Here is a 57484-nt window from a genome sequence, read left to right as displayed (position 1 = left end):
GTTGACATCATAATCAGCACTATCGTGCAAATACAAGTATAAACATGCATAAACAGGAACGGTCACATGCTCGCTCATCAACGTAAACACCTTATTCTTGAACAACTGCAGGTTGAAGGGCAGGTCCAATCGAAAAATCTGAGCGATCGATTTGGCGTTTCAGAAGACACCATTCGACGGGATTTACGTGAGCTTGCCGCAGAAGGGCGATTGCAGCGCGTTCATGGTGGTGCTTTGCCATCGTCTTCAGCTGTTGCGACATTTTCCGAGCGTAAATCATTAAAAACAGATGTGAAAATGAAGATCGCGCGCAAAGGCACTGAACTCATTTCTTCGGGACAAGTTGTTATTGTGGATGGTGGCACGACCACATCAGAGCTGATTGCCTGTCTGCCGGAAGATCTGCATATTACCGTGGTGACACACAGTCCCAGCATTGCACTGGGGTTGGTCGATAAACCCGAGGTTGACGTCATTTTGATCGGTGGCCGACTGTACAAACACTCCATTGTCAGTGTAGGGGCGGCCGCTATTGAAGGCATAGGCAATATTCATGCGGATATTTTCTTCATGGGGGTAACGGGTATTCATCCTGAAGCGGGATTAACCACGGGTGATTATGAAGAAGCGTGCATCAAACGTGCATTTTCCGGCAGAGCGGCGGAAACGGTCGTACTGGTGTCGCCGGAGAAGGTCAACGCTGCGTCATCGTTTGTCATCGGTGAGATAGGGCTAATCAATACTATCGTGGTTGATAGTGAAACCGATGATAATTGGCTAAGGAGTATTGAAGGAAAGGGCATCACCATTATCAAAGCGTGATTCTCTGTTAATCGAACATGAGAAATCGCATAAAGAACAGATACAGCCACGCCAGTACACTCCAGCCGATCAGTAACTGTCGCAGATAGCCCAGCACTGTAAGAATCACGTTTTCCATCGTTTTTTCGTGAGAGTGCACATATTTGTAAAGTCGGAGGGAAAGGACAACGAATAGGGGATCTTTGGGAAGGATCTTACTGACTATGGCATTAGTTGGGGTAGGACTAGCGACCGCTTTGAGCGAGGAGCGGACGATAAGCGCAGTTGACGTGGTAAGAAAAGGTATTCTCAATGTGCACTTGTAGACTGCAATCTACGTTTATTGGAAAATCCGAAATGAGGGTTTAAATGTTATTTAAGAGGGATTACATGCGTACTCGTCCAGCCTCTCGATTGATAGTCCTTTCACCTGAAAATCACGTTCTGCTCTTTAGATTCTGCCATAAAGCTGATGCTCTGGAAGGAAAAATATACTGGGCAACGCCAGGGGGAGGACTCGAGCACAACGAGTCTTTTGAGCAGGCGGCGTTACGTGAATTATTTGAAGAAACGGGCCTGACAAGAAGAACTACGGGACCACAAATAGCCTCCAGAACCTTCCCTATGGTGCTACCAAGTGGTGAGAACGTTCTTGCTGAAGAACGTTTCTTTATTATAACTACGGATAAATCAGAAATTGACCGCTCAGGTTGGAGTAACAACGAAAAAGAAGTCATTAGCGATCACTACTGGTGGAGCTTAGAAGAGCTCAGACAGACCAATGAAATCATCTTCCCACTCGATTTGATAATTAACATACTTGAAGACTTCCCGTGCACTTAACACTCTGAAATGATCTGGATGTCCGCTCCTGGCACTAAGCAGTCGTAAGAGGCGGCACTGTTTTTCACGTGAGATTTGATTAGTTGAAGGTCATAAGTACGGATGATCAAATCGGTGATGAGAATGTGATGTGCAAAAGGCAGGCATACAACAACTCGAAGACTGAACAATGTGCGATGGCTCGAAATGGGCTACGGGAGTATGTATATGAGGGCTGAATGACCTGTGTGGTTATGGAGCGGTTTTACCACACTTGAGGGCGTGATTTCGGGGGCATTTTTAGGGCGGGGACATAAAAAGGGACACACTAATAACTGCTATACCCTGGTATTAACTGTCCCTGCAGTTTTTTATCTTACTGATTTATATATATTTTAGTTTTAGGCTGATTGTTTTTTTCTGTATAATTGCAGAGTAATTAAGCAAGTTGGCTATGTTTTGTTGATTTTGCAGCGTGTTTTTCGCGCAAAGGGCGTGACAGGGTGCATGTGGGTGGTGAGTCAAAACACCGAAGCACAGTGCTGCGACTCCTCAACGTTACCCTTTTGCTGATTTCTTACTCTGTGTTCGATCGGATGAAATAACAATGGCTATGCCAGTCAGAACGATCAGTGTGCAAACCAGAATTCTCAAATCAGGCAATTCGCCAAGAAATAGCACCCCACCTACCGCAGCAATACAGGGCACGCTCAACTGCAGCGTGCTGGCGGTTGCGGAAGACATAGTGGCAACAAGTTGGTACCAAAGTACGTAAGCCATACCAGAAGCCAGCCCGCCGGAGAGCAGGGCAAGGATGACGCCGTTGGCGTCAGTATGCACGGGCTCCTGCCGTACCAAACTCAGGATGAAAATAACCGGAAGGCTCAGAATGAAATTTCCTGCAGTCGTCCCGGCAGGAGAGAGGATATTTTTCCCACGCACAGAGTAAGCTCCCCATGCCAGGCCTGAAGCAACCATCGTCAGGGCGGGTATAAAAGGGGGAGCGGTTGCGCCAGGGAGCAGCAGCATAATGATCCCCCCGATGGCAATAACGATCCCGGTGGCTTTGTATCCGCTAAGTGTTTCACCTTTTATTAATCCCCAGCCAATCATGCAGATCTGCACTGCGCCAAACAGCAGTAATGCGCCTGTTGCGGTATTGAGCTGAACATACGCGATTGAGAAGAATAATACATAGGCACACAGCAACAGGGCATCGATGATTTTCCAGCGTATTTCTTTCGGTTTCCCCCGGGCTATATGCCAGAAAAACAGCATTGCTGCACCACCGAGTAATCTCAGAACGCTGAATGTCTCAGGATCCGAATATCCATTCTTTAAGGCGATACGACAGAGGATAGAATTGGCTGCAAATGCAGTTAGCACCAAGAGAACCAGCAACAGCTTTTTCATACCCATCCTTAATGTTGACGATCTGTTGCAGAGTACAGAGTGAGTACATCAGGACAGACATGCTACCGCTGCTTTCGCTTATAATCCAACACGATAACGTTGCGCAGGGGGCTGGCGCTATCCCTCATAGCGGAGGTATTTAATATCACACTGGTGATGAAGTAAGTTTTAAAGAATCCCCGGCAATATGGGAGATTTGAGTACGGTTGTCCTGCGTGAGCGTGACGTGGACACCTGCACGGCGAAGACGGGTGCCCGACTTGTGTTGAAGGGTCAGGTTACTTAATTCGTTTCCCGGTATCGTCGATTACTTTTTCTCCATCCTCTTTGGTAAAAGCGCTTTTCTGACCTTCAGGTAGAATATCCAGCACAATTTCTGAAGGACGACAAAGACGTGTGCCAAGTGGTGTCACGACCACCGGCCGATTAATCAGGATCGGATGCTGAAGCATAAAATCAATCAACTGCTCATCAGAAAATCTGTCTTCACCAAGCCCCAACTGCTCATAAGGTTCAACGTTCTTACGCAGCAATGCGCGTACTGAAATACCCATATCTGAAATCAGTTTGCTAAGTTCATCACGAGTCGGGGGCGTATCCAGATAATAAATAATGGTTGGTTCGCTACCGCTGTTACGGATCATCTCCAGCGTGTTGCGCGAAGTGCCACAGGCCGGATTGTGATAGATGGTAATGTTGCTCATATCAGTATCTCATTACAAAGTGACAGAGAGCCGCCACGCCAGCGCGGCCAGAGTGACGAAAAGCACGGGCAGAGTCATGATTATTCCCGTGCGGAAGTAATAACCCCAGGTGATGGTCATGTTTTTCTGTGCCAACACATGAAGCCACAGCAGGGTTGCCAGACTGCCTATTGGGGTGATTTTAGGACCTAAATCGCAGCCAATCACATTGGCATAAATCATCGCCTCTCTGACGATGCCGGTCGCGGCACTTCCGTCAATGGACAATGCACCAATTAGCACCGTCGGCATATTGTTCATCACAGACGACAGGAAGGCTGTCAGGAAGCCGGTACCAAACGTGGCAACCCATAAACCTTTGTCTGCCAGCATATTGAGTACGGCAGAAAGATACTCAGTGAGTCCTGCATTACGCAGGCCATAAACGACCAGATACATACCCAGCGAGAAAATCACAATCTGCCAGGGTGCCCCGCGCAGTACTTTCCCGGTATTAATGGCATGGCCACGCTTTGCTACCACGAAGAGCACCGTAGCCCCAACGGCTGCTATCGCGCTAACAGGGATCCCCAGCGGCTCCAGAACAAAGAAACCGACCAGCAGAAACAGCAAAACAATCCAGCCCGCCCTGAACGTCGCAGGATCTTTAATCACACTGGCAGGTATTTTTAGCAGTGAAACGTCATATCTGGCTGGAATATCGCGGCGGAAAAAGAGGTGAAGCATGACCAGCGTGGCCGCTATGGCTGCAAGGTTCACAGGAACCATCACGGAGGCGTACTGTGTAAAGCCCAGACCAAAGAAATCCGCCGAGACAATATTGACCAGGTTGGAAACAATCAGCGGCAGGCTGGCGGTATCAGCGATGAATCCTGCAGCCATGACAAAGGCCAGGGTCGTCGCCTGGCTGAACCCCAGTGCGAGCAGCATCGCAATCACAATCGGCGTTAATATCAGTGCTGCACCGTCATTAGCAAACAGTGCAGCAACAGCAGCGCCAAGCAGCACTATCCAGGTAAACAGCAGGCGACCACGCCCGTTACCCCATCGGGAAACGTGCAGCGCGGCCCATTCAAAGAAACCAGACTCATCGAGCAGCAGGCTGATGATGATCACCGCAATGAATGCCGCTGTTGCGTTCCAGACGATATTCCAGACTACAGGGATATCATGAATGTGGATAACCCCCGTTCCCAGCGCCAGTACGGCTCCGATACTTGCGCTCCAGCCAATGCTGAGTCCTCTGGGCTGCCAGATGACGAGGATCAGCGTCAGTATAAATATACTCCCTGCCAAAATCATTTCAGGTTCCTTTATATATGTTTATATGTATATGATAAATTTTTCAGCATGATGTGCAGGCTGATTTTGACAGCCATTTACCTACATCGTCTCTCAGACACTGCCAGGTCGTCGTGATCGTCTCAGCCGCCCATGCTGGCATGTGGGGGGACAGGCGGTAGTGAATCCATTTGCCTTCCCGGCGGTCAAGCACCAGCTCTGCTTCACGCAGAATGGCCATGTGGCGAGAGATCTTGGGCTGTGATTCAGTGGTAGCCGCGCATATATCACATACGCACAGTTCGCCAGACTCCCGGAGAAGCATGACAATGGCGAGGCGGGTTTCATCCGACAGGATTTTAAAAAGCTGAACAGGCTGTAGCATTATTCACTCCGTTCCCTTTAGAATATACATATGGTAAATCATATGTATTTATTTTGAAATAACCAGAGTATTCTGGGGGAGAAATAATGGAACACTTTCCTGCACTGAACGCTGATTGCTTCGATAAGCAGATTTCTGAACGCCTGCAGATCCAGGAACCGCCACGCATTCTGATTCTGTATGGCTCGGTAAGAGAGCGTTCTTACAGCCGTTTTGCAGCAGAAGAAGTGGGTCGCTTACTGACGGCGATGGGAGCGGAGGTCAGGCTGTTTAACCCCTCAGGTTTACCCCTGCCGGATCCCCAATCAATCATCAATTGCCAAAGCCTGGCAGGAATTTGATGAGAATGGGCGAATGAAACCTTCGTCCTGGTATGATCGTATCGTCGATGTCGCCGAGGAGTTGTTTAAAATCACGCTGTTGCTCAAGGGGCAAACCGGTTATCTTGCCGATCGCTACAGTGAACGAAAAGAGAGCCATCAGGAGCTTTCATCCCGCGTCAATCAGGAAAAAATATAGCGACCTTTGTTGCTGAACTCAGAAATGTCCGCCCCTGACATGAAGCGAGTGCATGATGAACGCTGTGAGCGAGGTGCAGAAGCCCTGTCTCACTCCAAAAATGGTATTGTTCTATCAGCCACGCTCATAACGAGGTTTTATGAAAATCAGAAGGTTCAAAAATGGAGATGAAAATTCGTTATTTAGCGTATTTTTATCTTCTGTACATACCCTCGCATCCCACTACTACACACATGAACAAATAGATGCCTGGGCCCCATCAGATATCGACCCGGATCACTGGACCAATCGCATGAGGGCACTACGTCCCTTTGTTGTTGAAGTGGGTAGTGAAATAGCTGGATATGCGGATGTTCAGCCCAATGGGTACATTGACCATTTCTATGTCTCGGGAGCCTACCCGAGACAGGGAGTAGGGACGCTACTGATGGACCGCATTCATGAAGAAGCCAGAGAATGTGGTATGGGTGAACTTACTTCAAATGTCAGTAAGGCTGCGGAAGCGTTCTTTCTACGACACGGCTTTCATGTCGTAGAACGAGGTTTCCCTGTGTGTCGTGGCGTGACACTACAAAATGCACTGATGCGGAAATATTTGGCGAAACAATAGAACACTGACTGAAGACCGTCGAACTGATTATGTGAGTATCGTACCAGACCCTGACAATCACACTTCACCGCGAATATTGCCAGACTGCTCATGTAAACATCCCGTATAACCCTGCCATGTGATTTTAGATATCTTGACTGAATGTGTCGTAATGTTCGCAACATCCGCTTATGGCACAGGGCTGCTGTTGCTGTCCTGATAACCTTAGACTTCAATCGATTCAGAGGTCTCTAACTTGTCCATTCTTTATGCAGTAACGCATAGATGCATGTGTCGTCATACCTTGCCTTACCATCCTCGTCCTCAAAGGAGACAAACTCTTTTAAACACCCTTCATGTCGCATATGCAAACGTTCACAGAGTTTTTGAGAGGCCAGATTGTAAACTTCTACCCAGGCATACAAACGCCTGGCATCTTTTACTTTAAATAAATAATCAAACAGTGCAGCAACTGACTCGCTCGCATATCCCTGACGTTCATAACGTTGATTAAAATGCCAGCCCACTGACCAGGTATTGCTGTCTGGCTCGTTGCTATTGTCTGCAAAAAGATGGCCGATCAACTCATCAGTTTCTTTTAAACAAACGGCAAACTGTCCTGGTTCACCGGCCCGCTTAGTCACTTCTGCCTCCGCCTCGGCTATCGAATGTAGTTTTTCCTCATTAAAGCAGGGTACACGTGGTGTAGAGAGATAATCAAAAAGTGCTGCTGCATCTTTTTCCTTAAAAGACCGAATAATTAATCTTTGGGTGAAAATGATGTTCATAGTGTCCTTAACTGTTGAATACCAGCCAGTCAAGCGTTAAGTAAGCTTGTAGCTGGCTGGGCGTATAATTGTTATTAGCCGTTCCGGCTATTATCCTTGCGGCCTTTTCGCATTTCAGTAATTCGGGTAATCACCACGAAAAATACCGGAACGAAGAAAATTGCCAGTAACGTTCCGCTAATCATCCCGCCGAATACACCAGTACCAATCGCATGCTGCGTGCTGTCGCTGGCTCCACTGGCGAGCATCAGCGGAACAACGCCTAATGTGAAAGCCAGAGACGTCATCAGTATTGGCCGTAAGCGTTGTTTTGCTGCCGTCAATGTTGCATCAATAAGGCTCTTTCCTTCTTTCATTAATTGTCTTGCGAACTCGATAATCAGAATCGCATTCTTGGCGGAAAGTCCAATCAGGGTTATCAGGCCCACTTTGAAAAAGACGTCATTCGTCATATTCGCAACGGATACGGCCAGCACGGCACCGAGCAGACCCAAAGGAACAACGAGCATGACCGCGAAGGGAACGGACCAGCTTTCGTACAGAGCAGCCAGCACCATGAATACCACCAGTACCGAGAGCACAATAAGACCTGGAAGCTGTGATGCGGACTCCTTTTCCTGTAACGAACTTCCCGCCCACTCACCGGCGAACCCCGGTGGTAAGTGCTCAGCCAGCTTGTCTATTGCCGCCATTGCAGTACCCGACGATTTTCCCTGTGCGGCACTCCCGGTTATGCGTATGGCAGGATATCCCTGATAGCGTATCAGTTGCTGTGGTGCAACATTCCACGAAAGCGTCACAAAAGTGGATAACGGAAGCATCTGTCCCAAACGATTTTTGACAGACAAAGCCAAAAGTTGTTCTGGTTGCATTCGGTAGGGCGCATCCGCCTGGACGATAACCTGTTGAACCCGGCCATTATTGGTATAGTCATTAACATAATTGGAACCTGCTGCAACGGAAATTGTTTGATTTATCTCATCAAACGACACACCCATGGCCTCCGCTTTTTCCCTGTCGATATGCAGGGCAAGGCTTGTTCCCTCACCAAGCCCATCAATATAGACATCGGAAAGGTGAGAATTATTATTTGCCTGCATAATAAGCTTATCGGCCGCCTGCTTGAGTGCCTGATAGCCTTTCCCGCCTCTGTCCTGCAAATAGTAAGTGAACCCGGATGATGTTCCCATATCAGAAATGGCCGGAGGCAGCAGGCTCATCGTTACGGCGTCCGGCACGTTTGCCATTTGGGCCTGAATATAGTCGGCTTCCTCTTGCGCCGTGGTTCCTTTGCGTTGCCTCCAGTCCTTGAGGGTGGTGAATGCCATGGCCGAGTTCTGGCCTGAGCCAGAAAAACCGAATCCCAGAATCATAATGTTACTTTCTACCGCCTGCCGGTGGGCGATTTCCTCTTCAAATGTATCGACGACCTTAAGCGTCCGCTGCATCGTGGCATCAGAGGGAAGCTGGATTGAGGACATAAAATAGCCCTGATCTTCATCGGGTAAAAATGATGAAGGTAAGGAAGACAGACCGGCAAACAATGTCAAACATAATGCAGCGTAGATCATCATCACACGGCCAGTACGCTTCAGAAAACAGCCCAGAGCAGTGGTGTAAAACGAAGTCAGACGATAAAAGTGAGCGTTAAACCACGCTGAAAATGCGCTGCTTTTACCCTGATGTCTATCATGCGGCTTGAGCAGGGTTGCACAAAGCGCAGGGGTTAACGTCAGCGCCAGGAATGCCGACAGTAAAATGGATATCGCCATCGAAATGCTGAATTGTTGATAAATAATACCCACGGATCCGCTGGCAAAGGCCATAGGGATAAATACCGCAGTGAGTACTAGCGTAATGCCAATGATGGCCGGCGTAATTTCCCGCATCGCTTCTCGTGTCGCTTCCAGCGGAGACATTTTTTGGTCTTCCATCAGTCGTTCGACGTTCTCTACCACAACAATTGCATCGTCAACAATAATCCCGATGGCCAGCACCATTCCAAACATGGTTAAAATATTGATGGAATAACCGCTTAATAGCATGACGGTAAAGGTGCCGAGTAGCGCCACAGGTGCCACAATCGCTGGAATAAGCGTGCAGCGTATTTTGTGAAGGAAAAGCAGCATAACGAAAAAGACCAGAACCATAGCTTCAACAAATGTCTCAACCACCTTCAATATCGATAGCTTTACGAACGGAGCCGTATCGAAAGGCACGGTGAATGCCATTCCCTCGGGAAGTACACCGGACAATTCTGTTAAGCGCGCGCGGATACCCGACGCGGTACTAATCGCATTTGCACCAGGAGAAAGCTGAATAGCTGCCGCCGTTGCGGGGACGCCATTTTCACGGATTCCAAATGCGTAACTTTGTAACCCGGATTCCACGCGGGCGACGTCTGCCAGCGTCAGCCGGGCGGCGGAGACCTGTGATTTAATCGTGATATTGCGAAATTCTTCAACCGAAGAGAGTTGTCCTTTTACCGTTATAGGATAAGTCACACTTTGCCTGCTAGTCGCAGGTTCATCTCCGGTTCTGCCCGGTGAAACAATCACGTTTTGTTGACTGATGGCACTTAATACATCCGTAACAGAGAGCCCATAGCTGTGTAATTTCATCGGGTCCAACCATATGCGGAGCGCCTTTTCTCCGCCAAAAAGCTGGACTTTACCTACACCAGGTACACGCCGAAGTTCATCAGTAACATTCCTGGCAAAATAATCGCTTAAGTCAGCTTCCTGATATTCTCCGTTTTGAGATTTTAATCCCACCATCATTAAAAATCCGGAGTTAGCTGCCTCAACATTGATCCCATTCTGTCTTACCGGCTGCGGCAAGCGAGATTCCACAATCTTAATTTGGTTTTGCAGATCCATCTGGGCGAGTTTGATATCGGTTCCAGGTTTGAAGGTTACGGTAATTGACGTCATCCCCGTCGTGTCGCTGGAGGATTCGAAATAGAGTAAATTGTCAACACTCGCAATTTCACGCTCGATTAAAGACACGACGGACGTGTTCATTACGTCCGGACTCGCGCCAGGGTAACTGACTGAAATGATAATACTCGGTGGAGCAACGGCAGGATATTGCGCAATCGGTAAATGAGGAATAGACAATATTCCTGTCAGGACAATAAACAGCGCGATAACCCATGCAAAAATGGGGCGATCAATAAAAAAATGCGGCATCAGATGTACTTCCAGTCAACGTACGAATGGTCAAAAATCAACATGTATTACCTGATAAAGAGGCCTCATCGTCTGTTGAGACCCGCTTACCGATCTCCCTGAGCTGGGAGAATTTTTCCAGGAGATGTGGGGCGTCATCCAGGCTGGTTGAAAACATCCACATATACGTCATGACGGAATAAATATGTCCGGCATTAATTCCAGATTCCAGGCTCATCCTGATAATGGCCATGGAAAAGAGAGCAGAAACCAGAATGCCTATGGATAAATATCCCCATGCCTCTCTGTCGGATAGCACCACACGCAGGCGGGCAAGCGTGTCATAGTGTCTTTTCAGAGCTCCAAATGATGCCTTATGAACATAATCGACCTCTTTTTCGAGGCGATTATTAAGACGCTGATATAATGTCTCGTTTTTATGGGCATAGTCGGAGACGAAGCACATCAGTATTGCCACGATGATCAAACAAATTATTCCTGTCCAGAATTCAATCCATAACAGCATTATTGCTGCTCCGAAAAGGGATATGATCGAGGTGTTCAATACAGACAGGTGCAGCTCGAAGAAATCCACGAATTCTCGTGATAGCGATACTCTCGCAGCAATAGTCGAGTGATTAAGTGAATATTTTCGCTGGGCTAATACTACAGTCACAGCAAGACTGGCGTAGATACGTGCAAACGTTCGCGTATCTACACTACGTCTGGCGACCCCCATGCACCACATGAACAGAACCATCAGACCATAAAGGACCGCACGTGACATCTGACCTGCCAGGATGGCATTTATCGCCATGCCCGCCAAAACGGGGTAGAGCAGGAATGCAACGTTTTCAGCAATAACCAGCATGAAAGTAATGCACAATTTCTTTCTGTGCCGCCAGGCGAGTCTCTTAAGCGAGATAGCAACCCCGGGAGCCGTAGGTTTGTTGGTGCCTTTATAAATCATGATAAATGTGTCTTAAGCATTGGAGTGAAAAAATATTCTGCCGTTGGTTTATTATTTCAGTTAAGTAACACCAGACGGCATAATAGAGCCGTCATATAAGACATGCGCTAAGTGTAACGTCATGATGTCAATCGTGAATGGATGTTTTATGGAGGATATGTGTACTCACTCCTGAAGATGTGCATTATGCTGACAAGGCATAAGATCAAATCATTCTTATACATAAACACACAGGTAGTCCGCAAAAGAAAACCAATAAAAAGCATTCATAATAAAAAATAAAATCATAAATGTCTGGCAAAGTATTTAAAAGAAGATGTAATGCAGTGATGGTAAATATAAATAGCAAAATCAGACCTAATGTTACTGCAATAAGGTTTTTTAAAACCCCTGGTTTTTTCTGAATAATAAATGATAATGCAGAAATGATTATCAAAACACGAATCAGTAAGGATGAAGGTATAGTTGATTCTACTTTTTCATTGATTGCACGCACAAAATAAAGCCAGGGAGATAATAACCCACATGTAACCATTAAAAATAAAAATGAGGCCATCAAATTCTCACGTCGGAAAATAAATTTAGTCAGCGTCATAGCGTTCCTTACACAGCAGTACATGTTGCATGTAACTTTCAACCTGGTCGTATATTATCGCTTAACGATGTTGATTAATTATTTATGGAAAGTGTAGTGAATATGGAGGAAGTGGCCGGTTAAGTTCATAAAAATTTTGTGATGAACTTTTTCAAAAAGTATCTGTCAAACCGAACTAATCTGAAGCTAAGGTTTATAATTGAGTAAAAATCATTATGCATGACAATATAAGAGCCTTTCAGGGTAAAATGCATATTGTCATCAGTACTGTGGAAGAAAATATGAAAAGCAACAATCTGATTATCGTAGCAGAAGACGATGATGACATCTCCGCCATACTGACAGGCTATTTAAATAAGGCTGGCATGAAAACCTTAAGAGCCGAAGATGGTGAGCAGGCAATCAACCTTACCCGTCTAAACAGGCCTGATCTCCTGTTGTTGGACATCAACCTGCCCGTGTACGATGGCTGGAATGTTCTGACAACGTTAAGAAAGGAAACCAACGTACCGGTCATTATGGTTACAGCACTGGATCAAGACGTTGATAAACTGATGGGCTTGCGGCTCGGGGCTGATGACTATGTGATAAAACCCTTTAATCCCTCTGAGGTTGTCGCCAGAGTTGAAGCCGTACTTCGCAGAACAAGATCGGTTGCAGAGCCTACACATTCGCGGCCCTTAAGAACACCTTTTCTTACAATTTATCCTGATGAATTTTACGTTGAAATCGCGGTCCAGGGTGGGGTTTCCTCGCCGGTATTAACTACCACTGAATTTAAGCTTCTAACCTATTTGGCCAGAAATCCAAGGAAAGTATGTTCACGTGATGAGTTACTCGATGCGTGTTTGCCTGAGGGGGATTCGCTCGATCGCACCGTAGACAGTCATATGAGCAAACTCCGGAAAAAGCTTGAACATGCCGGACTTAAAGGTATTCCTGAAAGTATCAGAGGAATAGGCTACCGCTTGGGCGACAAAAAATGAACAAAGAAACAATTCTGAGCCGCCAGATATTGACATATATGCTGTCATTAACATTCGTTATTATTGCAATTGCTGTCCTGGGCTCCTACTTATTTTATAGTTTCTTGATTGACTACCTCCCGGGAGGGATAAACGCTGGAGATGAAGATGATATGACCTTTCTTGACTGGATATGGATCTTGATCGCTTCATTGACCAGTCTGCTTGTTTCACTATTTTTTACCGTAAAACTATCTGCAAGAATATTAAATCCCCTGAATGATGTGGCAAACAGCCTTAAACAAATCTCTCAAGGAAACCTTAGTGCAAGAGCGATTAGCAGCGGTTCTCAGTTGGGGGAAATGAATAAACTCGTTGATGATTTTAATGAAATGGCGGAGAAGTTACAGACGCTGGATGTTCAGCGGAATTTATGGAATGCTGCTATCGCGCATGAACTCCGAACACCAGTTACTATTTTGCGGGGCAGGCTTCAGGGGCTGGTTGATGGCGTATTTGAACCAGAACCGCCGCTCTTTAGAAATCTCCTAAAACAAACTGAAGGTCTGACTAACTTAATCGAGGATCTTCGTGTTGTGAGCTCCTCAGGAGGGGCCGAATATTCCTTGATGCTCAGCGAAGTCGATCTCGCGGCAACGATCTCCAGTGCACTTGATACTTTTTTGCCTGATTTCGAAAAGAATGGCTTCAACATTGTTACTGAGCTTAGCTGTCAGCGTTGCATCTGCGATCCATTACGCATTATTCAGTGCCTCACCGTTCTTTTTGACAATGCCTTAAAGTATTCCACCTCTCAAACACTTTTAGTGAAGAATGGTATTATGGGGAATGATAATTTTATCCTCATTCAGGACAAAGGACCTGGAATTCCTGAAGAACTCCAGAAGTCCTTATTCCAGCCTTTCCAGCGAGGAGAATATGCTAAAAATATTAACCCCGAGGGTTGTGGTTTAGGATTGTCGGTAGTAAAAGCCATTATGCGCGCCCACGGCGGAGACGTTAGCTACAGTGTAACTCAAGAAAATGGCTCGCTTTTCAAACTGTCATGGCCTACTTCAGGACATTAATAAACAGGCTCAAATGAGCCTTTTTTAGCAAGAGACAGATCCCACATACTGCCGAGTTTAGCGTCCCAAATTTCTGGGGTGATTTTAAGTTTGCCTCTATTGGGACTTAATGTTATTTCGCTGAAATAGATATCTTCTCCTTTAAGCATAAGATCGACACGGCAATAGTCTATTTCTTTTGCTAGCTCCTGGGCAGCAATAACGGATTTATGAAATGATTCGGGTTCATCTACTGGCGTTGGAGTATTTGGGTACTCCATCTGAAAGGGTTGTAAATTCCATGCTCTGTCATAGACATTAATGAATCCGCACCCATTGCTGTCAGTAAAGTCAGCCTCAATAAAACATGGTATACCGTGAAAGCAGTGTATCCTTAACATTTCAGGAGTAACGTTCCTGTTTCGATTGGAAAACAGATCCAGGTACATTTCGCAGAGAATAACAGGATATATGTTTTTATACTGCCATTCTCTAGTTGTATAATACATATTCTTTTTAAGTGATAATTTTAATTTTTTTATAGCCTTAGTGGAATCAAACGCCGATTTTTCTGTACAGATAACGGCGCTACCGCTGTCATGATTGCATTTCAAAACAAATTTAGGAGGTAGTTTATCGAAGTCGATATCTTCAACGCGACGATAAACACCAATCAATGGAACAAGCTTAACTAAACTTGTGCTTCTATTCACATATTCCCTGACAGCAAGTTTATCAGCCAATGTTGTAAAAAATGGATTGTGTTCGAATATGAGACGATGACAAATCTTCTCATTAAGCGTTAATGGATTAAGTAGGTCTGGATAGCGCCCCGAAAGTTTATGAAGTCTTTTCGCATGAAATGAAATATCTTTGGTGAAAATTGTTCTGCATTTTTTGAGTAAATACTCAATGTGTTTAATGTGGTAATTTATTTTACTCATAACTCCTCCATTCAGTTCGGTAATTCTGACAGAGGATTATTGATTTATATTTAGCAAATTATGGAGAGTATATGGACCGATATGCTTCTTTATTAACAGAAATTAATCAGGGACATTGCCCGCTCCTGGCACGAAGCGGGCCGCCTGAAGCGCCGCAAGATCTGCTATGAGCGAGGAGCGGAAGTTCGTAATTATTACCATAATAGACGAGTCAATAATATTATCCTCTCATACCTAAACGGAGACGGGTGAGTCTTGCGGATCTGACTTCTGTTCGTATCTCAATAAAAAAGGTCTCAGCGTTCCTTCTCTTCAATCCAGGCAATCAGCTCGGCGAGCCTCTTTTCAGAAAACACGGCTATACCATGTTCGGTGAGTAGCGATGCGGCGATTCCCATTCCTGACTTACGCTGGCCGCTGAATGAACCGTCATAAATGAATTGGCTACCGCATGTTGGACTTCCGTCGGTCAGCAGCGCAGCGGTACAACCTGACTCCTGAGCGGTACGTAACGCCAACCAGGCGGCAAGCTGATAGTGCTCAGTTACATCTTGTCCAGTAATTTCAAGTATTCTGGCCTGAGCCTGCACTGCGTCCTTACCCTCAGCAGAAACAATCTCAGCAGGAGGGCGTGGAATTGGCAAGCCGGCGGCCAGCTCAGGGCAGTGGATCACGAGACGCTGCTCTTTATGCCAGCGCTGCAACTGATTGGTCATTTGCGCTTTCTCGCTTCCGTCATAGCGCACTTTGAACCCCACAAGACAAGCACTCACCAGTATTTTATTTATCATCGTTATCGTATATTATGGGGGCTGGATGCCTAGATTATAACACCTCGCTTTTTATATAGACATGCCTAATGCAGTACCAGCGGGCAGTGGACTTTACAATAGTTGGTTGCGCAATGATTTAATTATCGTTAAATTAGTATGAATTTCAATTAATAGATGTCCGAATGATATTTTTCGATAAATAGCATCGAGGCATGAAAAAAGCAGCGTCAAGCAATGTGGGATAGGTATGTATGACGGTAATCCAGTTCATTCAGAGAGTGAACGTAAGTCTTTCCTGATACCCCAATCCGCTGGCTGTTGATCGTTTAAGTTACTTTGAAACTAAACTAGAATCACTTAATTAATAAAGCAGGATCAACTCTTCAATTATTTTTTTTGGTTAATTATGAGAGCGCTGAGCGTATATTATGCAATCTCTTCCAGCTCTTTTGGCTCGATAAAGTGCATCATCAGCCGCAGTAATGACTTCAGAAGAAGAGTCCTTTTTCTGTTTGATTGCCACTCCAATGCTTAGAGTGATACTAATACTGCCTTTGTCCTCATCTGAAACCGATGTTTTTATCTTTCTAATGAAGTCCTCAGCATTAGTATCGTCGAAAATTACAATTGCAAATTCTTCGCCACCAGACCTGGAAATAAAAACCTTATCGTTTATATAATGGCTTAGCGTCAATCCTATGTTTCTCAATACATTATCCCCGGCCCCATGACCATATATATCATTGATACTTTTAAAATGGTCAATGTCTGCAATGCATATCATTCCCGCCCTGTTTTCTATCTCTCTGAGTTTAACGTTCAGATGCCGTCTATTTGGTAATCCTGTCAATTCATCTGTTAATGAAAGGTGAACCGCAGATTTATAATTATGATTGGCGTATGATATGAATTTATTAAACGAATAAATAATCATAAGCATGGCTGGGGCGTATAGAAGAGCTGCTATTACAGATGCTATATCTCTCTCTATCAAATTAAGACCTCCAGCCATAGAAGCCAGAGATGAATTCAAAAGCAAAAACAAACTAATTCTTAAAGTTAGTAAATGCCTCTCTCTAGAGTGGATGTTAAACGACTTCCTAATAAACCATGCGGTTACTATTATAGTACAAGTATTTATAAAGAAATAAAAGTTTAGCTTTGATATGTCACCCATGGCCAACGAGAGAGCAATAATTAGCGTAACCATAAAACCGGTATAAATGATTACCATCCGGTAAAGAAGACCTTTTGGGGATTCAACCTCATGAATTAGTTTGTCGTGTATCTTAAAGCTCATCATGCAATCCTGATTTAGTTCATGGGGTGATAGTACCACGTAATCATTCATGATGGTGATGGTTTATGCTGTTCAGGTTGCAGGCTCAGTTGCTGTAAGTGAAGAGACTAGTTGTATAAAAGCGCGACGTGATTAGCAGATTTTTTCTAATTTCTACAAATTCCACATATAAATCATCAAATTCTAGCGAATACTGAACGATAGCTGTTAGATGACTAAGTTGCAGTGTAAACAATTCCTTCCAATAATGTATAAGTCTTCATCACATGAACAAATTCACTACCTATAGGCTATTGAATGTCATTACCTCTAAAAGAGATAAAAATCATTTGACCTAATAACGGCAATAGTATTCATATAAAGATATTGCACTGTTTTTATTGAGTTACTAAGGCTAAAATTTAGCATTAAACGCTTTTAGTTAGGATATTATTCTAAATTCTCTCCAAAGTCCGCTTTTGGCGCTCAGGAAATATTCAAACCATCATGTTTGGCGCGAATCAGCATCATTCTGGGCTGTCATGTCATTCCGTCCAGTCGAATCAGCCTGTGGCAGGCTATCTCAGTAAAAACTGAATCAGCTGAACAAAGATATACACTGCCGCAGTCATGTGTATTGCCCGTCCTCCCCACCTAAGATATCGCCATTCATGACGTTCTCTAGCGTCGGCTTCTTCAATGGCGGGGTCAGAATGCTTTATTTTCTTTGTCCTGAATTCATTCATTACCCACAAAACAAGAATAACGGTAATGACGGTTTTCTGAAGTATGAGATAATCCACAAAGAGTGACTCCCACCTGCTCACTGATGCAAGCAGAATAGATGAACGATCTCCACGTAGCAACCAATTAATTTAGGGGTCTTATTCATTTTAGCCCTTGCTGGACGTTGAGGTGATTCTGTCTATCGCAGTTTCATCGAATGCTGATACGCGGTCGGTAGTGCGAAATATCTGACAGGTTGCTGTGAGCGAACAGGAGATGAATGCTTAAAGCCTTCTGAACTCTATAAAAGTAAGTTTTTTGGCAGACACCAGGACCAGAGCAGTTGTTACTTCTCTGGAAAATGTGAGTTGTGGATAAGGAAATGTTCAATCGAATCGACTAAACCGGGAGCTAATGGTAGCGCTGGTTCAGCGTATGAAGAGATATTCGCCTTGCGATCGTCCGAGGTAACCTCTTTCATAACATGGTTCATATTGGGTAGTAGAACCAGGGATGCTTGAGGATTCGCGGCCTTAAGCATTCTTGCATCCGTTTCTTCCACCTGGAGATCTCGTTGCCCTTGTAGCACTAACACGGGTTTGGAAATGGTCGAAATGAGATGACTTGGATTATATGAAAACGCATTGATCAAAAATCCCTGAACCGAAGGATTAAAGAGGTTTTGTAGTGCTGGATGAATATTCGTTGTATCCACCCTCCGGCTCTGCTCCAGAGCATCAATTATCGGCAGCGCTTCATTTAATAACAACGCGTTTGCCGGATTAGCTTTAAGTTGTCCCCTTAACACCTCGCCCATCGGCCTCCCGGGCATTGCGATAAGAACCACACCGCATACATCCTGTTCTTGAGCCGCGGCAAGTGCGACTACGCCTCCTTCGCTGTGTCCTAAAACCCAAACACAGGAAGTTTGCATTTCACGTTTAAGTACTTTTAGCCAGGAACGAACGTCGTCAACATAGTCAGCAATCGTCACCGCATTGGCATCTTCCACGGCCATTACGCTAGCGAACATTCCACGTTTATCGATACGAAGTGTTGCAAAGCCTTTCGCAACAAGGGCTTCAGCAAGAAGTCGGTAAGGTGATGCATTCACACCAAGCGGGTTGTTTCCATCCCGATCAGTCGGGCCGGAGCCTGGAACGATAAGAACAATGGCAGTTGGTTTTGAACTTGGAGTGAGCAACGTACCTTTTAAAGGACCCTTTGGGCCAGTGGCGTCCAGGGTGGTTTCGGAAAAAGTCACCGGTGCTGCGGCCAAACTCACAAATGGACAAGCGCTCAAAAGTGCAATGGAGGTTGTAATGTTCATCGATGATTTTCCGGTAAAACTCAGAGTACCTGTCGATTTATATTATAAACATGACCTGCTCTCAATTGATTAATTCATCAGTGGCATTAGCAACATCCGCTTCTGGCACCAGGCAGACAATTCAAATGACAAAAATACCTAGATTTCAAGTGCAGCCAGGATGACAGTTTCCATTTTCTCCGGGGTAGTGAACGGCGCAAAACGCTTTAGCGGCTTGCCATCGCGTCCGATCAGGAATTTTGTGAAATTCCATTTTATCCGCCCCCCCAGCATGCCGGGCAACTCGTTTTTTAGATAACGGAATACCGGATGCGTAGCGGCGCCGTTAACCTCCACTTTTTCAAACATCGGGAAGCTTACACCGTAGTTGATGTGGCAGGTCTGCGCGATTTCGTCGGCGTCGCCGGGTTCCTGCCTACCGAACTGGTTGCAGGGGAAACCAAGCACTACCAGTCCGCGAGCTGCGTACTTTTTGTATAGCACTTCCAGACCTGCATATTGTGGCGTGAAGCCACAATGGCTGGCGGTATTTACCACCAGAACCAGCTTGCCAGCATAGTCAGCCATAGGGATACGCTGGCCGTCCAGGCTGGTGGCTGTTAGTTGATAAAAGGTGGTCATAGCGAACTCCTCAGAGCAGGACCTGTCAGACATCGGCATAGCCATACAGCACGGTGCTGCTGGGGCAAGTGAGAAGCGGAGGTGAGTCCGCTCGGTTTAGTGCTGTCAGATTCAGTACCTAATGCTCCAAATCTTCGCGAGTGGGTCCTTGAAAGTAAAGGGTACTAATATGGCAACTCCGCGGTTGAGTCAGCACAAAACGAATTGTTTCCCAGACAGAACGTCCATTCATTAGATGCTCTCCCATTCTGGATTGAGTGTCGACAAGAGGATCTAACCCGGTCAATTCAAAATCCGGTGGGTATAACCCGGTTACCCGGATATTTTCTTTGGATAACTGTTTCGACAGTTTAGTTGTAAAACCACTCATCCCGTGTTTACTGGCAAAAAAAGCGGGATGGGCAATTGAATCCGTAAAATTCGGAATGCCGCATACAGATATAATCGAAACGATGTCAGCACTGTCTGAGCGCCTTAATCCTGGAAGCAATGCCTGTGTTAGTAGAATTGAACCTGTCAGGCCTGAGCTGACGGTATTGTAGATTTCTGAGTCCGGTTGTTCGTCTAAGGTCCCTGACAACCACTGAGCAGCATTGAGGAGTAGAATGTCGATGGACCTGTCTATATCTAAGAGTTGTGAAGCAAACTGAGAAATAGATTCAGGCTGGGTTAAATCACACAGATACCCTTTGGCAACACCACCTTCAGCGGCGATGATGCTGCAGGTTTTGTGAATATCCTCAACCCGCCGGGCAGAAAAATCCACGTTGACGCCTTCTCGAGCCAACCAAACGCACAACGCCTGACCAAATCCTCCGCCGCCGCCGGTGATAACGGCTCTTTTACCTTTCAACATAACGATGCTTCCCTTTCGTGGTGAGTTTGTGTCGCTGGATATATAGCATGGTGATACGGGGTCACATCTTCCCGTTAGTGCCATTTACGGCGGGATAAAAATAGCGGTTTGCATGCGTGAAGGGGGCTCATCCTGGTCGTTGCTTTCAACCTTGTCCCGCGAATGGTGCCAGGTGTCGGGTATCTAAATGGCTGGATCCGATATTTACAATCAGTTGGATAGCACTTAATCACAGCGTCATGTTCCACGTGATGCGGGTAAAATGCGGCGCAAAACAGAGTCATCCCTCCCGGTGGTTATTCTCCGCCGGGAGGGACACCAATCCAGATTAAAATACCGACAATCCCAATCCTTGTTTTACTTCTCTTAGTGTTTGCTGCGTGATGTCGTAGGCCTGCGCGCTGCCTTTTTTAAGCATCGCCATCAGCATACCTTTATCCTGAATATAGGTTGCCCGACGCTCACGCATGGGCGCGATGAGTTCTTGCAGGCACATTTCCAGCTCATTTTTGCATGCCCGATCACCCAATCCTCCTTGCTGATAATGCGCTTTCATTTCTGCGACTTTGGCTTTATCCGGGTGAAAAGCATCCAGGTAGCTGAACACGACATTACCCTCAATTTGCCCTGGATCGGACACTTTTAGGTGGTTAGGATCAGTGTACATTGCGCTGACGGCGCGATGGATAGTCTCTTCACTTGCTGACAGGAGCAGCGTATTACCGAGTGATTTCGACATCTTGGCGTTGCCGTCAATACCAGGAAGACGACTGGTTTCGCTTAACATAGCTTTACAGTGATGCAGAACGGGGGTCGGTAACAGGCTATTCATCTTGTGCACGATTTCATTAGTCTGTTCGATCATCGGCAACTGATCGTCGCCGACGGGAACCAGACTGGCTTTGAATGCCGTAATATCTGCTGCCTGGCTGATGGGGTAAACCAGGAAACCGACCGGCAGCGAACGGGCGAAACCTTTTTGCGCAATTTCATTTTTGACCGTTGGGTTACGCTCGACGCGAGCCACGGTAACGATATTCATATACAGCGCGGTGAGTTCGGCAAGGGCAGGTAGTGCCGATTGTAAACAAAGGGTGGTGAGTGAGGGATCAATACCTGCAGCGAGATAATCGGCCAACACTTCGGGTATGTTATTTTGGATCTTTTGTGGATTGCTGCCGTTATCGGTCAGACCTTGCAGGTCTGCTACCAGAACAAACTGCTGATAATCGTGTTGCAGTATCGCGCGTTGGCGCAGGGAACCTACATAGTGGCCAAGATGCAGTGGCCCAGTAGGGCGGTCGCCGGTTAGGATGATGGATTTGTTGTTCATAGAAGACTCCTTAAGCATAAAACCGAAAGGGGTCTCAAAATGCAAATAACCGCCTTTCGGCGGTTATTTAAAAATGGATAAACACATTCTGACCGCCTTTAAGAAGGCAGCCACCAACGTTTGTGGTTAAAACCGTTGCAATCGTGTTTTATATTCATCAGTTCAACATATCACTACCAGGAGTAGAGGTAAAGTAATGCTCTGCCCACCCGGAGGGGTCAGGAAGTACCCGTCTGGGTTTACGCACCGCTTGTTAGCTCGCTTCCAGCATCCCAAAGCTCACTATGCGGGAACGCCCCAGCTCTTTTGCGCGATACAGCGCGACATCCGCGGCACGTAACAGGTTATCGCTCTGGGCGTGCTGCGGGTAGCTGGCAACACCAATAGACACATCAACGTGACCGATATCAGAGACGCCAAAGCTGAGCGTCAACTCGCGTACGCCGTTGTAAATGTCCGTCGCGAATCGATTGGCCGCCTCTTCATCCATACCGGCAAGCAGAACCAGAAACTCTTCACCACCGTAGCGGAAGGCCATTCCGTGGTCGTGAACAACGCGCTGAATAATTGCTGCGATACTTTTTATCACCCCATCACCTGCCTCATGACCAAAACGGTCGTTGATGCTTTTGAAGTGATCGATATCGATCATCAGGCAACTGATCGGTTCCTGGTTGTGGACAGCCTGACTAATCTGGGTGCGCAGAGTGTCTTCAAGGTGATGGCGATTGCGCAGACCTGTCAGTGGATCATAAAGCGCTTTTTCCAGTAGTGCATCGCGCAGACGTTGGTTAGCTAATGCCAGTCCAAGTGCCTCGGCCATCAGCTCCAGATAAGCACGGGAAGGGGCAGAATTGTCGCTGAGATTCTGGAATGAGAGCAGGCCGATGGCTTCCCCCTGGGCGATCAACGGTACGCACAGGGTATGATCCTGACACGACTCAGGCAGGTGGTAGCAGGCGATATCCGGCTCACCTTGCACGGGAGGATGACTTTGCCCACGGCGCACTGCCCAGCAGTCATCCGGATGGAAAGGGTCAGTTTTGCCTTGCGGCGAAAGCCACTCGGCGGCACAGCGCATGTGCCAGGCTTCCCGATCAAGAATGTAGAGCCGTCCGGCAACGCCAGGGGCAATGTTCGGGGCAAAAAGCTGCGCAACATTGATTACATCGGCAAAGTTTTCGCAGCCCTGTAAACGCTGGGTCATACGCGCCAACAGTTCACGGATTGCCCAGTCGGCATCCCGCTCTTTCTCCAGCCGCTGCCGCGCCAGGCCGTTCTCACGAAAAATACGAATGGCTTGCGCCATATCGCCAATCTCATCAATCTGATTAAAGTTAGGCGTTTCTACGGCATAATCCTGCGATGCGAGACGATGAACCACGTCGCTCAGACGCACAACCGGACGCAATACGCGGCGTTTCAAAATAAAGCCGAGGACAAACAAAAACAGCAGTGCGGTTAAACCGACCATAACTTCGGAGAGCGTACGCAGTATGCGGGAGGTCCTGGTGGCATCGTCAATGCTGTTACGTACACGGTTATCGAGCAACTGCCGGAAATGATCTATCCGCACCTGCGCCCGTTCCAGTTCCTGTTCGTAGGCTTTGCCGTAGAGCAGGGTGATTGCCTGTGACGTTTCTCCGCGGGCCATACTGGCGAGCGCGGTTGCTTGCTCTTCCTGCAGCGCATCGACAATTTGTAATCCTTCATGCAGCAGCGCCAGCTCTTCACCTGTTGCGCCGAAGTCCTTTAATTTTGTTAACCGCTGCTCAACCGCTTTTAGCGACGACGCCTTCTGGCGATAGGCATTCAGTGCATCTGGATCTTTGGCGATCACGTACTCGCGAGCTAAATCGGACAGTGACCAGGCATCGAGCTCCACCTCTTCGGTTAGCTGATCAAATTTATATCGCTGCTCTACCACCTGACGTTCAGTATTGTCTGCTCCGGATGCCATCAGCATAACAACGCCGGAGGCAATGGTCAGGCATACCGTCGCACTGTAAGCCCAGTTGGTGATTGTGGCTATTCGCACTTTTTCGTTCCTTCTGCGACGATTAATGAATAAGCATGATTGAAATTATAGGAAACGTATGATTTTGCGTGAAAACAAAAGGCGACCCGCGGCCGCCCTTTGTTATCGTCATGCCATCATAAATCTGGAGGGTTTTTTCCTTCTTCCATGAAGGCTTCATCGATACCTTCTACGTTGCCCTCATGGTCACGTCCGGAGAACAGATTCCAGCTCGCCAAAAACAGTGCAGCGATCAGTGGGCCAATCACAAAGCCGTTGATACCGTAAATCTCCATCCCGCCGAGGGTGGTAATCAATATCAGGTAGTCCGGCATTTTGGTGTCTTTTCCTACCAGTAGCGGACGCAGAATATTGTCCACCAGTCCGACAATAATGACGAAGAATCCGACAATAAACAGTCCTTGCCACAGTTGGTGGGTGGCAAAGAGGAAAATAGCCGCAGGGACCCAGACTATCGCCGAGCCAACCGCAGGCACCAGCGAGAGGAATGCCATTAGCGCGCCCCACAAGATGCTACCGTCGATGTCGACAATGGCGAAAGCAATGCCGCCCAGCGTGCCCTGTACAACAGCGACAACCGCCGTGCCTTTGACAGTCGCCCGCGTGACACCCACGAATTTGGCAAACAAGTGCTGCTTGGCAAAATCAGACAGCGGTAAGGAGTCCAGAATCTGACGCACCAGATACGGTCCATCCTTCAACAGGAAAAACAGCAGGTACAGCATGATGCCAAAGCTGATGGCGAAACCGAAGGTTCCTTTACCAATCAGGAAAGCACTGCCTGCGAGGTACTGTCCGCCCTGGAGCGCAATGTCGGAGAGTTTTTTCTGGATCTGCGCGACATTATCCAGATTGTGTTCTGCGAGGAACCCTCTGGCCCAGTCAGGAAGATACGAAAGAATAGAACTGACCACTTCCGGAAACTGCGTATCGTTTTGCTGCAACTTGGTGTAAACCACATTCAGTTCGATTGCCAACGACGACAGGATCACCATCAGAGGAATAAAGACAATCAAACAGATAATACCTATAGTGATTAACGATGCCAGACCGTTACGTTCGCCAAGCGCACTGCGCAGTTTGTTTTTTACCGGATTAAAGATAGTCGTCAGAATTGCGGCCCACAAGATTGCGGAGAAGTAGGGGGACAACACGTCGAAAAACGCCCAGGTCACGAGGGCAAGAATGAAAATGAAGAAACCTTTGGTCAGTCCGTTAAATCGCATTAGTGAATCCTGTAACTGAGAAACAGTCTCGACTATAGAACTGTTCAGCAGAATTACCAACTGTGGATGTTGATTCCGGCTTAACGCCGCCTTGATGATCAAACAGTGAACTCAGAGCAAAAAATTGCCCCGTGTTGGAAAGATCCAATGCCAGTATGTATAGTACAAAAACGGCTGCTGCATAACGCTATAGGAATGCTTGCCAGAATGCCCTATCTTTGAAGTAATGAGTTTCTTATTTATATTTAAAATACGGCATGCTGATGTTAATGATAATGACAGATAACACAGTCGTGCCATTAAAACCTTCAGTGTAGAGTGCGCAGGGTGAAGTAATGCCGAATAAGCATATAAGCCCCAATACTAGCTGTTTTATTGCAGACATGACGATGGCCGAAGAACACTGGATGGTTAATGATAATTATTTGTTCAAGATATACAAATGGGAAATATGTGTATTAATGTACACGTTGACCTGAGTCTCACAATTCATATCGGGTATTTAATAGCGGTTCTGCAAAAAAATAGCATGGCATTTATCATATGTTCAACATTATCTCATCGAAAGCAGACAATTTCGAATACCACTGTATTGGGTTAATTATCGTCCATCATGCAGCGCGTTGATTCGCCAGCCGGTTGAAAATTCGTTATGATCCACCCCCACTTTTTAGTCTGGTTGTCTGATGTCTACGATTCTCGATACCTTTGTTGCTCCGCCGTGCCATGACGAAATAGAAATCCTTTACCAGGATGAACATCTGCTGCTTATCAATAAACCCAGTGGGTTGCTGAGTCTGTCGGGGAAAAATCCGCAAAATCTTGATTCGGTGCACTATCGTCTGGTACAGACATACCCGGGCTGTACGCTGGCGCATCGGCTTGATTTTGGTACTTCGGGTCTGATGGTCGTTGCACGCAATAAAGCAATCAATGCTGCGCTCTGTCAGCAGTTCAGCCAGCGCTCGGTGACTAAGGTGTACAGCGCATTGTTATGTGGACACCTGAAACAGGATGACGGTGTGATTGATGCTGCCATTGTCAAAGATCCAGCACTGTTTCCGTTGATGTCGATTAGTGCCAATAGCGGTAAACCTGCGCGTTCCCGTTTTCGGGTGATTGAGCGCTTCAATCAGCTACTGAAGGACGGAAGGTCACTGCCCCTGACGCGGGTGCAACTGATGCCGGAGACCGGACGAACCCATCAGCTACGTCTTCACTGTCAGCATTTGGGTCATCCGATCTGGGGCTGTGATCTTTATGGTGGACGCGAGTGGCCTGGCACGGAGCAGACGTCACGGCTGATGTTACACGCCAGCGAACTGCGGCTGGTACATCCCATCAGCAAAGAACAAATCAACGTCTGCCATGCCAGCCCATTTTAACTCGGCGGCTATTACGGTGTTATCGTGCTGCACGTTGCAGAATGACGGCTGACGGCTGGCGTTGCAGAAAACGCATCCGCAGCATCATCAGCACCGCGGCAGAGGTCAGACCAATAATAAAGCCCATCCAGAAGCCCGCTGGCCCCATGCGGTCGACGACCAGATCGGTGAGCGCAAGAATATATCCACTTGGCAACCCCAGCACCCAGTACGCTGTGAAGGTGATAAAGAAAATGGAACGCGTATCTTTATAACCACGCAGGATCCCGCTGCCAATAACCTGAATTGAGTCCGAAATCTGGTACACGGCAGCCAGTAACATCAGTTGTGCAGCCAGTGTGACAACTTCAGGATTATTGTTGTAGAGCAGGGCGATGTGCTCGCGCAATGTGACGGTGAAAATGGCGGTCATCATCGCCATACATACGCCGACACCTAAGCCAGTTCTGGCAGCGGTCTGAGCATCCAACGTTGATCCCTGACCCAGGCGGTATCCCACACGAATGGTGACGGCAGCCGCTAAAGACATCGGCAAGACAAACATTAATGAGCTGAAGTTCAGCGCGATCTGGTGTCCGGCCACGTCGACAATTCCCAGCGGGGAGACCAACAGCGCCACCACGGCAAACAGCGTGACTTCAAAAAATAATGCCAGCGCAATGGGCAAACCCAGCTGTACCAGGCGTTTCATCACCGCGATGTCAGGTTTCTGGAAGCCACGCTCATTACGGATATCACGCATTGATCGGGCGCGTTTTACGTAAGAAAGCATGGCGGCAAACATCACCCAATACACCGCTGCCGTTGCCACACCGCATCCTACACCGCCCAGTTCTGGCATGCCCAAATGGCCATAGATGAAAACATAGTTAACCGGAATGTTCACCAGCAGGCCGAGAAAACCCATTACCATTGCCGGTTTGGTCTTGGCCAGGCCTTCGCACTGGTTACGGGCAACCTGGAAGAACAAATATCCGGGCGCACCCCATAGCAGCGCGCGCAGATAGCCAACGGCTTTGTCGGCCAGTGCAGGATCAATGTTATGCATAGAGCGGATAATGTATCCCGCATTCCAAAGCACAATCATAATCAGAACGGATACGATCCCCGCCAGCCAGAAACCCTGACGTATTTGGTGAGCAATGCGATCGCGGCGCCCGGAACCGTTAAGTTGCGCAATCACTGGCGTCAGCGCCAGCAACAGCCCGTGACCAAACAGAATTGCGGGTAGCCAGATGGACGTACCAATAGCAACGGCTGCCATGTCCGTCGCGCTATATCCGCCGGCCATCACGGTATCGACGAATCCCATTGCGGTTTGAGCGATTTGCGCAAGAATCACCGGAATTGCCAGAGCTAATAACTGACGCGCTTCACTTACATACTTTTGCACGTGTACACCACTATATTGTTGTTATTTGAGAGACTAAAAAAGCCGCCTTATATGGCAGCAAGGAGAAAATGCAGGGGAAATTTCAGTCTATTGTAGCGAGGAATCCGTATTTCTCCAGTGAAAAAATAGGCGGGAGCGGCGCATTGCTGGCAACCTGATTTTCCACCTGCTATTGTGCACAGCAGAGATGTCTTAATTGAGTTCAGGAGTTACAGGTATGTTTACGGGTATTGTGCAGGGCACCGCGAAACTGGTGTCGATTGATGAAAAACCGAATTTTCGCACACATGTAGTGGAGTTACCTGAATACATGTTGGATGGGCTGGAGACCGGCGCATCGGTAGCACACAACGGCTGTTGTCTGACAGTGACCGAAATTAACGGTAACCAGATAAGCTTCGATCTGATGAAAGAGACGCTGCGAATCACCAATCTGGGTGACCTGAAGGTCGGCGATTTGGTCAACGTTGAGCGCGCAGCAAAATTCAGCGATGAAATTGGCGGACATTTAATGTCAGGCCATATTATGACTACCGCCGAGGTATCGAAAATTCTGACCTCAGAAAACAACCGCCAGGTGTGGTTTAAAGTTCAGGATCCGTTGCTGATGAAATATATCCTGTACAAAGGATTTATCGGTATTGACGGTATTAGCCTGACGGTTGGCGAAGTCACACCGACACGCTTTTGCGTGCATTTGATTCCGGAAACCCTGGAACGTACAACGCTGGGCAAGAAAAAACTGGGTGCGCGAGTCAATATCGAAATCGACCCGCAAACACAGGCCGTTGTTGATACGGTTGAACGTGTATTGGCCGCACGTGAAAGCGCTATGAGTAATGTTACTGGCGAAGCGGGCGTTTAAATCGGAATAAAAAGCCCCCGGTAGTTCGGGGGCGATGCTGTCTAACGGGGAACGCGGAGCCCGTGTTCAACGCCACGAGAGAACACAACCTGCCACAGCTGGATGTCGCGCGCGCGAAATGCGCCAGCACACGCATTCAGGTAATAACTGAACATCCGTTTAAAGCGTTCACTATAGTTGTCGGCAATTTCTGGCCAGGTGGTCATGAAACGCTCATGCCAGGCCATCAGGGTGGTATCGTAATCCGCACCAAAGTTATGCCAGTCTTCCATCACGAAATGTGGCTCGCTGGCGTTGGCAATCTGACGAACTGACGGTAAACAGCCGTTCGGGAAGATGTATTTATTGATCCACGGATCAACATTATTGTCGGTTTTTTTAGAGCCGATGGTATGTAGCAAAAAAAGACCGTCTTGCTTTAAATTACGGTCAACAACGTCAAAATAGGTGTTGTAATTTTTCGGTCCCACATGCTCAAACATACCGACGGAAACGATACGGTCAAACCGGTCATTGAGGTCACGGTAGTCCTGCAGCAAAATCGTGACATCCAGCCCTTCACAGCGCGTCTGCGCCATTTTTTGCTGTTCTGCCGAGATAGTCACGCCAGTCACGCTCACCCCGTATTGTGACGCCATGAACTGGGACAAGCCTCCCCAGCCGCAGCCAATATCGAGTACGCGCATACCTGGTTTCAATTGCAATTTCTCGGCAATCATTTTTAACTTCGCCTGCTGGGCAGATTCCAGGGTATCGGCATCTTTCCAGTAGGCGCAGGAATATTGCATGTAGGGATCAAGCATGCGGGTAAAGAGATCGTTGCCAAGATCGTAGTGTTCCTTGCCAACGACCCAGGCACGTTTTTTGGTTTGTAAATTAAACAGACGGGCCGTTGCGATACGTAGCGTATCTCTGAAGTGGCGGGGGAGTTGGCTTTCAAGACCTGCACGCAGGACTTTGTTAAAAAACATATCCAGCCGATCGCATTCCCACCAGCCGTCCATATAACTTTCACCTAAACCCAACGATCCTTCCTGTAACACGCGTCTGAAAAAGTCGGGGTTTTTAACGCGAATATCTGCCGGTGCCGGGCCATTAATGGTAATGCCTGCACGGCTCAATAACTCATTGGTGATTCGGTACCAGTCATCATCCGGTACGCTGACGTCTTCTATACATGATGAACTCATAGCTTCTCCATCACTGGTCGGTGATCAGAACCTTAAAACAGCGTAGACGCTTTTTTGGGCTTTGTGAGAAATCTCACGGATTTAATCCGCGAATCTATAATCCGACGTAGAACAGAGGAAGGGAGAAACCCTTGCCGAAAAGGCCATCCATGGAAAAACGGGAACCTGCTTGTTCCCGTTACTCTATAAATCTTATCGTTTTATTAACAACCGAAAATTAGTATAGGCCTGAATTTTTGGCTATTCAACCGATAATTGTTAGCGGACTAACTAAGTGCCCACGGCAATGATTAATGCGACTCGCCGTGTGCAATTTGCGCGCTCTCATCCGGCAAGGATGTGTTCTCAGCCTGTGACTGCATTTTGTACCCTACGGCCGCCAGTAGCACCGTAGTCAGCATCACGCTGGTGGTGGTGAGCAGCGGGGTGGCGATCAGCCAGGAAACTACAAGGCTTGCCAGGAAGCATAACCCCAGTTGCAGCGTATTCTGCAATGCGGCTGCGCGTCCTGTCGCCTGCGGGAACGGCCGTAATGCCTGAGCGACAACGATAGGGTAGATTGCCCCGTTGGCAATCGCCATCACGCAGAATGGGATCAGGATTTCAGCCAGAGCAACATGGTGAATAAAGCCGGTCGCCCAGGTCGCTACGACGCTAATGGCATACAGGATAAGTAACCATGGCAGCAGCTGGCGACCCTGCCATTTTTGCAGTGCCGCGCGGCAGCCGTAACCCCCGATCAAAAATGCAATAGTTTGCGGAACATAGCTCAGACCAATCACTGCCGGGCTGTAGCCCATTTCGCTGAGGATGAACGGGGAGCCCGTCAGCCATGCGAAGAAGCTCGCGGAACAGGCGGCATAAATCAATACGTTCCCACGATAGGTTTTCGAGCGCAGCAGGGTGGCGAATGTCAGTTTATCCTGGCTGTCGTCGCGCGCTTTAGTCGTTGGTTTTAAGCGCAGAGCCGGCAGCATCAGGATCAGGGTAATCGCAAAAAGGGTGGCAAAAATGGCCTGCCAGGAAAAATGTACCAGGATCCAACTGCCTAATAACGGTGCAAGTGCAGGAGACAATCCAACCAGCGGCATAATGGTGGCAAAGATACGGTTTACTTTTTGTGACGGATAATAATCGGTGACCAGCGCCTGCCAGATAACCGATGCCGCACAAACCCCAACGGCCTGGACAAAGCGTAGTACCAGCAGGCCTGTGGCGTTTTCAACCCACAGCATGCCCAGACTACCCAGAGCAAAGATAGATAAACCCAGCAGCAAAATCGGTTTGCGACCATAGTGGTCGGAGAGTGGCCCCCACAAAAGTTGTGCGACGGCAAATCCCGCTAAGAACAAACTAAGGCTGGCACTCACGGCAGAGGCGGGTGTCTGTAAATCGGACTGAATTGCGGCGAAGGCGGGCAGATACATATCTGTTGCCAGAAAGCCGAGCACGCTAAGACCCGCCAGCCAGACTAAAAACCCTTTCCCAGGTTGCATCATCATTTCTCTTTTTTAAGCAGTAGAACAATGCCGCTGAGTGTAGTGAGTGAAATTCTTGCTGTGAAACGCTAATATTTGTTTACTGATTTCAAATTTTTTGCAGGCAGAATATGTGGTCGGAATATTCACTTGAGGTGGTTGATGCGGTGGCGCGCAACGGTAGCTTTAGTTCCGCTGCTCAGGAGTTGCACCGCGTACCTTCGGCGGTAAGCTACACTGTGCGTCAACTGGAAGAATGGCTGGCTGTGCCTCTTTTTGAACGTCGTCATCGGGACGTGGAATTAACGCCTGCTGGCGCGTGGTTTTTAAAAGAAGGCCGGTCTGTTATCAAAAAAATGCAGATCACCCGTCAGCAATGCCAACAAATCGCCAATGGCTGGCGAGGACAACTGGCGATTGCGGTAGATAATATTGTGCGTCCAGAACGGACCCGACAGATGATTGTGGATTTCTACCGCCATTTCGATGATGTAGAACTTCTGGTCTTTCAGGAGGTGTTTAATGGCGTCTGGGACGCGCTTTCGGATGGTCGCGTGGAGTTAGCTATCGGAGCAACGCAGGCCATTCCGGTAGGGGGGCGCTATACGTTCCGGGATATGGGAATGCTGAGCTGGAGTTGCGTGGTGGCCAGTCATCATCCGTTGGCGGCAATGCCAGGACCGCTCAGTGACGATACGTTGCGCAACTGGCCATCGCTGGTACGCGAAGATACGTCCCGCACACTGCCGAAACGTATTACATGGCTGCTGGACAACCAAAAACGCGTCGTTGTGCCTGACTGGGAATCCTCGGCTACCTGCTTGTCAGCCGGACTCTGTGTCGGGATGGTGCCGACGCATTTTGCAAAACCGTGGATCGATGGCGGTAAATGGGTGGCGTTACAGCTGGAAAATCCGTTCCCGGATGCCGCTTGTTGCCTGACCTGGCAGCAGAATGATACGTCGCCTGCACTGAGCTGGTTACTGGACTACCTGGGGGATAGTGAGACGCTGAATAAAGAGTGGCTGCGGGAGCCGGATGAGGCTCCCACACAACAGTCTTAACGACGATAATCGCGGAATGGACCGTCGGCAACGGAACGACGCTCTATCAGGCGTGGGTGCACCTCGATAGACTGCGACTCTTCACGTTTATTCACGATTCGGTCTAACAGCATGTTGAAGGCCGTTTCACCCAGTGAATCTTTTGGCTGATGGATGGTTGTCAGCGCAGGGGTGAAGTAACGGGCGTTGCGCACGTTATCGTAACCGATAACTGAGATATCCTGCGGTACGCGCAGCCCCATCTCGTCTGCAGCACACAGCGCACCCATCGCCATAATATCGCCACCACAGAATACGGCGGTTGGGCGATGCGACTGGGAGATGATTTGCTGCATAGCGCGGTAGCCGGATTCAGGTTCGAAATCACCCTGCACAATCCAGTTTTCGGGGACTTTAATCAGCGCTTCTTCCATCGCTTTCATGAAGCCAGCCAGGCGGCCTGCGCCGGTATTACGCTCCATAGGTCCCGGGATCACGCCGATCTCACGATGACCGCGTTCAATCAGATACCGGCCCGCCATGTAACCGCCTTCGAAGGCGTTATCAATGACGGTATCGGTAAAGTCGGCTTTGGCCTCGCCCCAGTCCATGACCACCATCGGGATATGGCGATACTCTTCGAGCATGGAAAGCAGTGATTCCGGATACTCTGAACACATTACCAACAGGCCATCAACGCGCTTTTGCGCCATCATCGACAGATAAGCCTGCTGTTTTTCGAGACTGTTCCAGGCGTTGCCCAGAATCAGCGTGTAGCCTTTCTGGAAACAATTTTTTTCAACTGCCTCAATAATTTCAGCGAAATAGGCCGCTTCGCTGCTGGTTGCCAACAAACCGATCGATTTGGTGTGATTCACCTTCAGGCTACGCGCTACTGCGCTCGGAGAATAGTGCAGTTCTTTAATTGCTGCCCAGACAGCGTTGCGCGTTTCTTCCGCGACAAAGCGCGTTTTGTTAATTACGTGTGATACGGTTGTAGTGGAAACGTTTGCTCGCTTCGCTACATCTTTAATAGTTGCCATTACATCTCACTCCAGACCATATCCTAAGCTCCTGAGAATACTCCAGGTAAACGTTTGCCTTCACACACCCTCAACGCAACGTCAGGGTTGCGGCACGCCGGGAAAACGACACGGAACGTCAGGAAGGGGTCAATGGCCGGTACGCTAATCAAGTAAGCGTGGAATTTTGTCTGATCTTAACGAAAAGGGGAAGAGTTAAAAGCAGTTATCAATATAAATCGTGAGAGATTTTTGCTTTCAAGTGTGTAAAAATGCGCAATATCACTTTTTGTGTGGGAATAAAAAGGAGAAAACTTGATGAGCACCGATCTGAAATTTTCGTTAGTGACGACCATAATTGTTCTGGGCCTGATTGTCGCGGGTGGCCTGACTGCAGCACTGCACTGATTTCCCCCGAGGGAGTTCGCTCTCCCTCATCCTTTCTGCTTACCTTTTTCGTCCTATTTTTTGCAAATAAGCAAAAGTCTTTTGCAGTTTTGTTAACTTTATTAATTTTGCGATCAATGTCATGCTTTTGACTCTTATGATGTGTCGTGCCAAGGCTCGACGTTACGGAGTCGATAGATGAAAATAAATTATCCTTTACTGGCGCTGGCGATCGGAGCGTTTGGCATTGGCACCACCGAATTTTCTCCCATGGGATTGTTACCCGTCATTGCCAAAGGCGTGGATGTTTCAATTCCGGCAGCAGGGATGTTAATCAGCGCGTATGCGGTAGGCGTGATGGTTGGCGCACCGCTGATGACATTACTTCTGTCCCATCGTGCGCGTCGCAATGCGCTTATCTTCCTGATGGCCATTTTTACGTTGGGTAATGTGCTTTCGGCGATATCTCCGGATTACACGACGCTGATGCTGTCGCGCATTTTGACCAGTCTTAACCACGGGGCATTTTTTGGCCTCGGTTCGGTTGTGGCGGCAAGCGTTGTCCCCAAACATAAACAGGCCAGCGCCGTTGCGACGATGTTTATGGGGTTAACTATCGCGAATATTGGCGGTGTTCCCGCGGCAACCTGGCTTGGGGAAACCATCGGCTGGCGTATGTCCTTTATGGCGACGGCGGGACTGGGTGTTATCGCGATGGTCAGCCTGTTCTTCTCGTTACCGCAAGGCGGGGCTGGTGAACGCCCTGATGTGCGCAAAGAACTGGCGGTGTTAATGCGTCCACAAGTGGTGTCAGCTTTACTGACGACCGTTCTGGGGGCCGGTGCGATGTTTACGCTTTATACCTACATCTCACCCGTGCTGCATAGCATTACTCATGCTACGCCGGCGTTTGTCACCGGTATGCTGGTGCTGATTGGCGTTGGGTTCTCTATCGGTAACTATCTGGGCGGTAAACTGGCTGACCGTTCGGTTAACGGTACACTGAAAGGCTTTTTACTGTTGCTGATGATGATTATGCTGGCGATACCTTTCCTTGCTCGTAATGAGCTGGGTGCGGCCGTGAGTATGGTGGTGTGGGGCGCAGCAACGTTTGCGGTGGTTCCGCCGCTGCAGATGCGTGTGATGCGCGTTGCCAGCGAGGCACCTGGATTGTCATCGTCAGTTAATATTGGCGCGTTTAATCTGGGGAATGCCCTGGGAGCGGCGGCTGGTGGGGCGGTAATTTCCGGAGGGTTGGGCTACAGTTTCGTACCGGTAATGGGGGCGATGGTGGCAGGGCTTGCGCTACTGCTGGTCTTTGTCTCGGCAAGGAAACAAGCGGAAGAAGTCTGCAACGCAACGAATTAAAAACAAAAACGCAGAAGGGAATCCCTTCTGCGCTGTCATTTTATGCTGCGAAGTTTTTCGCAACAAATTCCCAGTTCACCAGTGCCCAGAAGTGTTCCAGGTAGCCAGGACGGGCATTACGATAATCGATGTAGTAAGCATGTTCCCACACGTCAACGGTCATCAGCGGCGTCGCGTCAGTCGTCAGCGGTGTACCTGCGTTGGAGGTGGACACGATAGCCAGTTTGCCATCCGTTCCTTTTACCAGCCAGGTCCAGCCAGAACCGAAATTCTTGATAGCGGCATCGGTGAATTGAGCTTTGAAGTCTGCAAAGCTGCCAAAGGAGGCGGTAATCGCTTCGGCCAGTTTACCGGTCGGCTCGCCACCTGCGTTTGGTGCCAGGCAGTTCCAGTAGAACGTGTGGTTCCATACCTGTGCTGCGTTATTGAATACACCACCTTCAGAGCTACGTACGATCTCTTCCAGTGATTTACCTTCAAACGCGGTGCCTTTAATCAGGTTATTCAGATTAGTCACATAGGTTTGATGGTGTTTGCCATAGTGGTATTCCAGCGTTTCGGCAGAAATGTGCGGTGCCAGAGCATCTTTGGCATACGGTAATGCAGGTAATTCGAACGACATTGCTTCTCTCCTTATTATTTATATTGAGTACACACAATAGCCTCATTGTGAGTAAGGATAGGGTAGCAAATTGAAAGGTTATGCAAAAGAAGAACTTACCCTACAGCATATTCTGTAGGGTAAGTTTTTAGCGAATTGTTTTCGGCGTCATCACACGGCGAGCGCCCACGTAGTGGCGTTGCCAGTAATCTTCGCTCAGAGAGGTTATTTGAATTTCCTGACCGCTGCGTGGAGACTGGATAAATTTACCATTGCCGACATAGACGCCAACGTGGTCGGCGGTACCGCGACCTTGCGTGCGGAAGAAGACCAGATCACCGTTTTTCAGTTCACCACGTTCAATCGGCGCAGCGTCGCGCAGGTGATACATTTCATTAGCGGTACGCGGAATGCGGAATTTCACCAGATCTTTGTATGCGTAATAAACCAGCCCGCTGCAATCAAAACCGGTTCTGGGTGAGGTGCCCCCCCAACGGTAAGGTTTGCCGATTTGGTTCATCAGGGTAGACATGGCGGTTTTGGTCGCTTTCTGTACTTTCACTTTATGTACATCAGCAACGGCTGTTGGCGCAGTCGTCTTCACTTTTACACAACGTGGCTTATGACCTTTGCGCGGGGTACATTTTTCAGTCCAGATGACGGCTGGAGGGTGCATTGCCGCTGTTTTACTGCGACGGTTTGCTGTTTTCGTCGATTTTGCCGGAGTCGCTGTGCGTTTTTTTGAGGAGGAAGCCGTTTTCGTACTGGTTTTACTGGTGTTTTTTGTCGCCGTTTTCTTGTTGGTTTTTGTTGCTTTTTGGCTGGCTGTTGCGCTTTTCTTTTTATCTACCGTCTTGACGGTGTGGGAAGCGGTAGGTGTCGCCCTGGCCTGCTTGGAAGCATGAGCCATAGGCGTAAAAGGCAGTGTGGTAAAAAGTAAAGCACAGAGCGTGATCGAGATTCGGTTTATCCGCGCCACTGAGCAGTCCTCTGGTAAGGCAGGTCTATCGTGCCTGCGTGTGATTTTCAAAACTTGACGATTCTAATCTATAGAAAGAGGGAAAGTTAATAGCTTTTTTCGTTTAAAACTACGTTTCGTAACCGACCGCAAAAAAAAACAGCAATTCAGGGCGTAATTGGTGAACAGATAATCAAATCCACAGGCTTCATGCGGATAAATGAGATTGTGAATGCAACTTTTAACGACAGGCGATAAAATAATATCGCGTAATGAAAATGTTATTTTCCGTTACCTGCCTGACCCGCTACAATGCAGACTACTGCCGTAAAAGAAGTTTAAGGAAGCAAGATAATGAGCACCACTATCGAAAAAATCCAGCGCCAGATCGCTGAAAACCCGATTCTCCTGTACATGAAAGGTTCCCCAAAACTGCCAAGCTGCGGTTTCTCTGCTCAGGCAGTGCAGGCGTTGTCCGCCTGTGGTGAACGTTTTGCTTATGTTGATATTCTGCAGAACCCGGATATTCGCGCCGAGCTGCCGAAATATGCCAACTGGCCGACTTTCCCACAGCTGTGGGTTGATGGTGAACTGGTAGGCGGCTGTGACATTTTAATTGAAATGTACCAGCGCGGTGAGTTGCAGCGGTTGATTAAAGAAACTGCGGCGAAATACAAAACCGAAGAGCCGGACGCTGAGTAATTTTAGCGGAAATAAAAAAGCGACCTGTGATGGTCGCTTTTTTTATGCCGCCGTTACGCCTCTTCGGGCACTGGCAGAGGCCAGCCGCCGAGGCGTTTCCAGCGGTTAACAATTTCGCAAAACAGTACGGCCGTCCGTTCGGTATCATACAGCGCCGAGTGCGCCTGATTCCCGTCAAATTCCATTCCTGCTGCCAGACAGGCTTTTGACAGTACTGTTTGCCCCAACGACAGGCCGCTTAATGCCGCCGTATCAAAGGTGACGAAGGGGTGAAACGGATTACGTTTCAGTGAGGCGCGCTCTGCTGCGGCCATCATAAAACTGTGGTCGAACGTAGCGTTATGCGCCACCATGATTGCCCGATTGCAGCCGCTGTCTTTAATCCCTTTGCGCACCATTTTGAAGATGGCGTGCAGTGCGTCATATTCGCTGACCGCACCACGTAGCGGATTGTTAGGGTCAATACCGTTAAAGGCGAGGGCTTCCGGCTGTAAATTCGCCCCTTCAAACGGCTCTACGTGGAAATGTAACGTCATGTCCGGCATCAGCCAGCCTTGTTCATCCATTTTCAGTGTGATGGCGGCAATTTCAAGCAGCGCATCGGTTTTGGCGTTAAATCCTGCTGTTTCGACATCAATGACGACAGGATAAAAACCACGAAAACGGTCACACAGACCGGAAAGTTGAGCGTTATCGGACATCTGGGTCTCTTAATACGGGAAAATTGCAGCGCGTATTATGGCAAAATGATGAGTATAAAACTACGGGCACAGACGATCTGCGCCCGAGGGGAGGTTAGTCGCCCAGGCCGCGGCCGGCGTCTTTCTCTTCGATCAGCTCAATTTTGTAACCGTCCGGATCTTCAACGAACGCGATCACTGTTGTGCCGCCTTTTACCGGGCCCGCTTCACGCGTCACGTTACCGCCGTTTTGACGAATACGTTCACAGGCCTGTGCCGCGTTATCTACGCTCAGGGCGATATGACCGTAGGCTGTGCCCAGCTCATACTTATCGACACCCCAGTTATAAGTCAGTTCGATCACCGCTTCGCTGGTTTCCGGGCCGTAGCCGACAAAGGCCAGAGAGTACTTGTATTCAGGGTTTTCGCTGGTACGCAGCAGCTTCATGCCCAGCACGTTGGTGTAAAACTCGATGGAACGCTGCAGGTCACCCACGCGCAGCATGGTATGAAGTAAACGCATCTTTTTCCCCTTCGAAAATGGCTAATACATTCAAAATGTTGTTTTAGTATAGCGGCGTTATAACGCCGCTATCAATGGCAGAACTGAGTTTGTGAGGTTACAGGGTAGGATAATCGGTATAGCCTTCAGCACCGCCGCCGTAGAAACTTTCCGCACGCTGTGGATTGAGCTCGGCTTTACGCTGTAGACGGGCAACCAGATCCGGGTTAGCAATGTAAGCACGACCAAAGGCAACAGCATCGATCAGACCTTTCTCGATCAATGATTCGGCTTTCTCTGGCGTATAGGCGCCCGCGCCAATAATCGGACCGTGGAAACGCGCGCGAACTTTCTCGCGAAACGCGTCTGAATACGGTTCTCCGCCAGCCCAGTCTGGCTCGGACATATGCAGATAAGCAATGCCGCGCTTGCCCAATTGTTCGATCAGGTACAGAGCATCAGCCTCTTCATTCGGGCCGTTGTCGACGTTCTGGAACGAGCCGATAGGGGAAACACGGATACCAATGCGATCGGCACCCCATTCTTTAATACCTGCATCGACGACTTCCAGTACCAGACGAGCGCGGTTTTCAACGCTACCGCCGTATTGATCGGTACGCTGGTTTGAGGTTGGCGACAAGAACTGGTGCAGTAAGTAACCGTGAGCAGAGTGCAGCTCAACCAGGTCAAAACCGGCTTCACGCGCATTGGCAATCGCCTGGCGGAAATCATTCACGATGCCTGGGATTTCTTCGGTTTCCAGCGCACGTGGCATTGAGGTATCGGCACGTGTGGCCAGTCCATTTTCATCGCGCAGAGAAGTTCGGGTCCCGGCACTGATGGCGGACGGCGCAACCGGAGCCTGACCGTTTGGCTGCAGGCTGGAGTGGGAGATACGCCCGGTATGCCACAGCTGAACGGCAATATGGCCCTGCTCAGCGTGTACAGCCGCCGTAATCTTTTTCCACGCAGCAATTTGTGCATCACTGTGCAAACCTGGCGCTCCGGCATAACCTTTCGCTTGCGCTGAAATCTGTGTAGCTTCGCTAATGATCAGCCCTGCACTGGCACGTTGGCGATAGTACTCGGCCATCAGCGGAGTAGGGATGTCGCCCGGCTCAATGCTGCGCAGACGCGTCAGTGGCGCCATGAATACGCGGTTCGCTGCCGTAATGGCGCCCACTTTCAGTGGGGAAAACAGTTTTTCAGATGACATGTGGTACTCCTGAATAGACCGGTCGTCTAGTAATAAGGAAAATAAAAACGCCTGTTAAACGGCAGGCGTTGTAATGATGGTTTTAACGTGAGCCAGCGCGTTTTCCAGCGGTGTGGCACTACGTGATATTTTGGCCTGCAGGTTGGCGCCCAGCCACAGCGCATACAGCACCTGTGCCTGCTGTAACGGCTCGCCAACAAAGGACAGACAGTGATTGCCCCGACCTTTCTCCAGCGCCTGCGCTAACAGTGCAATAATGTGCCGCGCGCCTTTATCCATCGCCGTGCGCATATCCTCTGATAGATCGCACACTTCGGCAGACAGCTTAACGGTTAAACAGCCGCTGATAATCCCGTGCTGGCTAAACTGGTTCAGGGTTTCCTGATAGTAGGCCAGGATGCGGTCGCGGTAATTCCCCGCCCCTGTGTCAAAATGCGTAGCCAGTCGCTGATGATAGGCCGCATAGTGGCGTTCCAGCATCGCGACGCCGAACGCTTCTTTAGAGCGAAAATAGTGATAAAACGAACCTTTAGGAACTTCAGCGGTTTTCAGTAGTTCGCTTAAGCCCATGCCGGTGAAGCCGCGCTGCATACACAGCAGTTCGCCAGTCGCCAGCAGATGTTCGCGTGTATCGTGTTCAGTGACTTTGTTCATGGGAAGGAGTGTAATAGACCAGTCGGTCTAATGCAATAGCCCTTGCGAGAAATTCAGTTAACGTCTTCAATAAGTATATCAATCTTACTACAGGAGGGGATGTGGCCGAACAGCTGGAGTTTTTCCCCGTCCAGAGCCCATGCCGTGGAATATGTCAGTCCGACGAACGCGGCTTTTGCCGTGGCTGTTTTCGCAGTCGGGATGAGCGTTTCAACTGGCAAAAGATGAGCGATGCCGAGAAGCAGGAAGTGCTGCGGCTTTGTCGCCAGCGCCTGATGCGTAAATTACGCGCAAACAAATCCAACCCGCCGGAAGAACCGCAACAACCTTCACTCTTTTAACAGCGTAATTGCGTATACTCGATGCACATTCACTTATAAGGAAGCTGCTATGGTTCAGCGTATTACTATTGCGCCGCAAGGCCCGGAATTTTCGCGCTTTGTGATGGGGTACTGGCGTCTGATGGACTGGAATATGTCCGCGCGTCAGCTAGTCAGCTTTATTGAGGAACATCTCGATCTCGGTGTCACGACAGTCGATCATGCGGATATTTATGGCGGATACCAGTGTGAGGCGGCGTTTGGCGAGGCGATGAAACTGGCGCCGCACCTGCGTGAAAAAATGCAGATTGTTACCAAATGCGGTATTGCTACGACGGCGAAAGAGGAAAACGCGCTGGGTCATTACATCACTGACAGCGCCCATATTATTGCCAGTGCCGAACAGTCTCTGAAGCTGCTGGCAACCGATCGTCTTGATCTGCTGTTGATCCACCGCCCCGATCCGTTAATGGATGCAGACGATGTGGCGGAAGCTTTCAAGACATTACATCATAGCGGTAAGGTGCGCCATTTTGGTGTCTCTAACTTCACGCCATCACAGTTTTCACTGCTGCAATCGCGATTACCCTTTACCCTGGCAACCAATCAGGTCGAAATTTCACCTGTGCATCAACCTCTCCTGTTGGATGGGACGTTAGATCAGCTGCAACAACTGCGTATCCGCCCAATGGCCTGGTCTTGCCTGGGCGGTGGGCGTCTTTTCAATGATGACGCCTTCCAGCCGCTGCGTAATGAACTGACCGTGATAGCAGAAGAACTGAATGCGCAGTCCATAGAACAGGTAGTGTATGCGTGGATCCTGCGTCTGCCGTCGCAGCCACTGCCGATAATTGGCTCGGGGAAAATCGAACGTGTGCGTGCTGCAATTGAATCAGAGTCATTGAACATGTCTCGCCAGCAGTGGTTCCGTATTCGTAAAGCGGCGCTCGGTTGCGACGTGCCTTAATCACGTATTCAGCGTTCTGTCGTTCAAATTTATGTCACTGGATTACACTTATCAGTCAGACACCTGGATGACGGAGGTTGTATGAAACGTTTGAGTTTAGCCATCATCACGTTATTGGCCTGTGCAGGTGCACAGGCTGCCAGTGAGAAAGTGGTGATGAATCTGGTGACGTCGCAGGGCGTTGGCCAGGAAATTGGTACTGTCACCATTGCCGAATCCGCAAAAGGGCTGGAGTTTACGCCTGATCTTAAAGCACTGCCGCCAGGTGAACATGGTTTTCATGTGCATGCTAACGGCAGTTGCCAACCCGCTATCAAAGAGGGTAAAGCCTCGGCAGCAGAATCGGCTGGCGGTCATTATGATCCGCATAAAACTGGCAAGCATGAAGGTCCGGAAGGCGCAGGCCACATGGGCGACCTGCCATTGCTGGTGGTAAATAACGAAGGGAATGCGACAACGCCGGTTGTTGCACCGCGGCTCAAAACGCTCGACGAGGTAAAAGGTAAGGCGCTGATGATCCATGTGGGCGGCGATAATATGTCCGATCAACCGAAACCGCTTGGCGGTGGCGGAGCGCGCTACGCCTGCGGGGTTATCAAGTAATCAACGGCTTAGCGTACCCGGCGGCGGCGCTTGTTCGAGCTGTGAAAGCGAGCAGTGTAGCCGCCAGACAAGCGCAGACAGTTCTTGTGCGGCAGGTTGATGATGGTGGGCGAGCGTATCGCAGATGCGCTGGAGTTCATTAAGCGTGGCATTCAGCGGACGTTGCTGCACGCCACGTTCACTCATCACGTCGCGGAGCAGCGAGATACACACGTCTCTGACGCGAGCGAGCGGATCTGAACGCGCCTCCCAGGTGCGCAGTTGCCATACCACGTGTGAGCAGTTCAACAAAACCACCCCCCAACGCAATAGCCAGCGTCGTGCCAGCGCGTCCTGACTATTGCTAAGCTGGCTGACATGATGATAGGTCAGTGACTCAAACTCATTTTCACTGAGTGACGGATGGCGGCTAAGTTGATCGACAAAGTTACGCCGTAACGCGCGAATATGACGGCGGCCTTTTCTCGCATCAGAACCTGGCCGCAGAATGGCAAAAGCCAGCCACGACAGCGCGACGCCCGTGATCTTCGCCGTATTGTCATTCAAAAAACCTGCAAAATCATAGACGGGAGGATTGGTCACCGCGATGAACGATCCCATAAAAACGATCAGCTGTCCCCAAAGCCCCGCCAGTTTCGGCATCTGTAATTTTAACAACTGCATGGTGGCAAGCAGCGGGAAGAGAAACAGAATGAACTGCCAGAGATCGGTTATTTGTACCATCAGACCGAATTTCACCACAAAACTGAACAGCGATAGCAGGATCAACGTGCGCATCAGCAAAGAGAGTGATTTGAAGGGGGCCGCTACGGCGGAATACAACACGCAGCTGATGGCGGCAAGCGTCAGGGCCCCGGAGCCTGACTCCCATTGTGCGCCAATGCTCCACGCGCCGATCGCCATCAGCGTAATGAAGGTACGCAATCCGCTCCAGAGAGCCTCCGCGTTATCGGTATGACGGGCAAGACCCGGCGTACGCTCAACATTGATAGTATCGACCGTGGCACCCTTTTCCAGTAAGCGCAGATAATGGCTGCTTTTCAGATAGATACGGCAAAAATAGCGCAGACGCTGCCAGAAGGCGACGTGCCGATAGTCATGCTGATCGACGGGGCACAGCGGGGCGATAATCCGCGCGACGGCGTAGCTGTCGGTGTCGGGTTTTACCAATGCGTTCAGCAACTGCTCGATGACATCCCGGGTATTTGCCGGGGGATTGGGCCAGTTCAGTAGCATCCGCCGCAGACTGGAAATTACGCTGGTCAACCGCAACTGTTGGTGTAACAACGCATTGAGCAAGGTATTTTGACGGCGAAAACGGTAGTGGCTCCAGAACGCCTGAATACGTAGCAGATTCATTGTCAGGATTTGGCCGATCACCCCTTCATGGGCGGTGCGGATAGCATCTGTAGTTTCTGGCTGCCAGAGTAAACTGGCATGCTCCAGCAAACGTGCATGCATATTTTTCAATGCGGTCAGCAGCGTGGTGCCATCGGATGTACTGGGCAGGATCATCATCATCAAGCCGCCACAGAGGATCCCGACGATGACTTCGCACACACGTGCCTGGGCGATATCCCACAGTTGCGTAACCTCTGTAATATGCACCATTGGAAACGCAATAATCGCCGCGGTATAGCCTGCCAGTTGAAAAGCGTAGGCCACGTTGTTGGTGAAATGCGCGCACGCCCAGGTACAAAAACCGATCCAGACTGACATGCTCAACAGAAACAGCCAGGGTTCATTGAGGGTATGACCGGCTATAATCAATGCGGCCGTTGCACCAAGTAAACTGCCCACGATACGCCCCAGGCTTTTGCTTATCACGCCACCAACGGTTGGAAAACTGACTACCGCTGCTGATGTCATCGCCCAGTAGGGTTCGTCCAGATTGAGGTAATAGGCGAAGGTTAGCGCCAGACACATCGCAATGGTATTACGCAGCGCGTAACGCCACTGTCCGCTCGTGGCTTTAAACCACGGCAAACTGGCTGGTGTCAGGTGGGGCAGTTTCATTTTTGCTGACCGATGGACACGCTACAGGTTGTCCCCGAAACCAGCGTAACATCGTGCGGAAGGGTATCAAATTTGATACGAACGGGAACCCGCTGCGCCAGACGAACCCACGGAACGTTTGGTTTAATGTCAGGAACCAGACCGGAATTACTTTCCACACTCTGATCATAAATAGCGCGACCAATGCTGGAAACGTGACCCTGTAACTTGATGTTGCCGCTGTAGAGTGTGATTAGTGCAGGTGCCCCGTCTTGAATGTGGCGTAGCTTGGTTTCTTCGAAATACCCCATGACATAAAAAGAGTGACTGTCGACCAGAGCAAACAGCGGTTTACCCGTTGAGGCGTAGTCTCCGGTACGGGTTGATAGATTGGTGACCCAGCCTGTGACAGGGGCTTTGACTACCGTTTGTGCCAGTTGCCACTGGGCATAGCGCAAGCTGGCCTGGGCTGTGGCAAAGGTCGCCTGCATGGCTTTTACATTGAGTAGTGCGCTGTCCAAATCTTCTGCTGAGATGAAATTTTGCGACAAATTGCGGCGACGTTTGGCTTCATTATCGGCTTTGGTCAGATCGGATTGTGCTTTAGCCAACTGAGCCTGTGCGTTCAGCTCAGCAATTTGGAAAGGGGTCTTGTCGATAACAAAAAGAACATCGCCTTTGTTAACCAGTTGATTATCTTTAATGTTGAGTTCACTAATGCTGCCAGAGATTTGCGGTGTGATGCTGACCTGTTCAGCGCGGACTTTTCCGTCACGCGTCCACGGCGATTGCATATAGTAATTCCACATCCACCACCCGGCGAGGACGGCAATGACAGCGACTATAATAGTGGAGAAGTATTTAACGGTTTTAAGCGACATAATCACCACGCAATCAACATGACAAAGGCCAGACACACGCAAAGCGTAAAGAGGGACAGATCCATTAACAGGGGATGCCAGATTTCGCCAGAATAGATCCAGTCGCGTAGCAGGCGATGAACAACCAGCCAGAGGATAAATCCTGCAACAAACGCCTTGAATATAGGGGGGAAGTAGACAGATGCTCCGATCATTAAATCTTGTAGGGGCAATCCTGTTGCATTAAACATAAACTTCACGGGCAAAATCCTTGGCGAAAAGAGCGTTGCTAAAGGTTTAGCAAAAAAAGGGACAATGTGTCTCTGTAACGCATAATGTCTGAAAAAATGTCATCCGGTAAGCAAATTTGGCAATACATTTGTTTTGGGAATACAAATGCTGCACACTATTCTAAAATCAGCACAATAACTTAGCAAGCTAATTATAAGGAGATGAAATTGGAATCGCCATTAGGTTCTGATCTGGCACGGTTGGTGCGCATTTGGCGTGCTCTGATTGACCATCGCCTGAAACCTCTGGAGTTGACGCAGACGCATTGGGTTACGCTGCACAACATTCATCAGTTGCCACCGGATCAATCACAGATTCAACTGGCTAAGGCGATTGGTATTGAGCAGCCTTCATTGGTGCGTACGCTCGACCAGTTAGAAGAAAAGGGACTCATTTCACGACAGACTTGCGCCAGCGATCGTCGGGCAAAGAGAATCAAATTAACGGAGAAGGCCGAACCGCTGATTGCTGATATGGAAGCGGTTATCAACAAAACGCGCGGCGAAATTTTGGAAGGGATTTCAACTGAGGAGATTGATCTGCTGATAAAACTGGTCGCCAGACTGGAACACAATATCATTGAACTGCAGTCGCAGGGATAAAGCGATCAAAACGACGTGTGGCCAGAGGTTGACCACACGTGAATTCGATTAACGTGGAGACACGGTAACCTGGCTACCATTGTTAGCCATAACAACGCGCTGACCCGCAGAGAACTTGGTCGCACCCTGCTTCTGAACCACCATGATGGTATTACCGTCATCCTTACGAATTTCCAGTTCTACGCCCTGGGTTTTATTCATCGCGCCTTGTACGCCCTGGCCTGCTACGCCACCAGCAACCGCACCTGCAGCTGTCGCTAATGAACGACCGGTACCGCCGCCTACGGTGTTACCGAGGAACCCACCCAGCACAGCACCACCAATAGCGCCAATCACGTTTGCGTCGTCACCACCCTGGATTTGCACCGGACGAACATGAACAATCGTACCGTAGGTAACGTTCTGAACTTGTTTCGCTTCGGATGCGGTATACACGTCACCTGAAAGGCTATCATTGTTAACGCAGCCCGCTAAAGATACGCCCATTAATGAAACAATCAGCACACGTTTAATCATTTACAAATCTCCTTTGTCACCACGAAACGCTAATAAAGCACTCCTCATGGCTAAATTATATGGCATTTGTGAGTCTAAGGTCACATGTTCTACTGGAACAATATGAAAATATTAACCGAAATCGGGTTAACCGAGTATAAACGAATCATTCATCACGGTGATGGAATTTAGCGGTTACTGGAAAGATTAACCTGCAAAAATCATCAAGGAAGCATGGAATTAGTCGACACTTTATGGTGGAGTGTCAAGGCTAATTTGCTAAAAAGGATGACGTATGAAATCGGGCCGTTTTATCGGAGTGATGTCTGGAACCAGTCTTGATGGTGTGGATGTTGTGCTGGCGGCGATAGATGAAACGATGGTTGCGCAGCAGGCAAGTCTGACATGGCCCATCCCCGTTCATGTAAAACAGGCCATTCTGGATATTTGTCAGGGGCAGCAACTGACGCTTTCCCAATACGGTCAACTGGACACGCAGTTGGGGCGTTTGTTCGCTGATGCGGTGAACGCGTTGCTGCAGCAGGAAAAATTAAAACCGCAGGATATTGTCGCGATCGGCTGTCATGGGCAAACCGTGTGGCATGAACCGACAGGAGTTGCGCCACATACGCTACAAATTGGTGATAACAACCAGATTGTAGCGCGTACCGGGGTAACGGTGGTCGGCGATTTTCGTCGGCGCGATATCGCGTTGGGTGGACAGGGGGCACCGCTGGTTCCTGCTTTTCACCAGGCGTTGCTGGCGCATCCAACGGAACGCCGGATGGTGTTAAATATTGGTGGTATTGCCAATCTGTCTCTGCTCATTCCAAAACAACCGGTTCGGGGGTACGACACCGGTCCGGGCAATATGCTGATGGATGCGTGGATTTGGCGGCAATGTGGCCAACCTTATGATAAAGATGCGCAGTGGGCCTGCTCGGGTACAGTGATTCTGCCGCTGTTGCAAACGATGCTTAACGATCCGTATTTTTCTGCACCAGCGCCAAAGAGTACGGGGCGCGAATATTTCAATTATGGCTGGATTGAACGCCATCTGGCGCAGTTTCCGGGAATTAGCCCACGAGACGTACAGGCGACGTTGGCTGAACTGACGGCCGTGACGATTTCCGAGCAGGTCCAGTTGAGCGGTGGGTGTGAACGGTTGATGGTATGTGGCGGCGGTAGTCGCAATCCACTTCTTATGATGCGTCTGGCGGCGCTGCTGCCGGGTACGGAAGTGACCTCCACCGATGAAGCCGGGATCAGTGGTGATGATATGGAAGCGTTAGCCTTTGCCTGGCTGGCGTGGCGTACACTCGCGGGACTGCCGGGCAACCTGCCTTCTGTGACTGGCGCGTCTGAGCCCAGCGTTTTAGGGGCTATTTTCCCCGCCAATCCACGAACTCAGAGTTAACTGAAATTATTTCAGGCGCTATACCGATAAACTAGGGATGTTAGGGAGGGTGTTTTTGCCCTCCGGGACCAGGAAAGTCTTCAGGATATGGCTATGAAAAAACTGTTATTAGTGTGTCTGCCCGTATTGCTTACCGGTTGTAGTGTGTACAACCAATTTGTCGAGCGTATGCAAACGGATACGCTCGAATATCGCTGTGATGAAAAACCGCTTACCGTAAAATTGAATAATACCCGACAGGTGGCGAGCTTTGTTTATGATAATCAACTATTGAATCTCAAACAGGGCGTGTCGGCATCGGGTGCACGCTACACAGATGGTATCTACGTCTTCTGGTCTAAAGGAGACAGCGCGACGGTCTATAAACGAGACAGAATTGTGCTGAATAACTGTCAGTTACAGAACCCGAAGCGTTGAGATTTTCACCTGGGCGGCGCACAATAGCGTCACCCACTGACAATCCGTAGCCCAACATCATGTCTGATAACGACGAATTGCAGCAAATCGCGCATCTGCGCCGTGAATACACGAAAGGCGGTCTTCGCCGCCGCGATCTTCCCGCCGAACCCCTCGCGCTGTTTGAGCGCTGGCTGGGGCAAGCCTGTGATGCCAAACTGGCAGACCCTACCGCTATGGTCGTCGCAACAGTCGATGAAAACGGTCAGCCGTACCAGCGAATCGTGTTGCTCAAACATTATGATGACAAAGGGCTGGTGTTTTATACCAACATGGGCAGCCGTAAGGCGCACCAGATCGAGAACAATCCGCGCATCAGCCTGTTATTCCCCTGGCATACGCTGGAACGGCAGGTGATGGTCATCGGCAAGGCCGAACGCTTGTCCACGCTTGAGGTGGTAAAATATTTCCACAGTCGCCCGCGTGATAGCCAGATTGGCGCCTGGGTTTCTAAGCAGTCCAGTCGGATCTCCGCACGCGGAATTCTGGAAAGTAAATTTCTTGAGCTGAAGCAGAAGTTTCAGCAAGGGGAAGTTCCGTTGCCGAGTTTCTGGGGCGGCTTTCGCGTAAGCATTGAACAAATGGAGTTCTGGCAGGGTGGCGAAAACCGTCTGCACGACCGTTTTTTATACCAACGTGAAGATGACGCGTGGAAAATTGACCGTCTGGCCCCCTAAAGATGCAAAATTCTTGTTTTAAGCGCTGGTGCTGATGAATCCGGCGCTTTATTCTATGTCTCTTTCGCATCAGGCGAAAAGTCGTGTACCGGCAAAGGTGCAGTCGTTTTATACATGGAGATTTTGATGGCAAGCAGTAACTTGATTAAACAATTGCAAGAGCGGGGGCTGGTGGCCCAGGTGACGGACGAGGAAGCGTTAGCAGAGCGACTGGCGCAAGGCCCGATCGCGCTCTATTGCGGCTTCGATCCTACCGCTGACAGCTTGCATTTGGGGCATCTGGTTCCATTGTTATGCCTGAAACGCTTCCAGCAGGCAGGCCATAAGCCTGTTGCGTTGGTAGGCGGTGCAACGGGTCTGATTGGCGATCCGAGCTTTAAAGCCGCCGAGCGTAAACTGAATACTGAAGATACCGTGCAGGAGTGGGTGGATAAAATCCGCAAACAGGTGGCACCGTTCCTCGATTTCGACTGTGGCGACAACTCGGCGATTGCTGCGAACAACTACGACTGGTTTGGCGGTATGAATGTACTGACTTTCCTGCGTGATATCGGCAAACATTTCTCCGTAAACCAGATGATCAACAAAGAAGCGGTTAAGCAGCGTCTGAACCGTGACGATCAGGGGATCTCCTTTACCGAGTTTTCTTATAACCTGCTGCAAGGTTATGATTTTGCCTGCCTGAATAAACTGCATGGCGTGGCATTGCAAATTGGCGGTTCTGACCAGTGGGGTAACATTACCTCTGGTATCGATCTGACCCGCCGTCTGCATCAGAATCAGGTATTTGGCCTGACGGTTCCGCTAATCACTAAAGCTGACGGTACCAAATTCGGTAAAACGGAAGGTGGTGCAGTTTGGCTGGATCCGAAGAAAACCAGCCCATACAAGTTCTACCAGTTCTGGATCAACACGGCTGATGCGGACGTATATCGCTTCCTGAAATTCTTCACCTTTATGGACATTGAAGAGATCAATGCGCTGGAAGAAGAAGATAAGAACAGCGGTAAAGCGCCGCGTGCCCAGTATGTTCTGGCTGAGCAGGTAACGCGTCTGGTTCACGGCGAAGAAGGTTTAGTGGCGGCGAAACGCATTACCGAAAGCCTGTTCAATGGCAACCTGAGCGACCTGAGCGAAGCGGACTTCGAACAGCTGGCGCAGGATGGTGTACCGATGATCGAAATGGACAAGGGTGCTGACCTGATGCAGGCGCTGGTGGATTCTGAACTGCAGCCTTCTCGCGGTCAGGCGCGTAAGACCATTGCGTCGAATGCGGTCACCATTAATGGTGAGAAACAATCTGACCCGGAATATTTCTTCCAGGACAGTGATATTTTGTTCGACCGCTACACCTTACTGCGCCGTGGCAAAAAGAACTACTGTCTGATTTGCTGGAAATAAGTAAAAGTCAGCAGGGGCGTGGGAAACTACGCCCCTTTATTTTTTTAGGGTTGTGGTAAGTAAAATGAAGAATATCCTCGCCATCCAGTCCCACGTTGTTTTTGGCCATGCCGGCAACAGTGCTGCCGAATTTCCGATGCGTCGTCTTGGCTCGAATGTCTGGCCGCTCAACACAGTTCAGTTTTCTAACCACACGCAGTACGGTAAATGGACCGGCTGTGTTATGCCGCCCAGTCACCTGACTGAAATTGTTCAGGGCATTGCTGATATCGATAAACTGCAGACCTGCGATGCGGTGCTGAGTGGTTATCTGGGATCCGCTGAGCAGGGTGAGCATATTCTGGGAATTGTGCGCAAAGTGAAAGCGGCAAATCCTCAGGCGAAATTCTTTTGCGATCCAGTGATGGGTCATCCTGAAAAAGGGTGCATCGTGGCGCCTGGCGTTGCGGAATTTCATGTTCGTCACGCACTTCCGGCCAGCGACATTATCGCGCCAAATCTGATTGAACTCGAAATTCTGTGCGAGCATGCGGTTAACAATGTTGATGAGGCGGTGATGGCTGCCCGTGAACTGATTGCTCAGGGGCCGGAAATTGTGCTGGTTAAGCATCTTGCCCGTGCAGGCATGAGCGCAGATCGCTTTGAGATGCTGTTGGTCACCGCTGATCAGGCGTGGCATATCAGTCGTCCGCTTGTTGATTTTGGCACACGCCAACCGGTTGGCGTTGGTGACGTCACCAGTGGCTTGCTGTTGGTTAAACTGTTGCAGGGAGCTTCATTGCAGCAGGCGCTGGAGCATGTGACTGCGGCGGTGTACGAAATTATGATCGCCACCAAAGAGATGCAGGAGTATGAGCTGCAGGTGGTTGCCGCACAGGATCGTATCGCCAGGCCTGAACACTACTTTAGCGCCACTCAGCTGTAATCAATATGCAATGGCGCTCACGCTTATCGGGCCTGGGGTTGACTGTAGGCCGGGTAAGCGCAAGCGCTACCCGGCAACAACAATTAATTTAATCCTTCCGCTTTAAGCGCTGCGGAAACTGCCGGACGCTCAGCCATGCGCGCCATATACGCTTCGATATGGCTTAATCCTGCCATATTCAACTTAACCGCATACGCCCAACGCAGCACGGTAAACAGATAGGCATCAGCAATGCTGAAGCGTGCGCCGCAAATCCACGGGTTGTCTTTCAGCGATTCGTTCACATACTGCATTTTTTTCTCAAGCAATGCACGTACGGTTGGTTTGTACTCCTCTGGCGTATCCGGGCGGAACAGTGGGGTAAAACCTTTATGTAGCTCTGTAGCGATATAGTTAAGCCATTCGATAGTTTTGTAGCGGGAGAGACTGCTGGTAGGGGCCAGGAGATGACGGTCTGGAACGGTGTCTGCCAGATATTGCATGATGGCGACGCCTTCGGTCAGTAGTGTACCGTCATCCAGCAACAGGGCGGGAACTTGTCCTTTCGGGTTTACCGCGAAAAAATCGTCGCCGTTTTCCAGACGTTTCTTCATCAGATCAACACCATCCAGCGTGAAATCTTTACCGCTCTCACGAAGTGTGATGTGGGAAGCAAGAGAACAAGCGCCCGGTTTGTAGAACAGTTTCATCGGTAACTCCTTTTGGCTGAGGTATACCGTATGGTAGTGCTACCTGGAGCAAAAAAAAAGCCGCTAACAACAGTTAGCGGCCTGAAATTAAGTTTCCCTGAGAATTACGCTGTTGCGGCCTTAGCGGCTTTCTCACTGACGTCATCGTCCTGAGTCATACGATTCAGTTTTGGCGCCGTCAGCAGCATCAGAACAGCGATAACCGCCGTTGCAACACCAATCTGCAGGAACACGCGACCGTAGACTTCGAGGGACATCAACGGATCGGTCACATTCTCCGGAACCGCCATCATGTTAGCCACGTAACCACCGATGATGTTGGCACCGGCAGTGGTCAGGAACCAGCTACCCATAATAAAGCCCATCAAACGTTGTGGAACCAACTGTGCCACCATCGCCAGACCCAGACCAGAAATCATCAGCTCACCGATACTTTGCAGACCGTAGCAGATGATCAGCCAGTTAACGGAAACGATGCCAGCATCGGTCGCGAATTTGGCACCCAGCGGCAGGATCAGGAATGCGCCTGAGCACAGCACCATACCAATTGCAAACTTGGTCGGCATCGGCAGAGTGTCGCCCATCTTGTTATAGATAGCAGCAAGAATTGGGCTACCGATGATGATCCAGAACGGGTTCAGTGCCTGATACTGTTCCGGTTCGAAAGCAATACCCAGAATAGAGTGTTCAACGTTACGAATCGCAAAGAAGTTCAGAGACGTCGGCATCTGGCTGTACAGCACGAAGAAGATAATGGCTTCCAGCATCAGAATGAAGGCGACGATCATTTTACGACGTGCAGCACCCTGCATAGAGAACGCTTCTTTCGCAAAGATAACCACGATACCCATGGCGATAACACCCAGAACCATACGGGCAATGCCCTGGTTGTGCAGCAGCCATGTTGCAATCGCGATAAGCACCACAACACCTGCAATGGTCAGCAGCAGGTTGCGGAAGTTGATGGGTTCAAAGTCAGGCTTGGAACCGTACTGTTTAACCCAGCGCTGGCAGAATGCGAAGTTAACAACGGTAATTAGCATACCCACGACGCTCAGTGCGAACGCGGTGCTCCAGCCGTAACGCGCAGCCAGCCACGGCGTTGCCAGCATAGAGAAGAATGAACCGATGTTGACGGACATATAGTACATGGTAAATGCACCATCAAGACGCGGGTCATCTTTGGCATAGCAGGTAGAGAGCAGAGATGATGGGTTTGCTTTAAACAGACCGTTACCGACCGCGATGGCCGCCATGCCCATATAAACGATACCCGCATCGTGACCAGACCATGCAACCAGCGCATAACCAATGGCCAGGACAACGGCACCCAGCATAATGACGCGTTTTGTACCCAGAACTTTATCACCTAACCAGCCGCCAATCGCAACCAGACCATATACCAGGGCGCTAAAGGAGGAGAAAAGGGTGATGGAATCCGCTTCTGACATGCCCAGTTGTTTAACCAGGTAGACGGCCATAATCCCTTGCAGGCCGTAATAACCAAAACGTTCCCACAGCTCAATTGAGAAAATGAGATAGAACGCTTTTGGTTGTTTGAAGGCGTTTAAACTGACGCTTTCTGTTGGTTTATTGTTTGCAGTAGACACTTTTACCTCTTTTTTTACATCCCATATCAACGGGGGTGTTCAGGTACGTGATGAGTCAAGTTCATCCGTCCGATTGTTATAGTGGGAGGGGAAACGGCAAGTAATGTTCACTATCTTGACCATTCAGACAAGTGGTTTGTAATAATCTGTTACATATATCATGACTGGTGAAATCGTCGGGGCATAGAAATGTTATCCAGCGTTAAATTTCTTCATTTAGAAAATGGCAGGTTTTTACACTGTTTAATTACGGTAAAAACTGCAATGTGGCGATATGTTCTGCTATTTGCGGTTGAATCCAGTGATATAGGCCATTATCTGAAAAATAGCTAGTGTAATGTTTTGTTTATAAACTGCTCAATTAGGTCATATGATTGTCATATTAACTAAAAAATAAATATTTTTTAACATTGTGTTGGCTGGGTGATCTTGATCACGTATAGATAGAAATTTCTATTACTAAAAAAACGATTAACCTGCTCAGGTGCTAATTCACAAGAATATTACATTAGAGATGGGTAATTGGATGGCATCATTGTCGGGAAAACTATCGCGAGGGAGTGCATAACTAATCGCTATGTATGCGAGGGGCAAAGAGGATGCCCCGGCAGCATCAGATATCAACTTTCTCTTTGAATTCGCAGAGATCTTCGATGATACAGGAACCACAACGTGGCTTTCTGGCTATGCAGGTGTAGCGGCCATGAAGAATCAACCAGTGATGGCAATCGACTTTAAATTCACTGGGGACGACTTTCAGTAGCTTTTCTTCTACCTGCTCGACGTTTTTACCTGGGGCAAATTGTGTACGATTACATACCCGGAAAATATGGGTATCTACAGCAATGGTCGGCCAGCCAAAGGCAGTATTCAACACCACATTCGCCGTCTTGCGCCCAACGCCGGGCAGGGCTTCTAATGCAGTCCTGTCTTCCGGAACTTCGCCATTGTGCTGTTCCAGTAAAATGCGGCAGGTTTTAATCACGTTCTCCGCTTTGCTGTTAAACAAACCGATTGTCTTGATGTATGACTTAACACCTTCGACGCCGAGTTCCAGCATTGCGGCGGGCGTATTAGCGACGGGGTAAAGCTTAGCCGTTGCTTTATTGACGCTGACATCGGTGGCCTGAGCGGAAAGCAAGACAGAAATCAGCAGTTCGAAAGGCGATGTAAAATTAAGCTCGGTTGTCGGATGCGGATTGTTATCACGCAGGCGTGTGAGGATTTCCAGCCGTTTTGCTTTATTCATGACACATTCCCTGTTTCACCAGCCGGACTGTCCGCGACAGCCGCCTCGGCACGGCGTTTCTTCATTTTCTCATCAATCAGATACTTAACAGCCAGCATTAAGCCCAGACCAATAAACGCGCCTGGTGGCAGCATGGCCAGCAGAAACGGCGTATCAGTATGGAAAATCTCAACACGCAATACTTTGGCCCAGCTACCCAACAAACCGTCTGCGCCATCAAATAGTGTACCGTTACCAATTATTTCACGCAGCGATCCGAGAACAAACATGGCGCCGGTCGCCCCCATGCCGATGGAAAAACCATCGAGTGCAGATAATGCAGGGCCTTTTTTGGCGGCGAAGGCCTCAGCACGGCCCACGACAATGCAGTTGGTCACAATCAAGGGGATAAAGATACCCAGTGATTGATACAGGCCAAAGGCGTAGGCATTGATCAGCATCTGCACCGCACTCACCACGGAGGCGATGATCATGACATAAATGGGAATACGGATTTCGGGCGGTGTCCAGCGGCGCAGCGCTGAAATCGTCAGGTTGGTCAACGTCAGGACGAGCGTCGTCGCGAGTCCCAGCCCCAGCGCGTTAGTGGCGGTAGAGGTAACGGCCAACAGCGGACACATCCCGAGTAACTGCACAAGCGCGGAGTTATTTTTCCAAAGCCCCTGAACAATAACGTCTTTAATTTCGCTCATGGTTATTCTCCACAGGCGCTAAGTTGAGGAAGTTGCGCAGGCAGCGTCTGCGCAAACAGGCCTGCACGTTTCACTGCATTAACCACTGCCCGGGGAGTAATGGTCGCGCCTGTGAACTGATCAAAATCGCCGCCATCTTTTTTCACCGCCCAGTGAGGGTCATTCTCTGCATTAATTGTTTTGCCGCTAAAATGGGTGATCCAGTCAGACAGACGTAACTCAATTTTATCACCGAGTCCTGGTGTTTCGTGATGTTCCGTCACCCGCGTACCCAGCACAGTACCGGTAAAATCGACACCGACCAGCAGTTGAATCGCCCCGGAATAACCATCGGGGGCCGTGGCCTCCAGGATTGCCGCAACCGGACGGTCGTCCTGGCGAGCAATATAGACACGATGTGTACCTTTACCTAATGCCTGAGCATTCACCAGATAGCAACTTTCTGGCAGATTGTTATTGTAGCGATCGCCAGGCAGTACCTGATCAAACAACGCCTTTTGCTGCAGGGCCGCTTGTTCATCAATGGTAGACTTGGTTAACTGATTAATCGCCGCCGTTAACCCTGTAGAGCCCGCGGCAAACAGTGCCAGAGTGATACCGTGTTTACGAATCGTTTTCAGCATACGTTGTCCTTAGCGATGTCCGTACACACGAGGACGGGTGTAATAATCAATCAGTGGAACGGTGATATTCGCCAGTAACACGGCAAAGGCCACGCCATCAGGATATCCACCAAAACTACGAATCAGCCAGACCAACAGACCCGCAAGTGCACCAAAAATCAGGCGACCACGGTTGGTTGTCGAGGCCGTAACGGGGTCGGTAAGAATAAAGAATGCACCCAGCATGGTGGCACCGGAAAGCAGATGCAGCTGCGGTGATGCCAGCGACGCTGGAGAGAAAAACCAGCCTAACGTTGAACAAACGGCAAGCGACAGCAGAAAACTAACCGGGATGTGCCAACGAATCGCTTTTTGCCATAACAACACGATGCCGCCCGCCAGCCAGGCAAGGTTAACCCACTGCCAACCTGCGCCCGCGAGCATGCCGCTGTAAATCGGATACTGCATCACCTGTTCAACAGTATGTCCCGCGTGCAGGGAGGTCTTAAAGGTGTCCAGCGGAGTAGCCTGACTGATGCCGTCGATCCCTATACGGAGCGTGTTCATATCACCGCCGCCAGCGGTATGTCCGGTAAAGATAACGTTTAAAGCATCAAAAAATCCGGGCACCGTAGCGGCAATTTCATGCGGTGGCAGCCAGCTTGTCATCTGCACCGGGAATGAGATCAACAGAACAACATAACCAATCATTGCCGGATTAAATGGATTCTGACCAAGACCGCCATACAGCTGCTTGGCAATGATAACGGCGAAGACGGTACCCAGGATCACCATCCACCACGGAGCCAGGGGGGGAATACTGACGGCAAGCAGCAACCCTGTAAGCAGGGCGGAGTTGTCTTTCAGGATCGCGGCAACGGGCTGTTTACGTAGTTTAAGCACGCCCGCTTCGGCGGCGATGGCGCTGACCGATGCCAGCGCTATCTGAAACAATGTACCCCAGCCGAAGAACCACCATTGAGCGGCAATCCCT

The 57484-nt window shown here is 49.1% G+C and carries 56 protein-coding genes and 2 pseudogenes (1 of these 58 running past the window's edge); 21 read left to right on the top strand and 37 right to left on the bottom strand.

Annotated elements, in window-relative coordinates:
- Nucleotides 1-66 precede the first annotated feature (66 nt).
- The gene (locus OGX91_RS03840; protein WP_005121244.1) at nucleotides 67-822 is read left to right on the top strand and encodes a DeoR/GlpR family DNA-binding transcription regulator; all 756 of its coding nucleotides are present in this window, start codon (nucleotides 67-69) and stop codon (nucleotides 820-822) included.
- Nucleotides 823-1191: 369 nt separating this feature from the next.
- A complete protein-coding gene (locus tag OGX91_RS03835; RefSeq protein ID WP_188231705.1) occupies nucleotides 1192-1644 on the top strand; it encodes an NUDIX hydrolase in 453 nt (150 codons plus the stop codon).
- 537 nt (nucleotides 1645-2181) lie between these two features.
- Here the strand turns inward: OGX91_RS03835 and OGX91_RS03830 are convergent.
- From OGX91_RS03830 to OGX91_RS03815, 4 genes are all read right to left on the bottom strand, one after another.
- Entirely contained in the window at nucleotides 2182-3036 is an 855-nt protein-coding gene (locus tag OGX91_RS03830; RefSeq protein ID WP_199947971.1) for a DMT family transporter, read from the bottom strand.
- Nucleotides 3037-3314: 278 nt separating this feature from the next.
- A complete protein-coding gene (arsC, locus tag OGX91_RS03825; protein ID WP_005121239.1) occupies nucleotides 3315-3740 on the bottom strand; it encodes a glutaredoxin-dependent arsenate reductase in 426 nt (141 codons plus the stop codon).
- A gap of 12 nt (nucleotides 3741-3752) precedes the next feature.
- Nucleotides 3753-5042 (bottom strand): arsenic transporter, encoded by a 1290-nt coding sequence (locus OGX91_RS03820; protein WP_005121238.1) that lies wholly within the window; start codon nucleotides 5040-5042, stop codon nucleotides 3753-3755.
- Nucleotides 5043-5085: 43 nt separating this feature from the next.
- Nucleotides 5086-5406: a transcriptional regulator gene (locus OGX91_RS03815; protein ID WP_149691571.1), complete on the bottom strand. Its 321-nt coding sequence runs from the start codon at nucleotides 5404-5406 to the stop codon at nucleotides 5086-5088.
- 86 nt (nucleotides 5407-5492) lie between these two features.
- Here OGX91_RS03815 and OGX91_RS03810 point away from each other — a divergent pair.
- A pseudogene (locus OGX91_RS03810) lies at nucleotides 5493-5925 on the top strand (NADPH-dependent FMN reductase).
- A 139-nt stretch (nucleotides 5926-6064) separates the two neighbouring features.
- Nucleotides 6065-6535, top strand: coding sequence for a GNAT family N-acetyltransferase (locus tag OGX91_RS03805; RefSeq protein WP_040233805.1), 471 nt, complete (start codon nucleotides 6065-6067; stop codon nucleotides 6533-6535).
- 230 nt (nucleotides 6536-6765) lie between these two features.
- On the opposite strand, the gene OGX91_RS03800 is transcribed toward OGX91_RS03805, so the two are convergent.
- From OGX91_RS03800 to crrC, 4 genes are all read right to left on the bottom strand, one after another.
- Nucleotides 6766-7302: a GNAT family N-acetyltransferase gene (locus tag OGX91_RS03800; RefSeq protein WP_005121234.1), complete on the bottom strand. Its 537-nt coding sequence runs from the start codon at nucleotides 7300-7302 to the stop codon at nucleotides 6766-6768.
- 74 nt (nucleotides 7303-7376) lie between these two features.
- A complete protein-coding gene (gene kexD, locus OGX91_RS03795; RefSeq protein ID WP_286625494.1) occupies nucleotides 7377-10493 on the bottom strand; it encodes a multidrug efflux RND transporter permease subunit KexD in 3117 nt (1038 codons plus the stop codon).
- Nucleotides 10494-10530: 37 nt separating this feature from the next.
- A complete protein-coding gene (locus OGX91_RS03790; protein ID WP_199947963.1) occupies nucleotides 10531-11442 on the bottom strand; it encodes an ABC transporter six-transmembrane domain-containing protein in 912 nt (303 codons plus the stop codon).
- A 205-nt stretch (nucleotides 11443-11647) separates the two neighbouring features.
- A complete protein-coding gene (gene crrC, locus OGX91_RS03785; RefSeq protein ID WP_149691574.1) occupies nucleotides 11648-12037 on the bottom strand; it encodes a colistin resistant protein CrrC in 390 nt (129 codons plus the stop codon).
- A 281-nt stretch (nucleotides 12038-12318) separates the two neighbouring features.
- Here crrC and OGX91_RS03780 point away from each other — a divergent pair, with 281 nt between their 5' ends.
- Nucleotides 12319-13023 (top strand): response regulator, encoded by a 705-nt coding sequence (locus tag OGX91_RS03780; RefSeq protein ID WP_040233812.1) that lies wholly within the window; start codon nucleotides 12319-12321, stop codon nucleotides 13021-13023.
- Nucleotides 13020-14090 carry an ATP-binding protein gene (locus OGX91_RS03775; RefSeq protein ID WP_182290524.1) on the top strand — a complete coding sequence of 357 codons (1071 nt, stop codon included), beginning with the start codon at nucleotides 13020-13022 and terminating at the stop codon, nucleotides 14088-14090. The genes OGX91_RS03780 and OGX91_RS03775 overlap by 4 nt, the downstream gene beginning before the upstream one ends.
- Here the strand turns inward: OGX91_RS03775 and OGX91_RS03770 are convergent.
- The 9 genes from OGX91_RS03770 to OGX91_RS03730 all read right to left on the bottom strand — a co-directional run bounded on the left by OGX91_RS03770 (nucleotide 14087) and on the right by OGX91_RS03730 (nucleotide 25195).
- Entirely contained in the window at nucleotides 14087-15013 is a 927-nt protein-coding gene (locus OGX91_RS03770; RefSeq protein ID WP_149691575.1) for an ATP-grasp fold amidoligase family protein, read from the bottom strand. The two genes, OGX91_RS03775 and OGX91_RS03770, sit on opposite strands and share 4 nt — an antisense overlap.
- A gap of 296 nt (nucleotides 15014-15309) precedes the next feature.
- Nucleotides 15310-15804, bottom strand: a complete 495-nt coding sequence (locus OGX91_RS03765; protein ID WP_040233817.1) for a 2-thiouracil desulfurase family protein — start codon at nucleotides 15802-15804, stop codon at nucleotides 15310-15312.
- Nucleotides 15805-16186: 382 nt separating this feature from the next.
- Nucleotides 16187-17089 (bottom strand): GGDEF domain-containing protein, encoded by a 903-nt coding sequence (locus tag OGX91_RS03760; RefSeq protein WP_233614789.1) that lies wholly within the window; start codon nucleotides 17087-17089, stop codon nucleotides 16187-16189.
- Between the two features lie 1048 nt (nucleotides 17090-18137).
- Complete coding sequence (locus OGX91_RS03755; protein ID WP_286625490.1) at nucleotides 18138-19121, bottom strand: alpha/beta hydrolase; 984 nt, start codon at nucleotides 19119-19121, stop codon at nucleotides 18138-18140.
- Nucleotides 19122-19259: 138 nt separating this feature from the next.
- Nucleotides 19260-19742, bottom strand: coding sequence for a glutathione peroxidase (locus OGX91_RS03750; protein ID WP_005127202.1), 483 nt, complete (start codon nucleotides 19740-19742; stop codon nucleotides 19260-19262).
- Nucleotides 19743-19860: 118 nt separating this feature from the next.
- Nucleotides 19861-20598 (bottom strand): SDR family oxidoreductase, encoded by a 738-nt coding sequence (locus tag OGX91_RS03745; RefSeq protein ID WP_040233821.1) that lies wholly within the window; start codon nucleotides 20596-20598, stop codon nucleotides 19861-19863.
- 328 nt (nucleotides 20599-20926) lie between these two features.
- Entirely contained in the window at nucleotides 20927-21931 is a 1005-nt protein-coding gene (gene trpS / locus OGX91_RS03740) for a tryptophan--tRNA ligase (RefSeq protein ID WP_005127200.1), read from the bottom strand.
- Between the two features lie 253 nt (nucleotides 21932-22184).
- Nucleotides 22185-23969, bottom strand: a complete 1785-nt coding sequence (locus OGX91_RS03735; protein ID WP_286625488.1) for a diguanylate cyclase — start codon at nucleotides 23967-23969, stop codon at nucleotides 22185-22187.
- A 116-nt stretch (nucleotides 23970-24085) separates the two neighbouring features.
- Complete coding sequence (locus tag OGX91_RS03730) at nucleotides 24086-25195, bottom strand: AI-2E family transporter (RefSeq protein ID WP_040233824.1); 1110 nt, start codon at nucleotides 25193-25195, stop codon at nucleotides 24086-24088.
- A 686-nt stretch (nucleotides 25196-25881) separates the two neighbouring features.
- On the opposite strand from OGX91_RS03730, the gene OGX91_RS03725 reads away from it, so the two are divergent.
- Complete coding sequence (locus OGX91_RS03725; protein WP_005127196.1) at nucleotides 25882-26580, top strand: RluA family pseudouridine synthase; 699 nt, start codon at nucleotides 25882-25884, stop codon at nucleotides 26578-26580.
- Between the two features lie 19 nt (nucleotides 26581-26599).
- Here the strand turns inward: OGX91_RS03725 and mdtK are convergent, their stop codons facing one another.
- Nucleotides 26600-27973 carry a multidrug efflux MATE transporter MdtK gene (mdtK, locus tag OGX91_RS03720; protein WP_005127195.1) on the bottom strand — a complete coding sequence of 458 codons (1374 nt, stop codon included), beginning with the start codon at nucleotides 27971-27973 and terminating at the stop codon, nucleotides 26600-26602.
- Between the two features lie 217 nt (nucleotides 27974-28190).
- On the opposite strand from mdtK, the gene OGX91_RS03715 reads away from it, so the two are divergent.
- Nucleotides 28191-28838 (top strand): riboflavin synthase, encoded by a 648-nt coding sequence (locus tag OGX91_RS03715; protein WP_061067853.1) that lies wholly within the window; start codon nucleotides 28191-28193, stop codon nucleotides 28836-28838.
- 41 nt (nucleotides 28839-28879) lie between these two features.
- Here OGX91_RS03715 and cfa read toward each other — a convergent pair whose 3' ends face one another.
- Nucleotides 28880-30028 (bottom strand): cyclopropane fatty acyl phospholipid synthase, encoded by a 1149-nt coding sequence (cfa, locus tag OGX91_RS03710; RefSeq protein ID WP_005127193.1) that lies wholly within the window; start codon nucleotides 30026-30028, stop codon nucleotides 28880-28882.
- Between the two features lie 290 nt (nucleotides 30029-30318).
- The gene (gene punC / locus OGX91_RS03705) at nucleotides 30319-31524 is read right to left on the bottom strand and encodes a purine nucleoside transporter PunC (RefSeq protein WP_149691594.1); all 1206 of its coding nucleotides are present in this window, start codon (nucleotides 31522-31524) and stop codon (nucleotides 30319-30321) included.
- A 113-nt stretch (nucleotides 31525-31637) separates the two neighbouring features.
- On the opposite strand from punC, the gene punR reads away from it, so the two are divergent.
- Nucleotides 31638-32570: a DNA-binding transcriptional activator PunR gene (punR, locus tag OGX91_RS03700; RefSeq protein WP_005127191.1), complete on the top strand. Its 933-nt coding sequence runs from the start codon at nucleotides 31638-31640 to the stop codon at nucleotides 32568-32570.
- On the opposite strand, the gene purR is transcribed toward punR, so the two are convergent.
- Nucleotides 32567-33592, bottom strand: coding sequence for an HTH-type transcriptional repressor PurR (purR, locus tag OGX91_RS03695; protein ID WP_005127190.1), 1026 nt, complete (start codon nucleotides 33590-33592; stop codon nucleotides 32567-32569). The two genes, punR and purR, sit on opposite strands and share 4 nt — an antisense overlap.
- Nucleotides 33593-33889: 297 nt before the next feature.
- Between purR and cydH the strand changes: the two genes are divergently transcribed.
- A complete protein-coding gene (cydH, locus tag OGX91_RS03690; RefSeq protein ID WP_003029209.1) occupies nucleotides 33890-33979 on the top strand; it encodes a cytochrome bd-I accessory subunit CydH in 90 nt (29 codons plus the stop codon).
- Nucleotides 33980-34156: 177 nt separating this feature from the next.
- Complete coding sequence (locus OGX91_RS03685) at nucleotides 34157-35326, top strand: MFS transporter (protein ID WP_005127189.1); 1170 nt, start codon at nucleotides 34157-34159, stop codon at nucleotides 35324-35326.
- Between the two features lie 40 nt (nucleotides 35327-35366).
- Here OGX91_RS03685 and sodB read toward each other — a convergent pair whose 3' ends face one another.
- Entirely contained in the window at nucleotides 35367-35948 is a 582-nt protein-coding gene (gene sodB, locus OGX91_RS03680) for a superoxide dismutase [Fe] (protein ID WP_005127188.1), read from the bottom strand.
- Nucleotides 35949-36075: 127 nt separating this feature from the next.
- The gene (locus OGX91_RS03675) at nucleotides 36076-36906 is read right to left on the bottom strand and encodes a C40 family peptidase (protein ID WP_005127187.1); all 831 of its coding nucleotides are present in this window, start codon (nucleotides 36904-36906) and stop codon (nucleotides 36076-36078) included.
- Between the two features lie 333 nt (nucleotides 36907-37239).
- On the opposite strand from OGX91_RS03675, the gene grxD reads away from it, so the two are divergent.
- Nucleotides 37240-37587 carry a monothiol glutaredoxin 4 gene (gene grxD / locus OGX91_RS03670; RefSeq protein WP_199947953.1) on the top strand — a complete coding sequence of 116 codons (348 nt, stop codon included), beginning with the start codon at nucleotides 37240-37242 and terminating at the stop codon, nucleotides 37585-37587.
- Between the two features lie 53 nt (nucleotides 37588-37640).
- Here grxD and rnt read toward each other — a convergent pair whose 3' ends face one another.
- From rnt to OGX91_RS03650, 4 genes are all read right to left on the bottom strand, one after another.
- Complete coding sequence (rnt, locus tag OGX91_RS03665) at nucleotides 37641-38288, bottom strand: ribonuclease T (RefSeq protein WP_005127186.1); 648 nt, start codon at nucleotides 38286-38288, stop codon at nucleotides 37641-37643.
- A gap of 94 nt (nucleotides 38289-38382) precedes the next feature.
- The gene (gene gloA, locus OGX91_RS03660) at nucleotides 38383-38790 is read right to left on the bottom strand and encodes a lactoylglutathione lyase (RefSeq protein ID WP_005127185.1); all 408 of its coding nucleotides are present in this window, start codon (nucleotides 38788-38790) and stop codon (nucleotides 38383-38385) included.
- Between the two features lie 97 nt (nucleotides 38791-38887).
- On the bottom strand, nucleotides 38888-39985 hold the full coding sequence (locus OGX91_RS03655) for an alkene reductase (RefSeq protein WP_005127184.1): 1098 nt from the start codon (nucleotides 39983-39985) through the stop codon (nucleotides 38888-38890).
- A 54-nt stretch (nucleotides 39986-40039) separates the two neighbouring features.
- A complete protein-coding gene (locus OGX91_RS03650; protein WP_040233830.1) occupies nucleotides 40040-40639 on the bottom strand; it encodes a TetR/AcrR family transcriptional regulator in 600 nt (199 codons plus the stop codon).
- 101 nt (nucleotides 40640-40740) lie between these two features.
- On the opposite strand from OGX91_RS03650, the gene OGX91_RS03645 reads away from it, so the two are divergent.
- From OGX91_RS03645 to sodC, 3 genes are all read left to right on the top strand, one after another.
- Complete coding sequence (locus OGX91_RS03645) at nucleotides 40741-40980, top strand: DUF1289 domain-containing protein (RefSeq protein WP_005127182.1); 240 nt, start codon at nucleotides 40741-40743, stop codon at nucleotides 40978-40980.
- 49 nt (nucleotides 40981-41029) lie between these two features.
- Nucleotides 41030-41926, top strand: coding sequence for an aldo/keto reductase (locus OGX91_RS03640; RefSeq protein ID WP_286625480.1), 897 nt, complete (start codon nucleotides 41030-41032; stop codon nucleotides 41924-41926).
- Between the two features lie 81 nt (nucleotides 41927-42007).
- A complete protein-coding gene (gene sodC, locus OGX91_RS03635; RefSeq protein WP_005127180.1) occupies nucleotides 42008-42529 on the top strand; it encodes a superoxide dismutase [Cu-Zn] SodC in 522 nt (173 codons plus the stop codon).
- Here sodC and OGX91_RS03630 read toward each other — a convergent pair.
- From OGX91_RS03630 to OGX91_RS03620, 3 genes and pseudogenes are all read right to left on the bottom strand, one after another.
- A pseudogene (locus OGX91_RS03630) lies at nucleotides 42505-44545 on the bottom strand (FUSC family protein). The gene sodC and the pseudogene OGX91_RS03630 sit on opposite strands and share 25 nt — an antisense overlap.
- Nucleotides 44542-45405 carry an efflux RND transporter periplasmic adaptor subunit gene (locus tag OGX91_RS03625; RefSeq protein WP_286625479.1) on the bottom strand — a complete coding sequence of 288 codons (864 nt, stop codon included), beginning with the start codon at nucleotides 45403-45405 and terminating at the stop codon, nucleotides 44542-44544. The pseudogene OGX91_RS03630 and the gene OGX91_RS03625 overlap by 4 nt, the downstream one beginning before the upstream one ends.
- A gap of 2 nt (nucleotides 45406-45407) precedes the next feature.
- Nucleotides 45408-45644, bottom strand: coding sequence for a DUF1656 domain-containing protein (locus tag OGX91_RS03620; protein ID WP_005127177.1), 237 nt, complete (start codon nucleotides 45642-45644; stop codon nucleotides 45408-45410).
- Nucleotides 45645-45836: 192 nt separating this feature from the next.
- Between OGX91_RS03620 and slyA the strand changes: the two genes are divergently transcribed.
- Nucleotides 45837-46277 carry a transcriptional regulator SlyA gene (gene slyA / locus OGX91_RS03615; protein WP_040233837.1) on the top strand — a complete coding sequence of 147 codons (441 nt, stop codon included), beginning with the start codon at nucleotides 45837-45839 and terminating at the stop codon, nucleotides 46275-46277.
- 48 nt (nucleotides 46278-46325) lie between these two features.
- On the opposite strand, the gene slyB is transcribed toward slyA, so the two are convergent.
- Nucleotides 46326-46793, bottom strand: coding sequence for an outer membrane lipoprotein SlyB (gene slyB, locus OGX91_RS03610; RefSeq protein WP_003029175.1), 468 nt, complete (start codon nucleotides 46791-46793; stop codon nucleotides 46326-46328).
- Nucleotides 46794-47067: 274 nt separating this feature from the next.
- Here slyB and anmK point away from each other — a divergent pair, with 274 nt between their 5' ends.
- The 5 genes from anmK to pdxY all read left to right on the top strand — a co-directional run bounded on the left by anmK (nucleotide 47068) and on the right by pdxY (nucleotide 51648).
- A complete protein-coding gene (anmK, locus tag OGX91_RS03605) occupies nucleotides 47068-48189 on the top strand; it encodes an anhydro-N-acetylmuramic acid kinase (RefSeq protein ID WP_005127175.1) in 1122 nt (373 codons plus the stop codon).
- Nucleotides 48190-48276: 87 nt separating this feature from the next.
- Nucleotides 48277-48606 carry a C-type lysozyme inhibitor gene (mliC, locus tag OGX91_RS03600; protein WP_005127174.1) on the top strand — a complete coding sequence of 110 codons (330 nt, stop codon included), beginning with the start codon at nucleotides 48277-48279 and terminating at the stop codon, nucleotides 48604-48606.
- A 59-nt stretch (nucleotides 48607-48665) separates the two neighbouring features.
- The gene (gene pdxH / locus OGX91_RS03595; RefSeq protein ID WP_005127173.1) at nucleotides 48666-49322 is read left to right on the top strand and encodes a pyridoxamine 5'-phosphate oxidase; all 657 of its coding nucleotides are present in this window, start codon (nucleotides 48666-48668) and stop codon (nucleotides 49320-49322) included.
- A gap of 126 nt (nucleotides 49323-49448) precedes the next feature.
- The gene (gene tyrS / locus OGX91_RS03590; protein WP_005127172.1) at nucleotides 49449-50723 is read left to right on the top strand and encodes a tyrosine--tRNA ligase; all 1275 of its coding nucleotides are present in this window, start codon (nucleotides 49449-49451) and stop codon (nucleotides 50721-50723) included.
- 64 nt (nucleotides 50724-50787) lie between these two features.
- Complete coding sequence (pdxY, locus tag OGX91_RS03585) at nucleotides 50788-51648, top strand: pyridoxal kinase PdxY (RefSeq protein WP_286625475.1); 861 nt, start codon at nucleotides 50788-50790, stop codon at nucleotides 51646-51648.
- 83 nt (nucleotides 51649-51731) lie between these two features.
- On the opposite strand, the gene gstA is transcribed toward pdxY, so the two are convergent.
- From gstA to rsxD, 6 genes are all read right to left on the bottom strand, one after another.
- Complete coding sequence (gstA, locus tag OGX91_RS03580) at nucleotides 51732-52337, bottom strand: glutathione transferase GstA (RefSeq protein ID WP_005127170.1); 606 nt, start codon at nucleotides 52335-52337, stop codon at nucleotides 51732-51734.
- 104 nt (nucleotides 52338-52441) lie between these two features.
- Complete coding sequence (gene dtpA, locus OGX91_RS03575; RefSeq protein ID WP_040233842.1) at nucleotides 52442-53947, bottom strand: dipeptide/tripeptide permease DtpA; 1506 nt, start codon at nucleotides 53945-53947, stop codon at nucleotides 52442-52444.
- Between the two features lie 613 nt (nucleotides 53948-54560).
- Nucleotides 54561-55196, bottom strand: a complete 636-nt coding sequence (gene nth, locus OGX91_RS03570; protein WP_149691580.1) for an endonuclease III — start codon at nucleotides 55194-55196, stop codon at nucleotides 54561-54563.
- A complete protein-coding gene (locus tag OGX91_RS03565; RefSeq protein WP_005121204.1) occupies nucleotides 55193-55888 on the bottom strand; it encodes an electron transport complex subunit E in 696 nt (231 codons plus the stop codon). Before OGX91_RS03565 ends, nth begins: the two co-directional genes overlap by 4 nt.
- A 2-nt stretch (nucleotides 55889-55890) precedes the next feature.
- Nucleotides 55891-56511 (bottom strand): electron transport complex subunit RsxG, encoded by a 621-nt coding sequence (gene rsxG / locus OGX91_RS03560; protein ID WP_005121203.1) that lies wholly within the window; start codon nucleotides 56509-56511, stop codon nucleotides 55891-55893.
- Nucleotides 56512-56520: 9 nt separating this feature from the next.
- Nucleotides 56521-57484, bottom strand: the 3' portion of a protein-coding gene (gene rsxD, locus OGX91_RS03555; RefSeq protein WP_040233846.1) for an electron transport complex subunit RsxD. It continues 89 nt past the right edge of the window; only the last 964 of its 1053 coding nucleotides appear in the window; the start codon falls outside the window, past its right edge — the gene reads right to left on this strand; the stop codon is at nucleotides 56521-56523.

The sequence above is a fragment of the Citrobacter sp. Cpa228 genome (assembly GCF_030333085.1).
GTDB classification, from domain to species: Bacteria; Pseudomonadota; Gammaproteobacteria; order Enterobacterales; family Enterobacteriaceae; genus Citrobacter; species Citrobacter pasteurii.
Note: the sequence above shows the minus strand (reverse complement) of the source record. Positions and strands in the feature narration are given on the sequence as shown.

What these genes read in the sequence shown, in the direction of transcription:
- slyA (WP_040233837.1), top strand. Translation starts at nt 45,837, where the DNA reads ATGAAATTGGAATCGCCATTAGGTTCTGATCTGGCACGGTTGGTGCGC.
- pdxY (WP_286625475.1), top strand. Translation starts at nt 50,788, where the DNA reads ATGAAGAATATCCTCGCCATCCAGTCCCACGTTGTTTTTGGCCATGCC.
- grxD (WP_199947953.1), top strand. Translation starts at nt 37,240, where the DNA reads ATGAGCACCACTATCGAAAAAATCCAGCGCCAGATCGCTGAAAACCCG.
- gloA (WP_005127185.1), bottom strand. Translation starts at nt 38,790, where the DNA reads ATGCGTTTACTTCATACCATGCTGCGCGTGGGTGACCTGCAGCGTTCC.
- gstA (WP_005127170.1), bottom strand. Translation starts at nt 52,337, where the DNA reads ATGAAACTGTTCTACAAACCGGGCGCTTGTTCTCTTGCTTCCCACATC.
- OGX91_RS03730 (WP_040233824.1), bottom strand. Translation starts at nt 25,195, where the DNA reads ATGCGATTTAACGGACTGACCAAAGGTTTCTTCATTTTCATTCTTGCC.
- punR (WP_005127191.1), top strand. Translation starts at nt 31,638, where the DNA reads ATGTGGTCGGAATATTCACTTGAGGTGGTTGATGCGGTGGCGCGCAAC.
- mliC (WP_005127174.1), top strand. Translation starts at nt 48,277, where the DNA reads ATGGCTATGAAAAAACTGTTATTAGTGTGTCTGCCCGTATTGCTTACC.
- OGX91_RS03770 (WP_149691575.1), bottom strand. Translation starts at nt 15,013, where the DNA reads ATGAGTAAAATAAATTACCACATTAAACACATTGAGTATTTACTCAAA.
- rnt (WP_005127186.1), bottom strand. Translation starts at nt 38,288, where the DNA reads ATGTCCGATAACGCTCAACTTTCCGGTCTGTGTGACCGTTTTCGTGGT.
- trpS (WP_005127200.1), bottom strand. Translation starts at nt 21,931, where the DNA reads ATGAACAACAAATCCATCATCCTAACCGGCGACCGCCCTACTGGGCCA.
- OGX91_RS03655 (WP_005127184.1), bottom strand. Translation starts at nt 39,985, where the DNA reads ATGTCATCTGAAAAACTGTTTTCCCCACTGAAAGTGGGCGCCATTACG.
- cydH (WP_003029209.1), top strand. Translation starts at nt 33,890, where the DNA reads ATGAGCACCGATCTGAAATTTTCGTTAGTGACGACCATAATTGTTCTG.
- OGX91_RS03640 (WP_286625480.1), top strand. Translation starts at nt 41,030, where the DNA reads ATGGTTCAGCGTATTACTATTGCGCCGCAAGGCCCGGAATTTTCGCGC.
- OGX91_RS03715 (WP_061067853.1), top strand. Translation starts at nt 28,191, where the DNA reads ATGTTTACGGGTATTGTGCAGGGCACCGCGAAACTGGTGTCGATTGAT.
- slyB (WP_003029175.1), bottom strand. Translation starts at nt 46,793, where the DNA reads ATGATTAAACGTGTGCTGATTGTTTCATTAATGGGCGTATCTTTAGCG.
- arsC (WP_005121239.1), bottom strand. Translation starts at nt 3,740, where the DNA reads ATGAGCAACATTACCATCTATCACAATCCGGCCTGTGGCACTTCGCGC.
- anmK (WP_005127175.1), top strand. Translation starts at nt 47,068, where the DNA reads ATGAAATCGGGCCGTTTTATCGGAGTGATGTCTGGAACCAGTCTTGAT.
- purR (WP_005127190.1), bottom strand. Translation starts at nt 33,592, where the DNA reads ATGGCAACTATTAAAGATGTAGCGAAGCGAGCAAACGTTTCCACTACA.
- kexD (WP_286625494.1), bottom strand. Translation starts at nt 10,493, where the DNA reads ATGCCGCATTTTTTTATTGATCGCCCCATTTTTGCATGGGTTATCGCG.
- OGX91_RS03815 (WP_149691571.1), bottom strand. Translation starts at nt 5,406, where the DNA reads ATGCTACAGCCTGTTCAGCTTTTTAAAATCCTGTCGGATGAAACCCGC.
- nth (WP_149691580.1), bottom strand. Translation starts at nt 55,196, where the DNA reads ATGAATAAAGCAAAACGGCTGGAAATCCTCACACGCCTGCGTGATAAC.
- rsxG (WP_005121203.1), bottom strand. Translation starts at nt 56,511, where the DNA reads ATGCTGAAAACGATTCGTAAACACGGTATCACTCTGGCACTGTTTGCC.
- OGX91_RS03755 (WP_286625490.1), bottom strand. Translation starts at nt 19,121, where the DNA reads ATGAACATTACAACCTCCATTGCACTTTTGAGCGCTTGTCCATTTGTG.
- OGX91_RS03650 (WP_040233830.1), bottom strand. Translation starts at nt 40,639, where the DNA reads ATGAACAAAGTCACTGAACACGATACACGCGAACATCTGCTGGCGACT.
- OGX91_RS03760 (WP_233614789.1), bottom strand. Translation starts at nt 17,089, where the DNA reads ATGATGAGCTTTAAGATACACGACAAACTAATTCATGAGGTTGAATCC.
- OGX91_RS03565 (WP_005121204.1), bottom strand. Translation starts at nt 55,888, where the DNA reads ATGAGCGAAATTAAAGACGTTATTGTTCAGGGGCTTTGGAAAAATAAC.
- sodB (WP_005127188.1), bottom strand. Translation starts at nt 35,948, where the DNA reads ATGTCGTTCGAATTACCTGCATTACCGTATGCCAAAGATGCTCTGGCA.
- pdxH (WP_005127173.1), top strand. Translation starts at nt 48,666, where the DNA reads ATGTCTGATAACGACGAATTGCAGCAAATCGCGCATCTGCGCCGTGAA.
- OGX91_RS03820 (WP_005121238.1), bottom strand. Translation starts at nt 5,042, where the DNA reads ATGATTTTGGCAGGGAGTATATTTATACTGACGCTGATCCTCGTCATC.
- OGX91_RS03840 (WP_005121244.1), top strand. Translation starts at nt 67, where the DNA reads ATGCTCGCTCATCAACGTAAACACCTTATTCTTGAACAACTGCAGGTT.
- OGX91_RS03800 (WP_005121234.1), bottom strand. Translation starts at nt 7,302, where the DNA reads ATGAACATCATTTTCACCCAAAGATTAATTATTCGGTCTTTTAAGGAA.
- OGX91_RS03750 (WP_005127202.1), bottom strand. Translation starts at nt 19,742, where the DNA reads ATGACCACCTTTTATCAACTAACAGCCACCAGCCTGGACGGCCAGCGT.
- OGX91_RS03725 (WP_005127196.1), top strand. Translation starts at nt 25,882, where the DNA reads ATGTCTACGATTCTCGATACCTTTGTTGCTCCGCCGTGCCATGACGAA.
- tyrS (WP_005127172.1), top strand. Translation starts at nt 49,449, where the DNA reads ATGGCAAGCAGTAACTTGATTAAACAATTGCAAGAGCGGGGGCTGGTG.
- sodC (WP_005127180.1), top strand. Translation starts at nt 42,008, where the DNA reads ATGAAACGTTTGAGTTTAGCCATCATCACGTTATTGGCCTGTGCAGGT.
- OGX91_RS03775 (WP_182290524.1), top strand. Translation starts at nt 13,020, where the DNA reads ATGAACAAAGAAACAATTCTGAGCCGCCAGATATTGACATATATGCTG.
- OGX91_RS03780 (WP_040233812.1), top strand. Translation starts at nt 12,319, where the DNA reads ATGAAAAGCAACAATCTGATTATCGTAGCAGAAGACGATGATGACATC.
- cfa (WP_005127193.1), bottom strand. Translation starts at nt 30,028, where the DNA reads ATGAGTTCATCATGTATAGAAGACGTCAGCGTACCGGATGATGACTGG.
- OGX91_RS03685 (WP_005127189.1), top strand. Translation starts at nt 34,157, where the DNA reads ATGAAAATAAATTATCCTTTACTGGCGCTGGCGATCGGAGCGTTTGGC.
- OGX91_RS03745 (WP_040233821.1), bottom strand. Translation starts at nt 20,598, where the DNA reads ATGTTGAAAGGTAAAAGAGCCGTTATCACCGGCGGCGGCGGAGGATTT.
- OGX91_RS03625 (WP_286625479.1), bottom strand. Translation starts at nt 45,405, where the DNA reads ATGTCGCTTAAAACCGTTAAATACTTCTCCACTATTATAGTCGCTGTC.
- punC (WP_149691594.1), bottom strand. Translation starts at nt 31,524, where the DNA reads ATGCAACCTGGGAAAGGGTTTTTAGTCTGGCTGGCGGGTCTTAGCGTG.
- OGX91_RS03765 (WP_040233817.1), bottom strand. Translation starts at nt 15,804, where the DNA reads ATGATAAATAAAATACTGGTGAGTGCTTGTCTTGTGGGGTTCAAAGTG.
- OGX91_RS03835 (WP_188231705.1), top strand. Translation starts at nt 1,192, where the DNA reads ATGCGTACTCGTCCAGCCTCTCGATTGATAGTCCTTTCACCTGAAAAT.
- OGX91_RS03790 (WP_199947963.1), bottom strand. Translation starts at nt 11,442, where the DNA reads ATGATTTATAAAGGCACCAACAAACCTACGGCTCCCGGGGTTGCTATC.
- OGX91_RS03805 (WP_040233805.1), top strand. Translation starts at nt 6,065, where the DNA reads ATGAAAATCAGAAGGTTCAAAAATGGAGATGAAAATTCGTTATTTAGC.
- crrC (WP_149691574.1), bottom strand. Translation starts at nt 12,037, where the DNA reads ATGACGCTGACTAAATTTATTTTCCGACGTGAGAATTTGATGGCCTCA.
- OGX91_RS03830 (WP_199947971.1), bottom strand. Translation starts at nt 3,036, where the DNA reads ATGAAAAAGCTGTTGCTGGTTCTCTTGGTGCTAACTGCATTTGCAGCC.